Here is a 46,468-nt window from a genome sequence, read left to right on the forward strand (position 1 = left end):
TCAGCGCCGGTCCGTTCAAAGAGGTCGAGCACGATACCGACCACGCGATACTCGAGCGGTACGAAGAGTGGGACTGGCCCAAGCCGTGGCAGGAGGAACTGTACGGCGGTGAGGGCGACATCCGACCGAAGCGGCTCGAGTACCAGTCGTATCCCGAGACGGCCACCCGGACGTCCGCGTTCGAGGCCGGCGACATCGACGGGATGATCGCGGGCGTCCCGTACTCGAAGTTCCCGGACTACCAGGAGAGCGATCAGTACAACACCGGCACGCCGCCGGTGAGTACCGAGCAGATTTTTATTATGCTCAACCTCAATCCGGAGACCAGCACGGCACCAGTGCTGGCAGAGGACCTGAGTCTGCGGAAGGGCATCTCATACGGCATCGATCGACAGCAGATCGTCGACGTGGTCTTCAATGGGGTCGGCGACCCCGCGCCGAACTACCTCGTTCCGTCTGTCGAGGCACACGATATTCCCGAGGAGTTCAACTACACCTACGACCTCGAGCAGGCGCGGACGGTGATGAGTGAGAACGGTTGGACTGTAAACCCTGGCGGCGTCAGTACCAAAAACGGACGCGAGGCGAGTTTCAGCCTGCTGACGCAGAATACGGAACTGTCGCGGCGGCGCGCGACCCTGATCAAAGAGCAGTTGAAAGATATCGGCGTCAAAATGGAGGTCAGCACGACCGACACCTCGACGTTCAAAGAAGACGTCGGCAGCGGGAACTTCGCCGCCGGGATGTCGACGTTCTACGACTGGGGCAACGCCGACCAGCTCTGGTGGGCGACAAGCAAGAGCGCAGAGGACTCGTACTATCTCAACTCTAACGCGTGGCAACAGTTCCCCCGGGCGACTGAACTGACTGATCGGGCACAGAACGCGACGACGCTCGAAGAACGCACCCAGCGGTACAAGGATGCCCACAAGTACCTCCTCGAGAACGTGGTCCCGATGGTGTACCTGATGTATCCCAAGGCGGCGGACGCCTGGGGCTCCCACGTCCAGAACTGGAAACCGCACTACAAAGGGGCGCCAATGTGGCCGGTCGTGAACGAAGAGTGGTAAATTGTCAGACTACCGATGAGTTATCAATCCTACATTGTCAGGCGAACGCTGGGACTGGTCCCCAAACTACTTATCGCATCGGTAGTCGTGTTCATTTTGGTGCAGATCACGCCGGGGGATCCTGTCACAACGCTCGCACCACCCCGGGCGAGTCCTGAACAACTCGCGGCATTGCGAAATAAGTGGCGCCTCGATGAGCCGCTGTACATCCAGTATTTGACGTGGATGGCGAACCTGCTGCAGGGTGATCTCGGACTGTCCGCTGCGACGCGACGCCCAGTCACCGAGATGATCGCTCTGCGCGTCCCGATCAGTCTCAGGTTCTCCGCACTGGCGCTGTTCATCTCGTACGCCATTGCGATCCCGTTCGGCATCATCGGCGCTGTCAAGCAGCACACGTCGTGGGATTACCTCTCGATGGGCTTCGTGCTGCTGGCGATATCCTTCCCCAGTTTCTGGTTCGCGATCATCCTCATCCTGATCTTCTCGATACAGCTGGGGTGGGCCTCAGCCGTCGGGTACGGGACGGTTGGCTTGCTCGTCCTCCCAGCGGTGGCCCTGGGGCTTCGGGGTAGCGCGATCGAGACCAGGGTGATGCGGTCTTCGATGATCGAGACGTTAAACGAGAAGTTCATCACCGCCTCCCGGGCCCACGGACTCCCCGAGCGGAGCGTCATCTTCAAGCACGCGCTTCGCAACGCGCTCATCCCGATTATCACGCTGTTCGGCCTCCGGTTGGGATACATTCTGGCGTCCGGACTGGTGATCGAGATCGTGTTCAACCGCCCCGGCGTCGGCCACTTGCTCGTCGATAGCATCTTCAAACGTGACTACCCCGTCGTTCGCGCCATCCTGATGATTCTGGTCACGACGATTATGCTCGGCAACTTCCTCGCCGACCTCCTGTACGGTCTGGCCGACCCGCGGATCCGCTACGACTGACAATGAGTGAACGCACGCAGACCGAAATCGACTGGGACGGACTACTCGAAGAGTGGGACGACGAGGTAGAGCGAATCAGCAGCGCAGAGTCTCGCCTCGAACGAACCTGGTTCTTCATCAAGGACCTCTCGAGTCATCGGCTCTCGATTGTCGGCGGAGCGTTACTGTTTGGTGTCGCCATCGTCGCCATCTTCGCGCCCCAGATCGCCCCGTATAGCCCGACAGCAATCTCTGCGACTTCGGTTCGAGCGGCACCGTCGATAGCGCATCCGATGGGGACCGACAGCTTAGGGCGAGACATCCTCTCACGCGTCATCTTCGGCACCCGAATCGCGCTGATGATCGCCGTCACCTCGATGGGTATCGCTTTCGTGATTGGCTCGCTTCTCGGTGCGCTCGCTGGATACTACGGCGGGTGGGTCGACGCAGTCGTCCGGACGGCAATCGATACGACGTGGGCGTTTCCGGCGATCATTATGGGCCTCGCACTGGCGTCGATTCTCGAACCGGACCTCACGACGGTGCTTGTCGCCATCGGCCTGGTGTTCTGGGGCGTCTTTGCCAGACTCGTCCGCGGCGAGGTGCTGTCCCTCCGGGAACTCGACTTCATTAAAGCCTCGGAGGCCATCGGATTGAGTGACACAAAGATCATCTTCAAACACCTCGTTCCGAACGCGATCATCCCCGCGTTCGTCGTCGTCACACTCCAGATGGGGAACGCTATCGCGGTCGCAGCGTCGCTGTCGTTCCTGGGGCTCGGCGTGCAGCCACCGACTCCCTCTTGGGGAATTATGCTGTCCACGGGCCGGCAGTTCATTACGTCGGCGTGGTGGATCTCGGTGTTCCCGGGACTGGCAATCGTGCTCGTGATTATGTCGTTCAATTTCCTCGGTGAGGGGCTCCGCGATACGATCGATCCGAAACTGGAGGACAAACGATGACACAGCCACTGCTCGAAATCAACGATCTACACACTAATTTCGACACCAACTCCGGGACCGTCAACGCGCTCCGCGGGGTGAATCTGACGATCAACGAAGGCGAACGAGTCGGACTGGTGGGCGAATCCGGGAGTGGAAAGTCAGTCACGGCGCAGTCGATTCTCCGACTGGTCGATTCGCCTGGTCGGATCGCCGACGGGTCGATCACCCTTAAGGGGCGAGACCTGCTGTCGCTTTCGGAATCCGGGATGCAGAACGTCCGCGGTCGCGACATCACGATGATTTTCCAGGATCCATCGACGTCACTGGACCCCGTCTACTCCATCCGAAGTCAGATGATCGAGGCGATCGGCCACAACCGTAATCTCGACGATGCGGAGGCGGAGTCAGTCGCCATCGAGTACCTCGAGCGAGTCGATATGCCGAATCCGAGGCGAATCCTGGATAGCTACCCCCACGAACTGTCAGGTGGAATGAAGCAACGAGTTTCTATCGCGATGGCATTAGGTTTTGATCCGGACCTGATTATTGCCGACGAACCTACTACTGCACTGGACGTCACGGTTCAAAAGAAGGTGATGGAGATCTTCAAAAACATCGTCGAAGAGGAAAACCTCTCAGTTCTCTGGATTACTCATAATCTTGGTGTCGTCGCGGAATTCTGTGACAAAATCGCGGTTATTTACGCGGGCGAAGTAATCGAATATGGGAGCGTCTACGACATCTTCGATCGTCCCGCGCACCCGTACACCCGGGAGTTGTTGCAGACGATTCCGAACATCGAGCGCGGGGACGAAGAGTTACGGGTGATCGAAGGGACTGTCCCGAATATGCGAGACCCGCCGAGTGGTTGTGCGTTCCACCCGCGGTGTCCCGACGCAGAGACGCGGTGTGAAACGACACGGCCCGAAAAAGTCGAGGGGCGGGATCACCAGGCCTCGTGTCTGGTGCACGACGCGGAGGATCAATGAGCGACTCCATCCACTCAAACGCGGCCGCGACGGAGAGCGAACCACTATTGAAAGCCAGGAACGTCAAGCAGCACTACCCGATCAAAGAGGGGATCCTCCGACGACAGACGGGGACGGTGCGCGCAGTCGACGGCGTCGACGTCGACATCCACTCCGGTGACACGCACGCCATCGTCGGTGAATCCGGATGCGGGAAAAGCACACTGCTGGAGACGCTTCTCGGACTCGAAGAGCCCACAGAAGGAACCATCTCATACGAGGGGACCCCGTTCAGCGAGCGAACGGGTAGCGAGAAGCGGGCGCTCAAAAGCGAGATCCAGATCGTCTTTCAGAATCCCGAGTCCTCGCTGGATCCGCGTAACACGATCGGACAGATCATCAGCGAACCGTTGCAGTTGCACACGGACGCGACGACTCGGCAGATCGACGCCCGGGTCGTCAGTCTCTTAGACGACGTCGGCCTCGGGCCGCGATACTACGGCCGCTATCCGCACGAACTCTCGGGTGGCCAGCAGCAACGGGTGGCAATCGCCCGGGCGATCAGTCTGAACCCGACGCTGCTCTTTCTGGACGAACCCACCAGCGCCCTCGACGTGAGCGTCCAGTCGAAGATCCTCACCCTGCTGGACGATATCAAAGACGAGTACGATCTGACGTACGTGATGGTCACTCACGACCTCTCCGTTGTCCGCCATTTCGCCACCGACGTCTTGGTGATGTACCTCGGCAACATCATCGAGAAGGCGTCCACGGACGCGCTGTTCACGGATCCGAAACACCCATACACGCAAGCGTTGATTTCCGCCGTCCCGGTGCCGGATCCGCATCACGCTACAGAGAACGACATAACCCTCCCCGGGACCGTTCCGGAACCGAGTGATCCGCCGTCCGGGTGTCGGTTCCATCCTCGGTGTCCGATTGCGACTGAGGAGTGCGCCGAAGTGCTCCCCGAATTTGAACCGCACGACGGACACGACGTGCGTTGCATCCGCGTCCCTGAGGCGGAGGACCTCGGCTCAGCCAGCGAAAGTGCAGCGGACGCAGACCAGGGCCGTCTCAGTTCCGAAGTATCACCGACCCCTCACGAGGAACCGAGACGGGAATGACCGCTGCCCTGGGTCGGTAAGAGAGTGTGTCGGGTCGGGTCCGCAGATTGCACTGACCCGAGTGGTGTGAAACGTATTCGATTTTACATAGGATACATACCGACAAAATTGCTATATACCGCCATATACGTCTATAGATTGGGATTCTTGTACTCCACCCGCCTGTACGAGAGTATGCCACGAGTCGTGCTTCTCAACTGTCCAATCTGTGAGGCCGTGCGAGCGGTGACGGGAACACGATGGGACCTCTCCGAGGACCAGCTGCGCTCGACTGCGAAGACGCATCTCCTCGATCACGAACTCAACGAGAGCAAGGCTGCAATCCACAAGTACCGGGTGATTGAAGAGGCGGTCGAACTTATACTTCCGAAAGATGACGTGGAAGAACTGCCCGAAGCAGCGTGGCGGTCGCCTACTGCAATGGGGCTTCCGGCCGAGGCCGTCTCCGACGAAGATGCAGGGGCGCAACTGCCCTGAGTATCAGGTGGGACGATTCCGACGGAGGATGGAGCCGGTCGTGATACCGTCGTCGAGTCTCGGTCCGATAGCCCGCGCTGGATCCCGAACGTATGGACGAGCGATCAGACAACCGCGTCCGAGACCGATTGCAGGAGCCATCGGAGACCGGATAACCCGGGTCTCATCCGAACTGTCGAATCATATAGATATATAATGAGCGAACGAGATCCCACGGCGGAGCGGTACTATCTCAACCGAGAACTCTCGGAACTCGCGTTCCAAGAACGCGTACTCCAGGAGGGAGTGGACGAGCGGAACCCACCGCTGGAGCGACTCCGGTTTCTGGCGTATTTCACCAAGAACACGGATGAGTTCTTTATGAAGCGAGTAGGCGGGCTCAAGCAGCAGATCAACGCTGACGTGAGCGAGACGACGCCCGACGGCCGGACGCCGAAAGAACAGTGGGACGAGGTACTCGATGCCGCGCGCCCACTGTTTCGCAAGCAGTCGGAGTACTGGGAAACGGTTCTCAAGCCGACGCTTGCGGCGGACGGAATCGAGATCTGCCTTCCTGAGGACCTCTCAAAAGGAAAACAAGACAGCCTGCGGACGTACTTCGAGGAGTCGATTCTCCCGACCCTGACGCCGCTCGCGTTCGACCCCGCACACCCGTTCCCGTTCATCTCGAACCTCTCGCTGTCGCTTGCGGTGCTCTCGTCCAACGCGGCCGGTGAGTCGACGTTCACGCGGATCAAAATCCCGCCGAACCAACCTAGACTGATCGAAGTGCCCGGAGAGAGCGATCAGCACGTGCTGATCGAAGACCTCATCGAACGCAATCTCGATCTCTTGCTCCCTGATCTCGACGTCCATGACGTGTCGAAGTTCAAAGTGACCCGGAACGCCGAGGTGCGCCGGGACGAGGAAGTTGCGGAGGATCTCATCGATATGGTCGAGGAGGTCCTCGAACAGCGCCGCTTCGCGACCGTGGTGCGGTTAGAGGTCGATGCGGATATGCCCGAAGAATCGCTTTCGATTCTCAAGAACCAACTCCATATGGACGACCGCGAGGTCTTCCACCGAGAGGGTCCGATCGACTTCGAGGACTTCTTCGAACTGGTGGACGCCGATCGTCCGGACCTCAAACTGCCGTCGTGGACGCCCCAGCCACATCCTCGACTGGGAGCGACCAGAGGGGACACACAAGACGGCCAGGTGGACATCTTCGACGAGATCCGTCACGGCGACATTCTCGTACACCATCCGTATCACTCGTTCGAGGGAACTGTGCAGCGGTTCCTCGATGCGGCGGCGAACGACCCAAGCGTTCTGGCAGTGAAGGCAGCCATCTACCGGACCGCCAGCGACTCGAAGGTCATCCAGAGTCTCATCGACGCGGCAGCCAACGACAAGCAGGTGGCCGTGATGGTGGAACTCAAGGCTCGGTTCGACGAAGAAAACAATCTCGAGTGGGTTCGGCAACTGGAAGAAGAGGGCATTCACGTCGCGTACGGAACTGTCGGCCTGAAGACACACACGAAAACAGCGCTCGTCGTTCGGCAGGAGGCCGACGGCGTCAAACTCTACTCGCACGTCGGGACGGGGAACTATCACTCCGAGACTGCGAAGGGCTATTCGGATCTGGGACTGCTGACGGTCAACCGCGACATCGGCCTCGATCTCACGAAGGTGTTCAATTTCTTCACCGGCCCGACGCTCGACGACCGGTTTCGGAAACTCCTCATCGCTCCGGTGACGATGCGGGAGCGGTTCACCAAGATGATTCGACGCGAGGCCGCACACGCCCGTGCTGGCCGACCGGCCCGGATCGTGGTAAAGATCAACGGACTCGAAGACCCGGCGATGGTCGAGGAACTCTACCGCGCCTCGATGGTCGGGGTCGAAATCGATCTCATCGTCCGAGACATCTGTCGGCTTCGGCCCGGGATCGACGGACTGAGTGAGAACATCAGCGTGCACTCGATTGTCGGGCGATTCCTCGAACACGCCCGGATATTCTACTTCGAAAACGCGGGCACCCCCGAGTGGTACATCGGGTCCGCCGATTGGATGACCCGAAACCTCGACAACAGGGTAGAGGCCGTGACGCCCATCGAGGACGTCGAACTGCGTGAGCAACTCCGGTTCATTCTCGAAGTGTCGCTCACGGACAATCGCCGTCGGTGGGTGATGCAGTCCGACGGAAGTTATCAACAGCGGATCCCAGACGGAGAACCGATGCGGGATACCCAGGAGATACTGATGGACGCAACGGAAGCCGCCTGCGACCGCGGCCACGGACCGGGGATGGTCGTCGACACGGACCTCATCGAATCGGATCTACTTATCGAGCCGCTGACAGACTCTGAGAGGGACTCCCGCTCCGAGGCGGATACCGAAATCAAGACACCCCCCGGGGCTGGCGTGCCCGTCGGCCCGGAGACTGAAACGGGGGTTGACGGGCGCTCCGACCTCGAAGACGGGATCGAGTTCGACGGACGCTCGGAATCTGAGGCCGAAAACGCCCCTGACGAACCCTCCGAACCTGAGGCCGAGACCGGGGCCAACGTGGACCCCGATGGCGGGGATCACAGCGACAGTCGACCGCACTCGGATGGAGGGGGCCAGTCCGTCTTCGATAGACACTCCGAGCACTGGTATCAGCCCGATAGTGACACGTACGACTGGGCGGTCCGGACGATTGAGGGCGACCGTCGGTACTTCAAAACGCGGGACGGTGCCAGACGTCGGCTCCGGTCCGAGTACGAGTGAGGCGGGAGGTGTCCAGCACCTGAGTCAGCCACACAGACCATACCGGTTGTTTTCGAGGGGTGTACTGACCAGAACCACGGGCGCTGTGCTGCAGTCCGTGCGGTCGTCAGAACGATGCCGCCGCATAATCGTTTTAATCAGTGAAAGAGCAGCGCGCCAGGGAAGTGAGTCACTTTTCAGGCGATCTTCGATCGAGACCGCTCGAGTGAATATCAGCTACGCGTCACTTGTCGTCGGCAGTGACGACAGTCGGGAGGGGACGCTCAGGTGTTGGAACGCAAACGTCACGACCACCAAAGACCCAACAAAGGCCATCATCACCCCGAGCACGGGGGCAACCATACCGAGGATTCCAGCCAATCCGAGGTCAAACGTACCCAATAGCACTGGATAGAGCGTCTGGGAGTTCATCGTGATTTCGTGTAGATGTGCCATCAGGAAAAAGTCCAGCAAGGCTCAAACGATGACTATACATACTCCCAGACGGCGCTGACCGAGTTGGGATCACCTCCAGGGGCATCTCGACGACTGGACCGATCCAGTGTCACAAAGAATTTCAATGTACGCTACATAGTACTGCGATCACAGTGAATTCGTATGGAGTACACGATACAGCCGACTGAACCTGTCTCCAAGGAGATAACGCGGATCGCCGACGGGAAAGTCGAGACGGCGATCGGTCATATCGACGGCGATATGGACCCCCACGAGACCGTCCACGAGGTTCGGAAGCGGTGTAAAGAGGTTCGCGCTGCACTCCGTCTCGTTCGACCCGTCTTGCCGACGTACTCCGAGGAGAACGCCCAGTATCGGGACGCTGCGAGACGAGTGTCAGACGTGCGAGATGCCCAGGCGATGATCGAAACGTTCGACGACCACGTGAAATCGGCAGTCGAAGCCGAGGACGCACTCGACGAGACCACACTCACCGAGATCAGAGAGGCGCTTCTGACCCGTCGGGATACGATAGCGGTCGAAGCGGAACTGGAAACGCTGTTGACGAGGGTTCGAGCTGACCTCGTCGAAGGGCGATCGCGAATCGAGAACCTCCCGATCGCGACCGACGGATACGACGCCGTGGCCGGCGGTCTCCGCAAGTCGTACAAGCGCGGTCGGAATCGGATGGCCGAAGCGTACGAAGATCCGACCTTCGAGCGGTTTCACGAGTGGCGAAAGCGGATCAAATACCACCGGTATCACTCCCGGCTCCTACGCCGTGTCTGGGTCGAACCGATGAAAGAGCGCCGAGAACAGTTGAAAAGGCTCTCGGACGTCATCGGTGACGAGAACGATCTCGCGGAGTTCGCGATGGCGATGCACGACGAGGAACTGTTCGACCAAGAGATCCGAGAAACGCTAGATCCGATACTCCGCGGACGACGGTCGGAACTACATCGACGAGGGCGACCCCTCGGTGAGCGGATATTTGCCGAACCTCCTGACCGACTGGTCGACCGGATCGGCGCATACTGGACGGCGACGCGGGAATACGACCCGAACCCGTAATGCAGTCGTCCCTCCCGTCGATTTCACTCCGAGATTGCGTATCCCCGAGGGCCGGGACAACGCCACCTGAGGTGCTCTGTCAGGGATCCTGACTGTCGTAGGAATGCACCATTCTACAACTGCCTTTGGCTACTGTTTCAAGTGACGACAGCGTCGGCAACGTCTCTCGGTCGGACCGTATCCTGTTTCGAGGCATCCCGAGGGTCGGTGCAATGGTCGTTTGTGGCTTCCGGCCACTTAACCCGCCAGTGCAACTGCATCCCGTATGGTCTGGTCACGCCGACCGTGGCTCGTTGGGCGAGAACGCGTATGGTATCGGCGGGTCCTCTGGCCCATAGTCGCAGTCTTCGTCCTTCTGCTTACCTTCGCTGCGTACGCCACCGGGTTGTTTACCGTCTCCGGCGGAATCGTCTGGATTCCAGGAGACGCCGCACTCGTCGGCTTCACCGTCGCTGCCCTCGTCGGGTACGACGACGGCGGATTGATCTCTGCTTGGTTCGTCTCCGTTGCCGCCCTCCTCGGCTATCGAGCGGATTACGCGTTCACTGGACTCTCCTATCGGACGCGGTTGGAGCAAGCGGCCTACTTCTTCCAACTCGAAGGGCTGTTGATCTTCGTGGTGGAAGCCCTCGTCATCGGGTCGCTCGCATTTCTCCTCGGTGCGGCAGTCCGGAGAGCAACTTCCCGATAGCGTTCACTGTGACAGACGACTGCTGGATCGCTTTTCCAGCACCTGCGGATCCAGCGTATGAGAATATGACCAGGTCTGACCGACAATAGTTTCCCGAAGGTGCAATATTGGTTAGAGGTGTGTTCTCACACAGGACATCAGCTTGTAGGTTGCAGGCATCTATTGACGTTTCAATTGTGATTTTGCCACCGAATTACGTATAAAATTCTGGTACTTGTCCACTTCTACTCCGGTCGATTTATTATATTATCTTCGGTAATCAGAGTATGTTTGGACGGTTGAAAATCGACAGTCTGGATTTGCGGCCGAAACTCGTTATCGCATTTCTGTTCGTGGCTTGGTGTCGTCACTGGAGCGGTTGGGTACACGTCAGTTACCACCGTCGACGAGGAAGCCCATCTCATCGCAGCAGACAGCGGGAAAATGGGTTCGGCGACGCAGCTGACGATTGCCATCGAACGGCAACAACGGGCGATACAGGCCGCTCAACCCGGTGACGGAACGGCACGGCAGCAATTCGCTGACGCGAATGAACTACTCGAAGAACGGGTTACGACGCTCAGATCACAACACGAGCAGTACAACGCGCGTGGAGACTACTTCTTCGAGACGAGGGCGTCGGGCGACACGACACTCGCGAAGCAGAGAGTCGAAAACATAGCTCTATCGGGTCGGGGATACAGGCCAGTGCAATCGAGGAATCCGTACAAGCGGACGGAGAATCGCAGGCCGAGATCGCCGATAGGACAGCGCAGACAGCACAGATGGAGATTATCGGGCTCACCGCCGGTGCGTTCATTCTCGCCGTCGTGATCGGACTGTCCGTCGCAGGGCCTCTCACCACCTCCGTGATTCAACTATCGGAAGCGGCCATTGCGACCAGCAACGGGGATCTTGATCCGACATCGACGAACACGTGGACGTGACGAACTGGGGCGTATGATCGACGCGTTCACGCAGATGCAGGCGAATCTCAGGCGGACGTTCGACGGATTCGATACCGTCAGTACCAGTCTCAAAACGGGGGCTGCGACCGCGACATCGACGCGGACCAACCGGGACAGTATGGGGTTGTGCTGCAAAACGGCCGGCAGGGCGCTGACCAACTGACTGAGAGTTTTGAACAGATCAGCACCGCCAGTTCAGGTCGCAGTACTGGCGAGTTTGATATCCACGTGCAGACTAACTATCCCGGCCAGTACGGCGGGGTCCCTCTGAGCCTCGACGAGGGAATCGAGCGGAACGCTTACCGCCCCAGCGACTGCTGCTGAAGATATGCAGGCGGTTCCACAGACACCGGAGTTGACACGGCCGCCCGGTCTGACAGGACACCTCTGGATCCAGGAACTCCCCACGGGCGGGTGGCTCCGGTTTCAGGTGACGGCTGGCGGCGCACTTCAGTTTGGCACGCAGGCGGGGACGGCCACGACCGCCGCCGCGTTGCCACCGCCGTATCGCCGGGCCGCGCAGCACGTCTGCAGTGCGCTCGACCGCGAGGCGATGCGGACGGCGACCGACGATCCGGAGTCGATCACGTTCGTCGGGCGCGTCACGTGGAACGAGGGCATCGCATACCCGTGGCAGGAGGTTCCGGCGTTCCTCGGCACGGACGTCTGGACCGACGAGAGCGAGCAGTATCTGTCACCGGATATGGCGACGACTGCGTTCGATCGACTCGGACTCCCGACGCTTCCTGCGTTCGGTAAGGAGCAACCCGCTGCCCACACCGACATCAGCCAGTATACGGACGGCGAGGAGTTCCCTCAGTCAATCTGGCGCGACGGCCGGGCGGTCGGTGCGCTCATTCGCGATAAGAGTGGGAACCGTGCCCAGGCGTGGCGTGGCGATGTGAGCGAAGCGGGATCAGCACACGATGACCCGGCAGCCGAAGCACTCGCAGCACAGTACGCAACGGAAACCCGCCTCGCCGACACGGTTGCTCGTCTGGAGGGCGCCGGAGACACCCTCTCGGTCGAGACGGTTCGTGATCAGGTCGTCGCCGACATCGCCCGAGAACACTACCCCGCGTTGTACCACGACGGCGACCCCGTAGTGTCGATGCGCGCATTCGAGTCTGCGATCGCCGAGACGGTCCAACGATACCTCGCAGGCGAGATATGACCCGTCGGTCGAGAGATAGCGGTGGTCTCACTTGTCGGTCTATTCTTCGATAATTCGCCGCTGTGCGTCTTCGATTTTGACGAAGTGACAGAGCGGATTCCCTGGGTAGACGACGGGGTTTTCCAGGACGCCGACGACGAGACCGGTAAACGGGGCTTCGACGACGGTGGCGTCCGATTTGAACGGGTTCGTAATCCGGCAGATTTGCTCGTCCTCGTGAACCAGATCACCCCGTTCGTGGTGCATCTCGACGATACCACCGGCGTCGGCGCGGAGCCACGTCTTCTCACTCCAGCCTTCGATGATCGTCCGCCACCCCGGCCACCGGACGGTCTCCTGTTCGTAGATGCCGTATTCGGCGAAGACGCTTCGCACCCCACCGAGCGCGTGATCGATCAGCTCCCGTTCGAAGCGGTGTGCTTCCCCCATCTCTAAGGTGACCGTGGGAATCTCGTCCGTGGTGGCCTCCCGGCGTAGCATTCCCGGCGATCCCTCGCCAGACATAATCAGATTCGTTCCGAAGGCGCGAGCGAGTCGAGCGGCCCCCTCGTCGTCCATATCTGCGCGGACGTGGAACATATTCGTCCGCCCACGCGTCGAGGTGTGAAAATCGAGGCCGAAATCACAGGGTTCGATGAAGTTCCGATAGATCCGATAGGCGATCCGGTTCGAACTCGTGCTGTCTGGCTTCCCCGGGAACGCCCGATTCAGATCGCGCTCGTAGATCGGGAGATACCGCTCCTGCGCGACGAACCCCTGAACGTTCAGGACGGGGAGACACACGAGTGTGCCACAGACCTCCGAGTGGTCCCACTCCTGTGCGACCTGGCGCACGACTTCGATTCCGTTGAGTTCATCGCCGTGAATGGCCGCCGAGAGAAATGCGGTCGGCCCCGGACGGGGTCCGTTGATAATCGTGACCGGGATCCGAATCGGATCGCCGAGATAGGTCTCGCTCACCGTGTAGCGAAACTCTTCGGTTTCACCCGGTGCAACGTGGCCGCCGTCGAACGTGAACGGCGCTGGCTGGTCTGCGCTCATCTGTCCGTACGTGTGGAGGCCCGCGTCTTAAATTGGGAGAGCCGTTGTGACTGTGTTACACACTCGCATATAGAATAAGCACCCCGATGTCGGACATCAACCGGAGCGACGCCAATGACTACTTCGTTCAATTCGCCCGGCACGGAGCATCCAGCGAACGCAACACGGTCCCCGAACGTCGATAGGACGCGGACTGCTACCGAGACACAACGGGTCGGTGTGTTGAGTACCCACAACAGCAAAGAGACCAAAGCCATCCTGAACGCGATTCGGGTGCTGGGGCACGAACCCGTGTGGGTCCGCGACGAGAACGTCAGTTCCTGGATCGAAGACGGGAGCGTCCACCTCTCGCCACGGGTTGACGCCCTCGTGAATCGATTGCTGCTGACGAAGAGTGACCACCAACTCGAGGACCTCCAACTCGCTGCGCTCTACGAGGAGACGACGCCAGTTATCAACCGCTCGCAGGCCGTCGCGAACACCCTCCACAAGTATCGAGCGGGAGCCAAACTCGCCGCGGCGGACCTCCCGGTGCCGGACGCCTTCTTCGGACGGTCACCGCGAACGTTCGAGGCGTGGCCGGACCACCTTCCTGACGCCGCCGCACATAAACACACTATCGGCACCAACGGCCAGGGGATGTCAGTCGTCTCGCCGGACGAACCCGTGAGTCCGTCGACCGACGACGAACAGACGTTCGTTCAGGAGTTTCTGGAAAGCTCCAAGGAGCGCCCATCGGACGTTCGGGTGTACGTCGTCGACGGAGAGGTCGTCGGCGCGATGCGACGCCGCGCTCCCGAAGACGACTGGCGGACCAACGTCGCTCTCGGCGGCGACACCGAGGGAGTGACTGACGAACTCGGTCGGCGCCCCCGTCGTCTCGCCAGAGAGGCGACGAGGACACTGGAGTTGGATCTGGCCGGAGTCGATCTGATGCCCATCGACGACAAGTGGTACATCCTCGAAGTGAACGCCACGGCCGGGTTCAAAGGACTGTTCGCTGCGACTGGGGTCTCGGTCGCTCCCCACATCGCCAGTCTGGCTATCAGGCGGGCGGACGGCGGCGTCGAGGACGCACACGTCGCTGCGATGGAATCTACGCTGGACGATTCCGTCCCGGATTGCAAGCCGCCGCTCGTCCGGGAGGACGGAGACGGCGGCGTCCTCGGTTACACCACCAGAATACGGCTCAGCGGTCGAAACGGGGCCGACGAGGCGGTCGCGAAGTCGGACACGGGAGCCAAGCGAACCTGCATCGACACCGAACTTGCCGGTCGGATCGGTGCCGGTCCGCTCGTCGGGACGACCGACGTCCAGTCGGGAACAGGTGGCGAGACGGAGACGCGGCCGCTCGTCGACGTCGACCTCTGTCTGAACGGCCATTGGCGGACAGTCAGAGCCAGCATCACGGACCGATCTACGATGACCTATCCGGTTCTGCTCGGCCGGGACGTTCTCGAGTCGTACACGCTGGACATCAGCCGAACTGTCGAAGAATAACCATCGAATAACGATGCTCTCCACAGCCCGCTGTCGAGTCACTGAACACTCACCGGCAGCAAGTGGGGGTGTCCACGGCTGGAGAGAGTCACTAGCACTATCGTCGGTTTCGTCGTGGGAGTGCTTCTCCGTGGTTGTATGTCGGTGACGAGACGAACCGTCCTCGAACGACTCGCTGCGATGACCGACGCGGTACAGAGAGAGACGGCGAGCATTGACGCCCTCGTAGCGGAACTCGATGCCGACAGGAACAGTGTCGAATCCCATCTGGTCGGGCTGGCTGAGTGCGAACTCGCGCGGATCGATCCTGATGACACCGCTCGCGTCACGATCACGGGTGAGGAACTGTTGGCGCTCGACCCTGAGGGAGTCCTCGTCGTCGACTCCGTTACTGCGGTCACGGAGTATGAGCGCGCTGAAATTTATGACGGACCCGAGTGAATAAGCCAGATATGGAGTTGAATAGGTGATGGCGAAAAACGAGGCGAATCAGACCGCAGAGAATCCAGATGAGATTCAGTACGATCCGACCTCGAGTCGATACGACGTGTACGAGTGCCCTGACTGCGACAATGTCGTCCTCGCGCTCGGTCGCGACGAGCCTCCGATGTCCTGTCACAGTCGGCCGATGGAGCGAGTGACAGACCTCGAGATGAGCGTGAAGCCCCCGGAGGTCAAGCAGGTACTCCTCCAGGCGTTCGGGCTTCCAAAGGCGGGTCTCGATATCTGTCTGTGCGTTATCGGAGAGGGGCCCCTCTCGGCGAGCGAAGTCGCCGAGTCGCTGGGGTACGATCGGAGCACGGTCACGCGGTATCTCAACGAACTCGTCGACCTAGGCCTGCTCAAACGGTCCGAACTGAATCGCGAAGGCGGAGGCGTCGTCAACGTGTATCACTCCGTCGACCTCGAGCGGATGCGGCGCGAGACGCTGATCGGGTTCTACGTGTGGGCCGGGGAGGCGGCCTCGCTCATTGAGGAGGCGAACCTAACGAAACAGGACTACCTCGACGAGAACCCCGAGCAGGATCTGACGGACGTGTTTTGGGAGTCGTTCCGGGACGACTCGTAGTCACACGCTGTCGCAGAGTTCTACCGGGGGACGCCGCCGCTTCTGCGTGCCCGGGTCGGGGACTTCGGCGACCGGGTTCAGCGTTCGCAGCGTTTGTGAGTACACTGCACGAACACGGCAGGGCTTTTTGATAATTTACCGTTATATCACCGTATGGACGAACCTCCGACAGCGTTCGACGTACCGAGCGACAAGGACGCAATCGTGAGTACCCCTTCCGGGCAGAGTCAACACATTCTGGTGACGGCGAACCGGTATGCCGACAACCCCCGGTCGGATCATCAGGGCGCGATTGTCGAAGAGACCTCGGCGTTTCGGTCAGACGTCGAGTTGTTTTACGACCTGCATACGCTGGTCTGGGACGCAGAGGCGGGCGAAACACACGACGTCCGCAACGACGCCGTCGAAAGCGCCCTCGACTGGACGACCCCAGCGGTCCCCGAGTTGCAATTGGAGAACGCGTTCGAGTTCGGTGACGGAACAAAAGGCCGTCTCGACCAGCGTCTCCTCGCAAGTTCCAATCAGTGTTCGGTGCTGATGCAGAATCGGGCGACGTTCGACTCGCCGCACGAGCGAACCCTCTACACCGTGGTCAATCTCGGCATCAAGGGCCACAGTCACGAGGACCCGAACGCCGTACAGGCCGCACACGTCGTACACGACGATGGCGACGACATCCTCGTCGCAACCGACGGGACGCGACACGTCGCCTTTATGCAGGCACGAGGTGACAGCCGGCGGTTCGATGGCCACCGGATCGGACACACCGGGCAGGCCGCCGGCCCTGACCGAAGCGCGTGGGCGGACATCTACGAGGAGAACGACGGTCAGATCTCCGACACCCGGACGGGGACGGGCGACCTCGACGCCGGCTTCGGACTCTACGTCGGGGGCGAAACGAGCGTCGAGTGGCTCACCGCCGTCGGATTCGCTGATGAAGGTGAGGCGAAGGCGATCGAACACGCACGCCAAGCGCTTACAACCGGGTACGAGGCGGAACGCGAGTCATTCGAGCGCGCCTGGAACGAGTGGCACGACGACGACAGGGCTGCCCCGGCGGTCGACGAGGGGGTCAACGACCTCTACGAGCGGTCGCTGACGAGTCTAAAGTGCGCTGAGGACCGCTGCCGGGCGATGATCGCCGGCGCGTTCAAGCCGACAGATATGACGTACAAGTTCATCTGGCCGCGCGATCAGGTGATCATCATCCAGGCACTGGCCGCCGTCGGGTCTCTCGTGGAGGCCCGACAGGCACTCGACTGGCTCGAACAGGTTCAGATCACCGACGATTCGCCTGTGCGGGACGACCGAGGGATCGACCGCCGCGGAACCTGGTGGCAGAACTACTACACGACCGGCGAATCGCACTGGCAGGCGTTGCAACTCGATCAGGTCGGCGGGCCGATTTACGCTCACTGGCTGGTCTGGCAGGAGTCGGACGATGAATCGCTCGAGGCGCGGTACGAAATGAGCAAACGGGCCGCAGAGTTCCTACTCGAGTGGGATAACGGGCACGGCTTCCCGCGAAAGCACCAGGACCCGTGGGAGGAGGTGTGGGGGTACACCACCGAAGGGACCGCCGCGGCAATCGCCGGGTTGCGTTGTATGGGCGAGTTGGCTTCGGCGGCCGGTGACGACTCCTTCGCCGCGAGATGTCGCGAGCGGGCAGGCGTCTGGACGGAGAGTCTCGAAACCTACTGTTACCGGGAAGACACTCCGTACGGCGACCACTACGTCACGGCGGCCGAACCGGAGTACGGAGAGCCGTCACCGGACGAGCGACCCGACGCGGCCGCGTTTATGACCTTCTGGCCCTGGAACGTCCTCGATGCCGACGACGACGGACTCCGCGCCACCGTCGAACTCGCTGACGACCCGGTCTGGCGAGCCACCGATACCCCGTGTCTCGGTCGCTATCCAGGAGATGATTACACGCCGACTGGGACTGCAACGGACGGCGGATGGCCACTCTGTGAGGCGTACGCGGACGTCGTCCGCTGGCAGTCAGGCGTCGATTCCGACGCCGTCGCCGAGTACATAACCGACCACGCCCACGAGTGGACGACGTCGGCGGGACTGCTTCCCGAGCGTGTCGCCGGCGACGGGACCGTCGCGTGGAACTCGAACCTGCAGTGGAGTCAGGCGATGTACGTTCTGCTGGTCGAAAGCCACCGCCGCGGCGAACCGTACGGGATGGCGCCTGGCGAGTAGTCCTCACATTCGCACTCTCACTTGCGGCCAGGACCGAACGCCGCCGCGCCAGCAAGCAAGATGACGTTTCGAGGGTTCGGATTCCGGGGCCAGTGAACACTCTCCGTTCGCTCGTGCAACCGGATCGAACTGCCGGGGGGGTTTCTTTGATCACAATGCCGTCGGAGATAGTATGGCCGACTTCGAGGCCCTTGTGATCGGCGGTGGAACGGGTAACAACGTGGCCGCAGCAGCGGCCGATGCCGGATTGGAGACGGCACTGATCGAACCGGGACCACTCGGCGGGACCTGTCTCAATCGCGGCTGTAATCCGTCGAAGATGCTCATCCAGGCGGCCAACGCGGTCCACCACGTCAGGAGTGCAGGGCAGTTTCACGTGGATGCGACCCTGGAGGGCGTCGATCACACCGCCGTCGTCGAGGAGATGGACGACTTGCTCGGTGGTCTGGCAGAACAGAAAGCCGATCACTTCCGGGAGAAGGACAATCTCTCGCTGTTCACGGAACGAACGGAGTTCGTCGGCGAGCGGACAGTCGAACTCGACGGGGAGACTGTCACCGCCGAGAAGGTGGTCATCGCTGCAGGGAGTCGACCGATCGTGCCGCCGATCGACGGCCTCGATAACGTGGACTACCTCACGAGTCAGGACGCGCTGTACCTCCGTGAAACCCCTGAGAGCCTCGTGATTCTCGGCGGCGGCTACATCGCCGTCGAGCTGGGATATTTCTTCGACGCGATGGGGACGGACGTGACGATCGTCGAGATGATGGACTCGCTGATCCCCCGCGAGGACGAGGCAGTCGCCGAGGCATTCACCGACATCGCGGCCGACCGTCACGACGTCTACACCGGCCACCGAGTGACTGCCGTCGAAGCGGCTGATGAGGGCTACGCCGTCCACGCTGAAACCGAAGCCGGCGGGGAGGCGACCGTCGAGGGGACTGAGGTGCTGGTCGCTCTGGGACGTCGTCCCAATAGCGACACGCTCGGTCTTCAAGCGGCCGGCGTCGACGTCGACGATCAGGGGTTTATCGAGACCGACGAGTACTTGGAAACCACCGCAGAGAACGTCTGGGCCCAGGGCGACATCGCAGGCAACGCGCTTTTCAAACATTCCGGTGATTACGAGACGCGCCACACGGTCGCGAATGTCGTCCGGGGCGAGGAGCGGGCCGTAGATCTCTCGGCAATGCCTCACACGATATTCACCGAGCCACAGGTCGCGGGCGTCGGCGCGACCGAGGGCGATCTCGAAGAGGCGGGGACGGAGTACGTCGTCGGTCGAGCCCGTTTTTCCGATTCGGCGATGGGTCGAGCGAAGAAACTCGACCGGGGGTTCGTGAAGGTGCTCGCCAGTCCCAGCGGGGAGGTTCTTGGCACCCACATCCTCGGGTACGAGGCTTCGATGCTCCTACACGAGGCCGTGCTCGCAGTGCGGACCGGCGCAACCGTCGCGGACGTGGCCGACACGATTCACGCCCATCCGACGCTGAACAGAGTTGTCGAGGCCGCGTTCCAAGATGTCTCTCAGTGAACCGTCGACTCAATCCTGGAAGACGCCTCGCGTGGCCATAGACAGTGAGCGCGGCATCGGGACGTGTACACACGCGGTGAAAGCGACTGTTGCGTCCCATAGCGACAGCGATGTGGGTGTCTTCGCCCCCCGCTTCCGGGCGTGGCCGGAACGAGACACAGGTAACTACCGTATCAATGCTGAAGAAACCAGTTCGTGAACGACTGGACGCCCTCTCACAGCGCCGACGGAACCTCCTGTCCGCAGCCAACGATCTGTTCTCTCAGGAGTTCTCGTACTCGACGGGATACGCCGCGACGGTGTTGAACGGCTGTCTGTTCGCGCCGTCACTCCTGACGTTCTGGTTCGTCAACGGCCTCATCGACTTCTCGACGGCTATCACTATCGGTGCAGTCGCCACCCCCGCCGGATTGCAGATTCGATTGCTCGCGTACGTCCTCTTGGTGCCGACGTTCTTTCTCCTGCGGATCGCGCTTCACGTGCTCCATCCGGAACATCGACGCCGTATCCTCTCGGGGTCGTGTCCGAATGCCCGGCTGTTGAGCCTCGATTGGTTCAGTATGGGAATTCTCGCGACTGGTCTGCCTCTGGCGCTGCAGGATTTCGGCCCGTGGCTGGGGATGAACGGCGCGTTGCTGCTGGGGCTCTTCGTATTGCCACGACCCCTGTCCGTTCGCCGGGCACGGGCCACCAAACTCGTCGCTATCGTCTCCGCCACCGCGCTATTTCTCTATGCCAAGTACGGGTCGGCAGTGACGGTCCTTCCACCGCCACAGACGGTGATCGGACCGATCGCCACGCTCAGCATCGGGGATGCGACCACCGAATGGCTGCTCGGCATAGTCAACAGTTTCCGCTTCGGCCCACTGCTCGTGGGGCTGTTCGGGATGGGGATGAATCATATCTTGACGCGTCCGGAACTCACGGAACTCCCGCTCCTCCATCACACGCTCCCCGAACGCGATCCGGACGCCGTCGTCTTTACGAGTGCCGCCCTGGGGACCGCATTCTATCTCGTGGTCGTCGCGGCCGCCACGGGGACAATGTGACGCTGTGAAGGGGAGACGAGTTCGGCTACGAAGTCAGTCGAACCTGGGAGGGATCGATCCAACACCGTCCGACGGTCGCCCCGAATCCGACTGTGTAGCGAAGGCGGCATCCATCCCGAATCCGTCGCCGCTGGGGAATCCTACGCGAGTAGTTCACTCGCCAGCACGACGAGCCCGACGACTCCGAAGACGACGCCGAGCGCCGGTTCCATACGCTCGCTGGGAACGTGTTTGCCGACGCGCGTGCCAATCGTCCCGCCGAGCAGAACGCCGGGGATCGACCATCCGACGACGTACCACACAGGTGTCGCCGCGAGTGCGTGGACGGCGGCACCCGCGATAGCGGCCACCGCGAGTACGAACACGCTCGTCGCGACTGCGACTCGCGGTGGAAGTCGACAGCGGACGATCAACTGCGTGGTCGTCACTTCCGGAAGGCCCGCACTGATGAGTCCGGTGATGAATCCGCCGGCGGTGGCTAACCCGACGCCGGGGAGACGCCAACACGTGTCGAAGGTGAAGGTCTCTCCATCGGTAGTCTCGATAGTGGTCACTCCGCGACCGGTGTTTTTGCCTTCGAGAAACTCCCCTTCGCGCTCGCCCGGAACGCACTCCTCGGGGGGGTCGTGATACAACAGAAACCCGCCGAGGCCGAGGAGTCCGACGCCGAAACTGAGTTTGAGTAGCCTCGTGGGCACGTGATGAGCGGCGAACGCGCCGATAACGACTGCCGGGGCCGCCCCGAGAAGGAGCCACTTCGCGGTCGAGTAGTCCACGACGCGCTGCCGGACGTAATTCAGCACCCCGTTGCCCATCCCGAACACTTCGGTCAGGAGCCCAGCGCCGATGGCCTGCGACGGGGAGAGACCGACGATCAGCATAAAGAACGGGCTGAAAAACAGCGCCCCCGACACGCCGGAGGCGAGTGCGACGAGTGAGAACAGTACCGACGCGGGAAACACCCACCAGTGGGCGAGGAACTGAGCCATCGGAAATCCGGCAAGAGGAAAGACCGACTGCAGCATGAATTGACCGGGAGTCAGTTCTGTCGCCACAGGCATCGAGATGACAACGAACAGGCTCACTGCGGAAACGAGGCTCCCAAAGACGACGGATCGGGATCGGACCATTGTACTGTATCGTATAAATTATCTTATATGTTTGCGGCGGTGGTGATCGGCGGACGATGCGGTTAGGCGAGGACACCCGCGCCGAGGAAGAGCCCCAGAACGAGGCCATAGAGGACGTGGGCAGTCCCGAACGTTCTCATAATCTCGCGGTCCGGCGCCATTCCGATGATCCTCCACATCCAGAACGCCATTCCGCCGATCATCAGGATGACGCCGTAGACGACCCCGAGACCCGCCGCGACGGCGACCGATTCGAGACGGGGTCCCACCGGCGGAACGCCGACTGCGAAGGCCGCCGCTGCGACGATACCGTACGTGAAGTACAGCAACGTCCCGGGCATCGCGTAGTCCTCGGGGTCGCCATCGGAGAACGTCGCAACGAGGCCTGCGGTCGGCGGCCCGCCGTCTCCCTGGACCATCATTACAATCGTCATCACGGCTGTTGCGACGAGACCACCCGCCAGGCCGGCGATAGCTGCTGCCATACGTCAATAGACGCAGGAGAGCCCGTAAACCGCGTCGCGCCCGTTGAACCGGACTGCACACTCGGGAAGCCGTAACTGTGGGCTACTCATACGAGTCGCGGGCTTTCGCGTCGCACGATTCCCGGCAGAATCACTACCGAGTTCCGACAGGCCACGCGATCGGGATCACGACCGCAGAATGGAGTATTCGGACCCCAATCCGCGAAGTTCAGAAATATGAATCCGCACGACGGTGTCCGACCAGACGTGAGTTATATTAGCGTTTGTAGGTCTTCGCTCACTGGATTGCGCGACTGTGTGCAATCAGTTGCAAACGCTACTATACCTGTGAGTCGACCGGCGCGACGGCATCGTCGTTCGCGATCCAACTGACGACGAACAGTTGCAGGGTCCGGATCGGAATCTGAGGCCGAGATGAGTTTTTAACCCCGTGTGGAACAGGAGGCCCCGCTCGTCGCGGTTTCCGGGTCTGTCATCACGCGATTGTTCCGCACGGAGGCGCTTTGCATCGACGCCGCTCCTCGTCGCAAACGTACTCCTGAGTGACGCAGTCGGCGGGGCGCTCACCGAAATCCGCTCAAGACGGTTGCCCCCTCGCAGTTCGTGTTCGAAAAGGCGTCGCCCGGTGCCGTCACTGACAGTCGAGGTGGCACTCGTAGGTGCGGCAGTACACCCAGTACTGCCCGTCGGCGGCGGGCGTGAACTCGGCGTACTCCACCGAGACCGAGGGGTCGTCCTCGGGGTCGAGCGTCTCGACGAAGCGCCACTCGCCGGTCGGCGACTGTGCCGTCACCCGACGTTCCCAGACGTGAATCGATTCCGCGCGGACGTTGATCGCGTACGAATCCGGAATCGCGTCTGTCCGCGGTGGTTCCGCACGTTGTTGATCCTCCAGCGACATATATGATTCTTCGGGAGTGAATCGGAAGGCGATGTGGCGGCCCCGCAACCCGGATACACGAGCGAGCGTGATTTATATCCTCCCCGGCGAAACCTTCCATACGACCAACTCCGCAGCGCTGTCTGCGGTGGCCGTGTGATCACCCGTGGCTCCGGACATCGATATCCAGACCGTTCTGCCCCGAGAGGCGATCCCGAGTACTGACGACCCCGCGTTCGGTCGGTCGACCGGCGGGAGCGACGACGGCCGGCGCCTCACGCCAGTCCCTGCACGCCGACTGTTCGCGTTCGCGTGGCAGGATGCGTACGGTCCGGATGCGTTTTATCGCGGTGAGTATGCCAATGAGTGATGGAGAGGGCCCGGTCCCGCCCGGATCACAGTCGGCCGACAACGCTACACAGGCATCGCCATCGGAGGTTTCGGTGTCGTCGCAGGCGCTCCCATACGTCGCTGCGCTGTTGACCGTCGTCGTCGCCGGACAACATCTGTTGCATCCTGAGGAGGGGCTGCTCGAACTGTTCGCGATCCTCTATACGAATCCGGCCTTCCTGCTGAGCGACCCACGCCCGCTCGCGTTCACGCTCTCCGGGACGGCCCTGCTCGTCGGGTTGTCGCTGAGTCGGAATGCACCCGACAGGCGACCGTACTACGTCGGTGGTATCGCCATCGCGGCGACGTTCCTGGTCGGCTACTTCGTGTGGCACTTCACCGGTCACGGTGGGTTCTTGCCCGGACGCGAACCGCTGCTTCACGGCCTCTCGCCGCTCGAAAACGTCCTTGCCCATCTCCGGTCCAGTGTTTGGGCGGTGACGACAAAAGCCAGCGAGATCGCACTCATAGCTGTACTCGCTGTGCTGTACTACCGGGAGTAGCATCACACCCCACCGCTCGGTTGTCGACCTGCGACGGGGCGGAAACTGGTGTGCAACCACGTTCCACGCCCGACACAGATTTTTTGAGTAGTCCCCGTTCTGCGGGCCTATGAGCGATGAACCTGAGACCAGAGAGTACGAGGTCGTGGTGGTGGGCGGCGGCCCCGCTGGGCAGACGGCAGCGATGTACAGCACCAGACTCGGACACCGGACGGCGCTCGTAGACCGGGGCGGCGGTCGCGCCGCGATGATGCAGGAAGTGCACAACCTGATCGGCGTCAGAGAGGAGACGAGCGGCCCCGAGTACCTCGGCGTCGGACGGGAGCAACTGGAGGAGTACGGCTGTGATATCCACCGCGATATGCTCACCTCCTGTGACCGAACCGCCGGTGGATCGCTCGAACTCCAGGGCAATCGCGCGGTGTATCGGGCCGAATACGTGGTCCTCGCCACCGGCCTCAACGACGTTCGACCCGACCCGCCGCTTCCCCGGACCGGTCGCGGACTGCACTACTGTCTCCACTGCGACGCGCATATGTTCGTCGACCAGCCGGTCTACGTGATGGGCTACGCGGAGAGCGCAGCCCACGTCGCGGGGATTATGTTGAACTTCACCGACGAGGTTGATTTGCTCACCCGCGGCCACGAACCGGAGTGGAGTGTCGAGACCGAACAGATGCTCGCTGACCACCCGATCGACGTGGTTCACGAGGACGTGGCCGGCGTCCAGAACGGCGCGGATGGCTGGTTGAAAGCGCTCGAATTCGAGGACGGAGCCGTTCGGGAGTACAAGGGTGGCTTCGCGATGTACGGCGCGGAGTACAACAACGGCCTCGCTCGCGAACTCGGCTGTGAGATCAACGACGACGGCTCAGTGGGCGTGGGCGATCACGGCGAGACGTCCGCCGATCGGGTGTACGCCGTCGGCGATCTGACGCCGGGGCACAATCAGGTCCCGATCGCGCTCGCGAATGGAGCAAAAGCGGGCATCGACATCCACTTCAAGTTGCGAGACTTCCCAAGAGAACCCGAGACTGTCGCGGCGGCCGGTCCGGTGCGATCCGAGGCGGTTCCCGGCATCCCCGACGAACTGCTCGAACAGGCCGTCGACTTCCACACCTACGACGAGTGAGGTCGCGCTTGCGTCGCTGTGCGGTCAGGCGGTCGCGACGATCGAAACGTAACTCACCTGCCCGGCTTCGACCGCGGCCTCGAGCTCGTCGATGGCGTCCAGCGCGCGCTGCCCCCGCTCGCCCAGCAGGCCGAGGACTCCCTCGTAGTCAACGCGGTCAGTCACCCGGTCGCGCAGTGCGAGGAGTTCGTCGTGGTGGTCGTCCACTGTCTTGACGTCGAACCCGGCGTCGCAGAGTCGGGCCAGGAATCGGTCGCGACTCCGCGCCCCGGTCAGACAGAGGGCCTCGGCCATCCGATCGGGGATCGCTGGCCCCTCGCCGTCGACCACGACGTCCGAGAGGGCGAGGCGGCCATCGGAGTCCAGAACGCGGTGAGCCTCCTCAAGCGCTGCCGGAACTTCGGTGAGACAGAAGACACACTCGGCGAGGAGGACGTCCATCGACCCATCCGCGACGGGGAGTGCCGTGGCGTCACCCCCGATCGCCCGATCAGCACTACGTGAGGGGTCGGGATCGATGCCGATCGCGGTGGCCCCACGCCGGCGGGCGACCGTCAGCGCGTGACCGGCACCGCAGCCGACGTCCAGCAGGCGCGTCTCGGAATCGACGTGGGCTCGATCGAGCAACTGCGCCGTCGCATCGGTGCCGCCGGGGTGCAGGGGGCCATCGAGGACGGTATCGAGTGTTCCCCACGGGTTCGCGAGCGCGGTGTCGAGCAGTCCGTCCATCAGTCACACCCGTCCCCGCACCCATCAGTTGGACACCCGCCGTCGGGGGCCGTCTCCTCGCTCTGGTAGGCCTCAGCGCTGTCACGCGCTCGGGGCGAGTCGTCGACGGCGTCCTTGCCACCCCAGTCGTGGCGATTCCGGAGGGCATACGCTCCGTCCCCTGTCGTCATATTGTGTCCGCAGAAGGGGACCAGGTCACCGTCAGTGGTGGGAACAGAGATACAACAGTTGCTCAGTCGGTCGAGATCCGCCGCGTCTGCGTCCATAAATCCGGTGAACGATACGGGAACGACCTCGTCGAACAGTCCCTCGACTCCGCCGGGAACGTCGACGCCACAGCAACCGGCGGTTTTGCACGCCCACTCCTCTCCCGCTGCGGTGCCGGCTAACAACTCCATATAATCGTCTTCGTCGACCATCCCCGATAGGGCGTCCCAGAGTTGGTCATCGACGTACTGCGTGAGTGGAACGAACTCGTCGGCGTCGGTGGACGTCTCCGCACAGTCACAGGCAGTCGATTCCTCGACGGCGTCGGCGGTTCCCGTCGGATCCGTCTCGCGCGGGACGAATGCGGTCCCGATCTGACAGTACGCCGAACAGCAGGGCGCGGGCAACATATCCCGGGGGTCGAGCGTCTCGATCTGCGTTGCCAGCAATCGGGTTGCCTCGTCGAGGGCGAATCGGCCGTCATCCTGCTCGTAGCGCCCGAAGTGCGCTACCGGTTGGAAGTTGACAGAACGGATGATGTCCCGGTTTTCGAGCGCGAATCGGACGATGTCTCCCATTTCGTGATCGTTGACGCCGGGGACGACCGTCGGAACCAACACCACCGGGAGGTCGGCGGCCCGACAGGCGTCGATTGCGGCGTGCTTCTCATCGACGAGATCCACCTCGCGGATCTGCTCGTACGTCTCACTCGTCAGACCGTCGAACTGCAGGTATATCGCCGTCACCCCGGCGTCCGCGAGTCGCTCCGCGTAGCCGTCCTCTGTCGCCAAGCGGATCCCGTTGGTGTTTACTTCGACGTGATCGATGCCCTTGTTCCGGGCGCGCTCGACGAGTTCGGGGAGGTCGTCTCTGACCGTCGGTTCGCCGCCAGAGAACTGGATCGGACGACCGCCGGCAGCGGCCACCGTCTCTAGGAGCGCTTCGATGTCCTCGTCGGACCGGTGAGCGCCGCCGGGACCGGAACTGGCGAAACAGTACGAACACGAGAGGTTGCAGTCCTCTGTCACCTCGACGACGGCCAGACACGCGTGGTCGGGATCGACGGTCAGGTCACCGTCGTACTCCGGGTTCGGACCGAACTCCGCGGCCCACTCCCAGTGGTCGAGTGACCCCCAGACCTGTCGGGTGGCCGTTCCGTGGTCGGGACATTCGCGGGTGAGAAAGACCCCGTCGCCGCGTGTCTCGTACTGCCCGGGAACCGCCTCGAGACAGTCCAGACAGAGACTCGTCGTCGTCGCAAGCGTGTCACTCTCTTGCACGTTTGTCAGAAAGCTTGATCCAAAATAAACGTACCGGGAGTGTGCAGCGGACGGACGATACCGGGCGTCGCTCCCGGGCGAAATCGATGCCACAGCGCCCAACGCTTATTTCGAGCGGTTCCCGACGATTCGTATGCCCCGAACAACAGCCCGCTGTCAGCCATCTGACCCTCCGGATGAATCACCGACGGCGCTCGCTCGGGACCTCCTCGTCGCCTGCAAGCGCGACGATGCGACCGACCAATACCGGAGTGCGCTCGCAGAACTCACCGACGACGAACTCCGTCGGGTCGGAGCCGACCGAGAGACTGCACTGGCGTTCTGGCTCAACTGCTATAACGCCGGCACACAACTCCTGCTGGAGGAGCGGCCGGGCCTCTACGAAAGCCCGCTCCGGTTCGTTCGGTTCTTTCACGCGCCGGCCGTGACAGTCGGGGACGTCTCGTTGCCGCTGGATCGTATCGAGAACGGCATCCTCCGGGGCGGCCGCTCGAAGTACGGATTGGGCTACCTCCCGAAGCTGTACGTCACCTCCTTCGAGCGACGGTACCGGCTCGACGGCTGTGACCCCCGGATCCACTTCGGGTTGAACTGTGGCGCGGAGAGTTGCCCGGCGATTCGCGCGTACGACCCGAATCGGATCGACGCGCAACTGGACCGAGCGACTCGCCACTACCTCGACTCGGAGGTAGAGTACGACTCGGACGCCGGTGTCGTCTCCGTCCCTCGCGTGTTCCTGTGGTTTCGCGGCGATTTCGGCGGGCGGTCCGGTATCCGCTCGTTCCTCCGCTCGTCCGGGGTGCTGCCGGAGGACGCTCAGCCGAAGATCCGTTATCGGTCGTGGGACTGGTCGAAAGCGGCCGGAAAGTACGCCGAGTAGCCACCCGCACGGTTTTGTCTCTCGGTCGCTATCTCTCGTGTATGGCCGCGAACGTGCGAGATTTCACGCTCCCGAACGTCTCCATCGGTCCGGACCCGTTCTCACTCGCTGAACTCCCCGACGACGTCTCCTTCGTCGTGCTCTTCTTCCAGCGGGATCACTACTGCACCAACTGTCGGCAGCAGGTCCAGACCCTCGCTGAGCGGATCGACGAGTTCCACGAGCGCGACGCCGAGGTCGTCTCGATCGTGCCGGAACCCGTCGACCGCGTCGAGTCGTGGCAGGAGACGTACGACCTGCCGTACCCGCTGCTGGCCGATCCGCAGACGGAGGCGGGTGACGCGTACGATCAGCCCGTGCGGTTCGGTATTCTCGGGACGTTCTCCGACTTCTTCGGTCGGATGCCGGAGGTCGTCATCGTTGACAGGCGCGGGGCGGAACCGGAGGTCGCGTACGTTCACAAGGGATCCTCGACGTTCGACAGGCCCGAGACTGACGACCTGCTCTCGGAGCTCGACGACCTCCGAAGCGCTGAGTGATTGCTCATCGGTGCTGTTGCGCGTCGGTATGCGGACGACGGTCCACAGCGTCGCATCGAATATGTGTCGCGAGTCCACTGGTCGCGGTGGCTACCTCACGCACCGGGCCTCAGTGGCGCAGCGAGAACGCTATCAGGAAATCTGCCACGAATGCAACGCCGCCGCGGTCGTCTGTGTCAATACGATGGACCGCCTTCGAGACCGAGGACTGCCGCGACGAGGCGAAGTATAATCAGTTACCGGATGCTCTCTTCACGGTACGGAGACCCACCGATCCACATATGATGCTGATTCAAGCCGTCGGGTTGCGAACCACTGGTCTAATTGCGCTCGTTATCCTCGTCGCGGGGGCGACAAACGGGCTTGCGGGGTTCGGATTCGCCCTCGTGGGGACCATGACGCTCGCGACAGTGCTCGACCCGGCGACGGCTGTCGTCTTTATGATCATCCCGATCTTTTCGGTGAACCTCTCGCTCGTCCGGGACCTCTCCGGACCGCAACTTCGCTCCTGTAGCCGGCGGTTCGGGCCGCTCATCGGAGCGGCACTCGTGGGAACAGTCATCGGGATGGTGGTTCTCGATACCCTTCCGAGCGGGCCCTTGCGAATCGGACTCGGGGCGTTGACGCTTGGGTTCGTCGGAACCGCACAGCGGCGTGTGTCGCTTCCGACGTGGTCCAGCGCCGGGGACGACCGGTTCAGCCACACCCGGACTGGGATGGTCGGCGTCGGCGGTGCTTCGGGACTGCTGTTCGGGGGGACGAACGTCGGCGTCCAGCTCATCGCCTATCTCCGGAGTTTCGACCTCTCTCACGGGCTGTTCGTCGGCGTGGTTGCCCTCGTGTTTCTCGGCCTCAACGGAGTCCGCGTCGCTGTGGCTGGCCTGTTTGGACTCTACCCGAGTCTGGCCGTTCTGGGAGCCTCCGTTGTCGCGGCACTGCCGGCCGTTCTCGGCGTCAGCGTGGGAAAACGTCTCCGGGCGACCGTGAGCGAGCGAATCCGGAGGTCCTTCGTTCTGGGACTGCTCACGGTCATCGGCGTTCGTCTCGTCGGCGGGGGACTCGGCGTTTTCTGATCCACGACTCGTGGCTCAGTCGTCAGTCACGTCGAGCGAGTAGATGCGTTGTCGGGCGTCGACAAACGAGATCTGCGATGTGACGAGGTCGTCTTCTTCGAGTTGTGTGAGCGCATATCGAACGGTCCGTGGTGGAAGAAGCGTCAAGTCGGCGAGTTCCGACTGTGTGCGGTCCCCCTCGTATTCGAGTGTTTTCACCACTAACTTCGCGCTCGGGGGCAGGTCATAGAGGGTGCTTGAGGTGTTCTGGGCAACGGACGGCTTATCCTGAATCATTACAAAACGCCACGGACGGAACCATCTTAATTCACCACCCTAGGTGCGATATGTTCACACAACCGTCGGCCCACTGACAGCTCCCGGCAGTTGGGGTAGCGGGAATCGCATCAACGAAAGTTGGGTCCTCTCCGCGGTGAAGGCGGACATCGTATGGCGATTTACAGGATCGAACGCACGCTATATAAAAATTAATTGAGTTACGAGTAAAAATTTCGGAACACTCAAGTGCGTCGGGGGCGAACTGATATATATGGGAATAGAAACAGTCGTCCTCGCCGTTCGCGAGCAAGATGACCTGACAGAGCAGCTCGCAGCAACCACCAGCGAAATCGCCGGCGCCTCGGACGCGGAAGTGGTCCTCGCAAACGTCTACGGCCGAGAAGAGTACGATCAGGCCAAAGAGGTCCTGAACTTCTCGCGCGATGGTGAAGTCACGCCGGACGTCATCGCCGAGCGGCACTCGAGAGTTCGCGACCTCACCGACGCTCTCTCGAAGGACAACATCTCGATCCGAACGCACGGTCGGCTGACCGACGACGCCTCCAAAGGCGAGCGCTTCGTCGAGCTCGCCGAAGAGGCCGACGCAGACCTCCTCGTGATCAGCGAGCAGGCCCGTTCGCCCGCTGGCAAAGCCCTCTTCAACTCGACAGCACAGGAAGTGCTGCTGAACGCGCCGTGTCCCGTGACGTTTGTCCGGGCCGAGTGACGCCCCCGCGTTCGCTTCCTGCACAATAATACTTAGTCGTCTCCTATGTAGAGACACATATGGAAACGGATTCACTGAAAGATACGCTCGAAGATGCAGGGCTATCGCCGTACCAGGCGGCGGTGTACGTTGCGCTTCTCGATCTGGGGACTGCGTCGGCGACCGAAATCGCCGACGCGAGTGACGTGCCGAAAGCGCGCGTGTACGATGTGATCGACGCCTTGGCCGAGCGTGAGTACATCGAGAAGTACGAACAGGGCACGCTGAGGGCACGAGCACATAGTCCCGCAGAAGTGCTCGGGGACCTCCGAGAACGGGCGAACCGACTCGAAACCGCGGCCGACGAGATCGAGGATCGATGGGAGCAGCCGCCGCTCGAAGAGTCGACTGCGAGCATCGTCAAGCAGTTCGAGACCGTCATCGACCGTGCGCGTCTGTTCATCGAGCAGGCCGAAGCGCGCGTGTACGTCTCTCTCACCCCGGAGCAACTCGAACAACTGCGCGAGCCGCTGAAAGAGGCCCACGAGCGCGGCGTCGCCGTTCACATCCTCATCCACACGGAATCGACCCGCGAACCGCCGGCGGCTGAATCGGTGTCGGATATCTGTCGGGAGGCACGGTACCGTGGACTTCCCGCCCCATTCGTTGCGTCGGTGGACCGACAGAGCGCATGCTTTTCGCACCACCCGGACGCATTCAACCAGTACGGTGTGCTCGTCAACGACGAGGAGTACACCTTCGTCTTCCACTGGTACTTTATGACGTGTCTGTGGGAGGTCGGGATGCAGATCCACACCGAGTCCGCCGAGACGCCACCGATCGAGTACGTGGACGTCCGTCAACTGGTGCGAGAGGGCCGGGCGCTGTTCGAGTCCGACGCCACCGTGACGGTTCGCGTCGAAGGAACCGACCTCTCGACGGGCGAAGCGCGGACGATTACGGGCACCGTCGAGGAAGTCCACTCCGTCGTCGGGAACGAGGAGTCCGATCCGCAGATCGCCGGACAGGTGATGTTCGTCGTCGATACCGGTGAGGAGCGGGTCAGCGTCGGCGGGTGGAATGCCGTTATCGAGGACATCGAAGCGTCGCGGGTCGTCATCATCAATATCGCGGACGCAGAGGACTCTCCGCCGTTACTGACAAACGGCGACACCGTCGAGTGATCGCAGACGGGAGCACGCTGCGGTTCGCCACTCGAAGCGAGTTATGGGACAAAAACAGCTTCACTACGGTCGAACAGGGTACCGCTGGCTGTGCCAACCAGCCGTTCTGCCTATTACCGCCATCTATGGCGAGACTCGGGAGTCCCTTTTGCCGAATGGTCTCCGCGCCGTCTATATCCGCGTTCGCAACCGCATCGCACTTCTCACACACTCCAGTCCGCGTTCAATACGCTGATCGTCATCGGTGCGTCCACGCGCCGAACACGACTTCGACGTACCACGTTCCGACACCAGTTCCACGTCGATGGGATACGCCGCCCGATACTATCTTGACATCGCCAGTGACCTCGGCTTCTACGTCATCACCGTCGGCGCGCTGTTCTCAAGGCTTTCGGCGACCGGTGCCACGATTACTTCGTTCATCGCACCGCTCACAGGCTGCTCAACTGTCGGGTTACTCACCCCGGATTCGATCGAGTGTAGACGGATTGAGTCAAAAGAACTACTTGCCAGACGCTGTTCCAAGGAACAACCGATAGGTGCCTCGCCTCTCTCCCTCGTCGTGATAGACCACTGTCTCCTCTACGGCGGCGAAGGATCCACCGTCCAGTGCGACTGTTGTGACGATATCATCGGTTTCGAAGGTCGTTTCGGGGGCAGTTTTCGTACTGAATATTCGAAGACCGTGGACCTCGGCATTGCGCGTGCGAAAGTGCTGTGCTCCGGGAACAGCCATCCGGTCTCCGTCGACACCGAGTTCGCTTGCGAAGCCACCGTCTGAAGCCGTCCAGGCACACTCCCCGTCCGGCGCGTACCCGGAGGCAGTGTGCTCACGGGGGTGCAGCGACGCAGTCTGGCGGCGCTCCGTCGAATACGTGTTCCCCGTGACGAAGACGGCCCCGTGCGCTGTCGCGTGCACATGGTTCGGATAGGCGTATAACGTTTCGTCATTGACCGCTGTTGGTGTCGCGAGGCCGACACACCACTCTTCGGCACCCCCGTCGTGGAGACGGTATCCACAGTAGTCACCGTGGCTCGCAACGATGACGCCGTCTTCGAGCAGCGAGACGTCACCGACGCGTCGATCACCGTCAGTCCCGGGGTCCCACTCGTATCGCTCGGCACCCGTTTCAGTGTCGAGGACGGCCAACCCGTGCTGGTGGGTCCCTGGACAGCGATTATACGCAACGGCCAAACGGCGAGGCTGATCGGAGATGCATCGGTATCGCGTCTCCAGACGATATCACCCGCCTCGTCGAACGCGTAGACGACACTAGTGAACGATCGACGGTCACCGTCGCGTTCGTAGCGACGAGACGCAACGTACAACTGATCTCCATCTGTTTCGATGTCTGCGACGAAGGGAAGGAAGAACCGAGACGATTTTTGCGGAGTTCCGATGTCCGTCGCTGTGGCGTACTGCCATCGAAGTTCGCCGGTCGCCTGGTCGTGGAATCTGATTGTTCCCTCCAGGCTGTGCTCGCCGACCACGACACCGCTGCCAGATGGCTCTGCTGCTACGACGGAGGTCATCTCGGTTCTCGTTTTTTTACGCCATCGCTCGTCAAGGGTCGCTCGGTCGTGAGCGACCACCTCTCCGGTTGCCGTTCCAGCGACCACTAGCTCACCGAGCAACGTGACTGCGGATCGTTTGCCCGCGTGTCGGGATCGAGCGGGCGGTGCGTCGCCGAGTCTGACCCCTCGCTGTTGCGGGGCGTTACTCATCGACGGGGAAGGTTTCGTGGAGGACGTCGTGTGCTTCACCTGACCCGCTAAGGACGCTTTCGCCTTGGTCTGTCAGTCGATGGACGGCTCGCTCCGCGTCGCGGACGGCCACTAATCGGCCACGCATATAGTCGTACTCTGGAGCGTCTGAATCGGTGGCAGCGATTTCCTCTTCGAGGTCAACGAGCGCCGCGTCGAGGTGGCGCTCAATCTCCGAGAGGGTCTCCGCGTTTGCTAGAGCCCCGATTGGGCCGTCCAGATGACCATCCAGTTCGGTCTCCGCGTGTTCGCGTGCGCTCCGGTCTTCGGTCCCGAGCACGTTCATCAGTCCGAGGCGTAGGGCTTCGATTTCGTAGCAGCTCATACTTATGATTACAGTGTTTGATCGACGATATCCGAAACAATGCGGTCCCGATCAAGGTGGGACGAGACGATTCGCTCAGCGTCCGTCTGGTCGACATCCCCGTACCAGATACCGTCGGGATAGATGGCGACCATAGGACCGTCGCCACAGCGGCCGAGACACGACGAACGCGTGATTCGGGCGTCACAGGCGTCGGAGTCACGGGCCTCCTGCCGCAACCGTTCTAGAACGGCCGGTGAGCCGTCGGCGGCACAGGTCTGATTCGTGCAGACCGCAACGTGTTTTTCCGGTGCGTCGTGTGCGTGGGGCTGAGCGTCCACGTCGTCACGATCTTCGTGAGATTCTTGATGCGTCAGCGCACGAAGCATCGCTCTCGCGCCGCCGACGTCCTCCTCGTACCCATCGAGTTCTACTTTGTATTTGCAGGTGTCACAGGACATATCCACGCTGTCGGTCCGAGCTTCCTGCCACCGATCACCGAGTACGTCCAGAATTCGGGTGTCGATCCCGAGCGGGTCACCCGCACCAGCGTCTACGTACGGATACTCGTCGTCGAACTCGGCGGCACCGTCACGGATGCGTCCAGTAAGCACACCGTCCCCGAGCATATATGGGAGGACCACCACGGCGTCCGGACGACTTTTCGCCACGGTATGGAGCGTCTCCTCGAGGCGCGGTTCGGTAATCCCGATAAACGACGTTTTGACGCGATCGAAGGAGCGCCCCTCGTACAGTAACCGGGCGAGTTTGTGTGCGTCGCTGTTCGCGTCGGGGTCGCTGGAGCCACGAGCACAGAGGACGACCGCGACGTCCGCTTCGTCACGATCGATCCCCAGTTCCGCTTCTACAGCCGCGGCTCGGTCGTCGAGAAGACCCACGAGTGCGGGATGGACCCCAAGATGTGCACCGTTGTGGATTGTGATCCCAGGGTGTTCCGAGCGGGCGTTCTGGACGGCCAGTGGTACGTCGTTCTTCACGTGGCTGGCTGCAAAGAGCGATAGCTGGACGACAGTGATTCGCGACACAGTTGAGGCGAGGCCTGCAATGGCGTCGGGAATCGTCGGTTGTGCGAGCTCGAGGAACCCTACGTCGACCGGGACGCCAAGTCGCTCTTCCAGATCGGCGGCAAGCGTGCGAACCTGTTCGTTCGACTCCTCGCGGCGGGAGCCGTGTCCGACCAGCAGCACCGCTTCGTCGTCGAGCCCGATCGAGGTCGCTTTCGCGTTCGTGGTCATCGGGAGAGTTCACCCACCTCGCTACTCGTTGCGCGTTCGACGCTCCGGCGAAGTTTCTGCCGCCGCTCCATCGAGTACAGTCCCGACCCGTCGCTACCAGCGTACACCCATCGTGCAAACGCCTCTGTGTCCGCATCATCGCCCAGACCGAACCAGTAGCCACCGGCCGACGTCTCGGAGAGCTCGTCGGCCGGAACGCGGGGATCAGTGGACTCGAGGAGCGACTGAATCGTCCGGAGCAGGGCCTCGCCGTCGTGGACGAACGAGACACCGACGGACCCTTCGGACTCCCGGAAACAGACGGTGCCGCAAGCCTCAAGCAATCCACGAACGAGCTGTGGACGGTGCTCTGAGAACGTGTCGAACCGATATCCACCACCCTGTCCCTCGATGGGGAGTCCGAGCGCGGCACTTGCGCGGTCGGCAAGCATCCCGAATACCTGTAATTTATATTCGTCTTCGAAGCGAACGATCGAGGCGTCGTGCGCCGACTCCCGAGCGGCGATTCGATGGTCGTGGTCCGTTCGACCGGCGCCGGCGATTGCCGCGAGCGCGTCGGCCGACGTCTCGTCCGCCGTCCGAACAGTCACACAGTCCTGGGTCAGTTTACCACCACCGGCTACGCGCCCCCAAAAGTATGCCGTGGCCGGTGTCGAGGTGAGTAGATCCTCGACGGGATCGGGCGTCGTAGATTGTCGATTCGCGTCACTCATCGTCTTTCTCCGTCAGCACCTCGATCGCGTCGACCGGGCAGGCGCGGGCCGCTTGTTCAGCCGATTTCAGCCGCTCGTCGGTGAAGGTCACGAGCTGCTTTTCGTTCACGTCGCGCTCCTGCTGACCACTGTCGTCGCTCTCGTCGATGATCGCTACCCCATCCGAGGCCTCAATAAAGCGGTCGTCCCGGACGAGACAAGCGAACACGCCGTCACAGGCACCACGATCGAGCCGCACCTGGTACTCAGTAGTCATACTTGGACTCGTATCCCCGTGGGGTCACCATCCGATCGTCCCAGACGTACGTCTCCTCGTTTCCGACGAGGACCGTTGTCGTCATATCGATGAGGTCCGTCTCGCCGAGGTCCTCGAGCTCGCCGAGCTCGACGATCTCGACCTCCTCGTCGTCGCGGCCCGCCCCGTGGACAACCCCGACGGGCGTGTCGGACGCGCGGTGTTCCAAGAGAATCTCACAACACTTCCGGAAGTTCTCCCGGCGCTTTCGGCTCCAGGGATTGTAGATCGCGATCGTGAAGCCCTCCTTAGCTGCCGCGTGGAGCCGCGACTCGATGGTCGGCATCGACGTCAGGTGGTCCGACAGGGAGAGACTGACCGTGTCGTTCACGAGCGGTGCGCCCAACCGCGCGCCGCAGGACTGGGCTGCGGGGACGCCGGGAACGACCTCGAAGTCGACCATACTCGCGGTCGCGCCTTTCGACTCAAGTATCTCCAGGGCCAGACCGGCCAGCGCGTAGACGTTCGGATCGCCGCTTCCGATGATGGCGACGTCGGTACCCGCGAGTGCGCGGTCGATCGCTTCCTCTGTGCGAGACACCTCGCCACACATCGGCGTGTCGTACAGTTCCTCTGCCGACTCCGTGACTTCTTCTGGCAGGAGTTCAATGTACGTGGTGTACCCGACGATATGCTCTGCGTCGAGCAGCGCCCCCCGGGCACGCTGGGTCATCCCCTCCGGCTGTCCAGGACCTAAGCCAACGGCGACGAGTCGTCCGGGATCCGCCTCGAAGTCGTCGACAGTAGACCCGACCTTCTCTTCGGTTGCCGACTTCTTCGAACTGCCGCATCCAGCACTCGACGACGTCGTGGATCCGCCACACGTCGACGTGCTCTCATCAGCGTCTGTCGCCGTTCCGGCCGCGCTCGTAACGCCACCGTCGGTCTCGGCGTCCGGCGTCGACCCTCCGCATTTCGACCCCGGTTTGGTGTCAGTCGCAGTTTCACCCGCGTTCGACTCGCCGCTCGCGCCGCAGTTGGTTTCGGTGTCTGTGCTCGTCTCAGTAGTGGTGTCGTCAGTGCTCATTGTCAGAAATCGTCGACGTCACGCCCGCCGCGCGGGGTGACGAGGTGGTTGCCGTAGTCGTTCTCCCAGACCGCCGTCTCGTGGTTGCCGATCAGAATGGACGTCCCCATCCCGCCGACCTCGTCGTCGTGGTCGTTCGCCTCGCCGAGGGTGGTGATGGTGTGTGTCTCGTCGTCCAGATTTCGACCTGCGTCGCCGCGGCCGGCGTCGTTGAAAATGCCGACCGGTACGTCGTCGGCTCGCTCCTCGCGAACCACGTCGATCGCGCGCTGATAGTCACGCCAGCAGTTGTAGAGGACGATGACGAACCCACTGATCGCCGCGGCTCGCAGTTTCTCTTCGATCTCGTCCCATCCGCGCCACTTGTCGGACAGCGAGACCGTACAGAAGTCGTTCGACAGCGGTGCGCCGAGGTTCGCCGCGCCACCGAGTGCCGCCGTTACGCCGGGGACGACCTCGATGGGCACGTCGTATGCCTCGTCCGCTTCGGCCATCGTGTACAGGAGGTCGCTCTTCCCGTAAACGTTCGGATCGCCGCCAGAAACGTGGGCAACGTCTTCGCCCGCCCGGACGCGCTGGAACGCCTCACGAGCCAGTTCGACTTGCTTCCCCATCGTCGACCGGATGAGAGTCTGGCGGCTTCCCCCTGGCCGTTCGAGGACGGGTCCGGACTCATTTCCCGCGGAAGTCCCCCCGTCAGGTGCTGCTTCCACCTCAGCGTTTTCCGGAGGGAGCGTTCCGTCGCGACGGAGGAACTCCTGATAGAGGTTCGACGCGATGACGCAGTCGGCGGTGGTGATGACGTCCTTGGCCCGCTGCGTCATTGCGTGGGGCAGTCCGGGGCCGATGCCAACGACGAAAAGGGTCCCCATCCCGTTGGCGGCGGTATCTCTGCTACCCATATTACTGCCCTACTGCGACTGTCACGGCGTCGTCGAACCGCTCTTTCTTCCGGGCGAGGTCGTGCTCTCGGCCGCCGGCAATAGCCGACGCTTCAGCGATACCCGGCCAGCCGATGAGTTCCTTCGATCGGGAGGGTGATGGCCCCTCGAACTGTTCCAGCGTTTCCCTCTCGAAGAGAACGAGCCCCGTACCGATCTCTTGGGCTGCCTCGTAGAGTCCTTCTTCACCATTCTTTCGGGTGCCGGTCGCGACGAACTCCACGTCCGAGAACTCCAGATCCAGGTCGTCAAGGACAGCCTCCCAGGCATCGAGTATCTGCGCTTTCTTCACTCCCGAGACGGTCCCGGTCCCGAGGACGACACCGGGTTCACCGTTGCGCTTGAGAACGGTCACGTCGTCACCGACGAGGACCGCTCGAGGGCCGTCGAGCCGGGCCACCGGACCGAGTTCATCGTTCAACACGGCGAGGTTCGTCGCGACCGTCGAATCGCCGTTGACGACGTGAGTGTCCAGCGCCTTTGCCTTGCTCTCGACGCCCTGCTCTCCCGCAGCCTCGCTCGCCGTTGTCATCGCCGGGACTGCGCCCAACTGTGAGAGGTCGTGGGCGACCTGATTCGCACCGTGGTGGCCACCCGTGATCGGGATTGCCCACGTGAGTTCCTCATCGACGACGACGATAGCGGGATCGTCCCACTTGTCATCGAGGAGGGGTGCAGTCTTGCGCATCGCGATACCCGAAGCCATCAGCCCAACGAAGCAATCGTACTCGCCCCAGTGTTCCGCGAACACGTCGCCGTGGTACTCGATGATCTCCACGCGCTCGTAGCCGTCGCCGATTCCCGCCTCGATTTCGTGGGCGGTGTCGAGTTTTCGCTCGAAGCTGATAATCGCAATCTCTTCGGCCACCTCGCCGTCCGAGTCCGGCGTCGCACAGTGGCCGCCCGATTCACCTGATTCCGGTTCGTTCGTGTCAGTACTCATAAATTAGTCGTCTGCTTCGCTCTCAGTGGAACTGCGGTTCGCCCAGTCACCGTACAGATAGGAACGCTCATATCCCGCCTTTCGTGCCGCATCGCCGATGATGACGAGTGCGGACGCACGGTAGCCGGCTGCCTCCAGACGCTCGCCGATCGTTTCGATGGTCCCCTCGATCACTTCCTCGTCCGGCCACGAGGCGTGATAAACCACGGTAACCGGCGTTCCCGGGTCGTGGCCGTCGTCGAGAAGACGGTCCATTGTCTCGCCGACCGCGTGGGTGCCGAGGTACACACAGGTCGTCACGTCGCCCATCTCGACGAACTCGCCGATGTGGTCGTCCTCGGGGTCGAGGGTCTTCCCCCGGGGGCGAGTGAAAGCGACGTGGTTAGCCACGCCGTTGAGCGTGAGTTGAGTTCGGAGCGTCGCGCTGGCTGCGAACGCCGAGGTCACGCCCGGAATGATGTAGGTCGGAACCCCCTCGTGTTCCAGAGCGTCCATCTGCTCCAGCGCGGCTCCGTAGATTGCCGGGTCGCCGCTGTGGAGGCGGACGACGGCTCGCCCCGCCTCGTAGGCGTCTCGCATCAACGGCACCAGTTCCTCCAGGTCCTTGCCGATGCTCGACACCTGTTCGGCGCCCGCACAGTATTCCGCAAGCAGTTCACTGTTGACCAGCGATCCGGCGTGGACGACGAGATCTGCTGCCTCGACCAGCTCTTTACCGGTGACAGTGAGGAGCCCTGGATCACCGGGACCGGCGCCGATGAACGGGATACCCTCCTGTCTCTCGCCAGCAGCTTTCTCCTCGATCCGGGAGTCTCGCTCCGCCGCCCGGGTCGCCGCCGCTGCGTTGATGACGTCCTGCGGGTCGGTCATCGCGGCAGGACCCCTGGGATTTCGTCGCCGCAGGCTTCACTTTCAGCGCGCTCCATCGACATAGTATTATTCCGAAATTCATCCCCGGACCACGGCTCTGAGGCAGGCTGCGCTCCCTCGTCGGCTTTCACCCTCGCTCCGGTACCAGAGCGGCTCTTGGATTCGGCTTCTTCGAAGAGCGCAGTCGCCGGCTCCGAGTCGAGATTGCGTTTCTCCGCGTAAGCCAGCGTATAGTAGTCTCGTTCGTTCAACGCCCCGGGATCGTCAGTCACGACTGTCTCGCCCTGCTCCATATACAGTCGGCGGCCGTAGACCACGTCGTAACCGGCGTCGACGAGCCGTTCGTGGGTCGTCGGCACATCAGTGACTTTGAACAGAATCATCCGATCTGGCCCGATCGGGGCTGCACCACGAGCGGCCTCCTGAAGCGTGAGACTCGCTCCGGAAGCGATCTCGATGCCCAGAGCCGTGGTGAAGGCCGTTACAGCGCTCACCCCGGGAACGACTTCGATATCGACATCAGCGTGAAACGCAGAGAGCGTTCGCCGCAAGTGCCCAAACGTCGAATAGACGTTCGGATCGCCGAGCGTAACGAATGCCACCGTTCCATCGCGAGCACGCGGTGCGATCTCTTCAGCAGCCTCGCGCCACGCTCGGCGAAGTTCGTCCTCGTCGCGAGTCATCGGAAAGTCAACATCACCGATTCGATCTCCGGGGATGTGTTCGGTCGCAACCGAACGAGAGAGGCGTCCCGGCGAGTAGACGACGTCCGCCGCGTCGAGGACGTGACGTCCGCGTACGGTTACGAGGTCGGCGGTCCCGGGTCCAAGTCCGATACCGTAGAGAGTCACCGCCGCCCTCCGTCAGTGGCGACCGCATCGGTTCCGCCCACCAGCATATACACCGGGTTGTCGGAATTGAAACTCGTCGCGCCAGCGAGTTCGTATCCGTGGCTCACCTGGAATTGGACGACCTCCGCTAAGAGGTCCCGCTTGCGGAACGCTTCGGTGGCGGCTCCAGCGACTTCGAGCCGCGAAACGTTCATTACGACGCGGTCGGTACGGATTTCGGCTGCGTGGTCGAGGACCGCCGCGTAGTTCCGACTGCCGCCGATGAACAGGACATCCGTGTCGTCGGGTAACCCCTCAGGAGCTTCGGCTTCCCGAAGCTCAACGTCCCCGGTGACGTCGTTGGCAGCGAGATTTTTTCTGGTAGTTTCGAGTCGCTCTGCGTTTCGTTCGAGTGCCGTGACCCGACCCGCGCGCCGCGCCGCCCCGATTGTGACGGCGCCGGTGCACGAACCGACCTCGACGAAGTGGTCGGTCGGCCCGAGATCGAGTTTGCTGAGAAGGACAGCCCTGACCTCCGATTTCGTTGGACCGGCCTTCGCGTCGTGTGGGAGCGATACCTGTGCCATCACCGAATACAATCGTCGTGATACGTAAAACAATTTTGGTTGTTCTAGAAAAATCTAAGTTGAATAAGTCGCCGAAGAGAATAGATCTACCCAAGTTCACGCGTTCTAAGCCAAAGTTACTTTACTCCGCAGTCCAGAAAACAGGTAATGGCGAACAACGCGGTCGATCCCGAGGAATTCGGCGTTCTCCAGAGCAAACGAAACGCCACTCGATATCAAATCCTCGTCCAGATCGCAGAGCGACAACCCGCAGTAAACCAACAGGAGATAGCTGATGCCATCGGGATTACTGCCCAGGCTGTGAGCGATTACCTCCAAGATCTTGTTGAACACGAATACGTTAACAAGCACGGTCGTGGCCGATACGAGGTAACCAAAGAAGGAGTCGACTGGCTGATTTCGCAGACTGATGAGCTGCGCCAATTCATCGAACACGTTTCTGAAGACGTCATCGGACAGGTCGAGATCGAAACTGCCATTTCGACGACAGAAATCAGTGAGGGGGAGACGGTTTCACTGACGATGCAGGACGGCGTTCTGCGGGCTATGTCTGGTGGAAGCGGGAGTGCAACTGCAGTTGCAGTAACGAACGCGGAAGCAGGACAGGATGTTGGAATCACGAATTTCGACGGAGTCGTTGATTACGACTTGGGTTCGGTGACTATCGTCTCGATTCCGCGGGTTCAAAACGGTGGGAGTTCGGCAGTGGATTCGGACAGAATCGCTGAGATGGCTGAAGACCACGATCTAATAGCGATCGGTGGAGCCGAGGCGATTGCCGTCGCGGGGGCGGCTAACCTCGAACCTGACATTCGTTTCGGAAGCGCGTCTGCTGTTCAAGAAGCAACTGCGAAGGGACTCGACATACTGCTTCTATCTTCGACAGATTTGCTCTCGGCACACACCGACAAACTCCGGGATCAGAATCTCAGCTATGAGGTCGTAGACGTGGCGGATACATAACACTTCCAACCATCGGATCTTCAATACATTACGCACAGCGCGCGCACCCTCCCAGTTCAGGGGCTGATCAAGTATCACGGCCGGAGATACCCAGCGTTGAATATCTCGTCCCACGGTCTGATTTCAGTCCGCACGGCATCTCGAAGGCGCGGACGATAGTCGTTCTCTGGGCACGAGGCCGACATATGTCGCGCTGACAGTTTCTCAATCGACGATGAGGGGCACGAACGGGCCAAAACCCTGCAATTAAACTCGAACGCGAGTACGAAGTCGCCGGTTAATTAGCTCACTCCCGACAGATTCGTTCGCTTCGTTCACTCTCCTGAGGTACTTATACTCGCTGACACTCGTGCAACTCCCTTTGGGTTCATCGGACCTCACTACACACAACATTTTCAGCACGGAGGCCTCTCTGTCGATAATGTCAAAAATCAGGGTGAATCGACGCACTGGTGCGTCGGAGTAACGATGCCAAGAGCTGATGCAGTACACGCGTCGACAACTGACAGAGGCGAGAGTCCTTCGTGGCAGTGGGCCACTGCGCTTGCCGTCCAGCCGGTACTGACGACGGGAGTTTTTGTCGGTACTCTCTTATTCGGTTTCGTCAGTACTACTACGACAGCGCTCGCTCTACCAGAATACCGTCCGTTGGTTCCCGGAGCGGCGACTCTTGCGTTCCTTGGATTGGCCTATCTCTATACACCAATCTACGTTGTGGGGCTGGCGCTGGATCGACGGTCCGTGCGAGCGACCGAGGGGGTGTGGGATCCATCGAGGTCAGTCCTGCTGGGGGGTGGTATCCAGATCATATACTTCACCGTCCCGATAGTGCAGGCCTACGGGGGTGAGACGTTCGAGGAGTTGGTGTTCGGCTCGGTTGAATTCGCGGCGCTTCTGTGCACTGGGGTTATTACGATCCGGTATCTGGCTGTCCGCGACAGCAACCTACCTGAATCCCCCGCGCTCGTCTCGCTGTGGTCCGGCGTGTGGTCCCGTGTCACTCGTGAATGACAGTTTCTACAGCACGGTCTCTGACAAACGCTCCCTCGCCACGGCTCGGTATGCCACTACTTGTGGTGTTCACCGTTTCAGGCCCGGGACTCGACGCGGTGCTGGGAGCCGTCTGGATACTGGGTACGGATGTGAGTATAGTAGCGTTTGCAACTGATTACACAGCCGATCGCACGCTGTCGTCCGATCGAGTGAGCGAAGACTCGCAAACACAACTGTAGCTATCAGTGCGCCAGCGACAACCCGTTTCCTGAACGACTATATATGATGAATCGGACACCCTCGTCGCGGCTAGCGTCCAGCGTAGTGGCGGTCTAGCCGCTGTTTCACGGCTGTGGAGACCAGTCTCGTAGCTCTTGCTGCCCAACGCTTCCTGTCGGGGTCGTTGCCAGGGGGTGGCGTCAGGATGGCAACGGATCTGATATAGATGTATCAGTCGAGTCGGTTACCGGGTCCGGGGCTGGTATCCGAACGGCGACGACTGATGCCTCGGTGAGGCTCTCTACTCCTCACACTGGATTCAACAGCACTCTTATGCTCAGTTAGTATCCCAACTGCGGCCGGGGTTCCTCTGTTTTCAATCGGAGGAGAATGTCGAGAGGATAGATAAGCCTGTCCTCCGCATTGACCCCTCTCGCTCGGTTTCGTGTGGTGGGCTCTCAAGCGCGAGTGGGTCGACCCCCGACGAATCCATAGCATCCCACCGGTAACTCCGCTTCAAACGACATAGAACACATCCAGCAGACGGCCACTTTCCTCCGGTGCACGCACCGCGGTCGGGACCTCGTTTACCCGTTACGGATGTTCCGAAACGATCGAATAGAGTCTCAGCGCTGATTTTGTTTTCATTCTCCAGTTCATATCGCCTCGAGGAATGTGTCGAAGGCCCCGCTTGCGGGGTGGACGTGACAGTACGTTCCGAGCGCCTCGTACTCGTAGAGTCCGTCCTGACTGTCTTCGATGCCGTCACCCCGCTCGACATCGAACGCAAACTGACCATCACTAGCGACGTCAGCACTCGAATAATGGAACTCGTGGCCCCGCAAGGACCGCCCCGCGCCGGCGGTAAGTGTACTCTCCCGAGCGCGGAGCTCGACGTGATCGAGTGCCTGATACCGGTCGTGCATCTGCACATCCGCAGGGAGAACCCCCGACATTCGGTAGGTGTCGCCTTCGACGGTAGTCAACGTCTCGGCGAGCGCCATCAACCCACCACACTCGCCGACGATTGGGCACTCATCGGCCGCTGTGGTGTCGAGTTGTCGCATCGCGGGACTGTTCTCCAGCGTGGCAGCGTGCAGTTCGGGATACCCTCCCGGAAGATAGACCCCGTCACAGTCTGGGAGTTCATCTCCCGCTGTCGGCGCGAATGTGACCACGTTCGCACGCTCACGAAGGCGCTCGATAGTCGCAGGATAGTAGAAACAGAACGCCTCGTCTCGAGCGACCGCAACTCGCTTGTCCATCCCCGGCTGGACTGTTTCTTGATTGAGGCGTGGGGGTGTGCGCGCAATATCAACAAGCCGTTCAGCACGGATGTGTTCGGCAGCATCATCGAGGACCTTGGGGCCGAGCGGGGATTCGTCTCCCATATGTAGCCCAAGATGACGATCAGGAATCTCGAAACCGTCGCGAGGGGGGACTCGCCCCAAGTACGCCAGACCGTCCGGCAGTGCGTTGCGAATCCCTCGCTCGTGGCGTCCGCTATGAGCGCGTTGCGCGACAACACCTGCGACATCGACGTCGGTGTCGGTATGTTCGCTGTATCGCTGAAACCCGAGCGCAGTCGCGGCGACACTTTCCATCCCAGCTTTTGCATCGACGACAAGGACGACAGGGAGGTCGAGTGACTCGGCAATCATAGCGGTACTGGACCCGTCACCATCGTACAATCCCATCACGCCCTCCACGACACACACGTCGCCGTCGCCTCGGTAGTAGTTCCGTCGGAGCCCATCTTCGCCCTGAAGCCAGCAGTCAAGTGTCCGCGAGGGCCGACCGGCCACACGTTCGTGGTGGCTGGGATCGATGAAATCGGGACCGGCTTTGGCTGGTTGGACGGTGTATCCTCGCTCTTGCAGCGCTCGAATGACCGCGAGCGTGGCCACGGTCTTCCCGACGCCCGAACGGGTTCCACCAATGACGATGCCTTTCATACGCTTGCAGTAACGTCGTTTCCGAATTCGTCACCGACCGTGACTGTCGGAGCCGCGGTTGATCTGGCCAGACCGGCGTCGACAACAAGCAGGTCGAACTCACGAAATTCGCGGACGGCACGAGTGCTGACCGCTGGCGTTGGGCAGCCCGTTAAGCTAACCGGAACGGCTGGGGCTTGGAGTTGATGACCGTATTCGACGATTTCGAGATCTGCGCCGAGCGTATGGACTATCGCGTCAGGATCGGCCCCTGCCGTTCGAATCCCAGTTATATGTGCTGTATCTGTGTCATTTTCGGCGGGGACGACGCTCATTGTCTGCCGTTGAATCATCACCGCTGAACCCCTTCTCCGTCGGTTGCAACTGGGCGTCGTGTTCGGGTCAATTGAGCCTCGAACGAGGCTTCCGACGCACCGCCGTCGCCAGCGAGCGCACGCTGCTTTTCCACC

Annotated in this window: 47 protein-coding genes and 2 pseudogenes (1 of these 49 running past the window's edge); 27 read left to right on the plus strand and 22 right to left on the minus strand. The window is 61.5% G+C overall.

What is annotated here, in order from left to right:
• The 7 genes from ABEI27_RS03685 to ppk1 form a co-directional block, all read left to right on the plus strand.
• On the plus strand, positions 1 to 1,070 hold the 3' portion of the coding sequence (locus ABEI27_RS03685; protein WP_375798060.1) for an ABC transporter substrate-binding protein. Its footprint begins 622 nt before the window's first position; the window shows 1,070 of its 1,692 coding nt (coding positions 623-1,692); its start codon lies off the left edge, out of view; it ends in the stop codon at positions 1,068 to 1,070.
• 15 nt (positions 1,071 to 1,085) lie between these two features.
• Positions 1,086 to 2,012, plus strand: a complete 927-nt coding sequence (locus ABEI27_RS03690) for an ABC transporter permease (protein ID WP_375798061.1) — start codon at positions 1,086 to 1,088, stop codon at positions 2,010 to 2,012.
• A gap of 2 nt (positions 2,013 to 2,014) precedes the next feature.
• Entirely contained in the window at positions 2,015 to 2,953 is a 939-nt protein-coding gene (locus tag ABEI27_RS03695; RefSeq protein WP_375798062.1) for an ABC transporter permease, read from the plus strand.
• The gene (locus tag ABEI27_RS03700) at positions 2,950 to 3,924 is read left to right on the plus strand and encodes an ABC transporter ATP-binding protein (RefSeq protein ID WP_375798063.1); all 975 of its coding nucleotides are present in this window, start codon (positions 2,950 to 2,952) and stop codon (positions 3,922 to 3,924) included. Before ABEI27_RS03695 ends, ABEI27_RS03700 begins: the two co-directional genes overlap by 4 nt.
• On the plus strand, positions 3,921 to 5,030 hold the full coding sequence (locus tag ABEI27_RS03705; RefSeq protein WP_375798064.1) for an ABC transporter ATP-binding protein: 1,110 nt from the start codon (positions 3,921 to 3,923) through the stop codon (positions 5,028 to 5,030). Before ABEI27_RS03700 ends, ABEI27_RS03705 begins: the two co-directional genes overlap by 4 nt.
• Before the next feature lie 174 nt (positions 5,031 to 5,204).
• Positions 5,205 to 5,507: a hypothetical protein gene (locus tag ABEI27_RS03710; RefSeq protein ID WP_375798065.1), complete on the plus strand. Its 303-nt coding sequence runs from the start codon at positions 5,205 to 5,207 to the stop codon at positions 5,505 to 5,507.
• A gap of 195 nt (positions 5,508 to 5,702) precedes the next feature.
• Positions 5,703 to 8,261 carry a polyphosphate kinase 1 gene (ppk1, locus tag ABEI27_RS03715; protein WP_375798066.1) on the plus strand — a complete coding sequence of 853 codons (2,559 nt, stop codon included), beginning with the start codon at positions 5,703 to 5,705 and terminating at the stop codon, positions 8,259 to 8,261.
• Between the two features lie 216 nt (positions 8,262 to 8,477).
• On the opposite strand, the gene ABEI27_RS03720 is transcribed toward ppk1, so the two are convergent.
• The gene (locus tag ABEI27_RS03720; RefSeq protein WP_375798067.1) at positions 8,478 to 8,696 is read right to left on the minus strand and encodes a hypothetical protein; all 219 of its coding nucleotides are present in this window, start codon (positions 8,694 to 8,696) and stop codon (positions 8,478 to 8,480) included.
• 162 nt (positions 8,697 to 8,858) lie between these two features.
• Between ABEI27_RS03720 and ABEI27_RS03725 the strand changes: the two genes are divergently transcribed.
• The 5 genes from ABEI27_RS03725 to ABEI27_RS03745 all read left to right on the plus strand — a co-directional run bounded on the left by ABEI27_RS03725 (position 8,859) and on the right by ABEI27_RS03745 (position 12,579).
• Positions 8,859 to 9,767: a CHAD domain-containing protein gene (locus ABEI27_RS03725; protein ID WP_375798068.1), complete on the plus strand. Its 909-nt coding sequence runs from the start codon at positions 8,859 to 8,861 to the stop codon at positions 9,765 to 9,767.
• Positions 9,768 to 10,032: 265 nt separating this feature from the next.
• Positions 10,033 to 10,458, plus strand: a complete 426-nt coding sequence (locus ABEI27_RS03730) for a hypothetical protein (protein ID WP_375798069.1) — start codon at positions 10,033 to 10,035, stop codon at positions 10,456 to 10,458.
• Positions 10,459 to 11,222: 764 nt separating this feature from the next.
• On the plus strand, positions 11,223 to 11,384 hold the full coding sequence (locus ABEI27_RS03735; protein ID WP_375798070.1) for a hypothetical protein: 162 nt from the start codon (positions 11,223 to 11,225) through the stop codon (positions 11,382 to 11,384).
• 13 nt (positions 11,385 to 11,397) lie between these two features.
• Positions 11,398 to 11,568 carry a hypothetical protein gene (locus tag ABEI27_RS03740; protein ID WP_375798071.1) on the plus strand — a complete coding sequence of 57 codons (171 nt, stop codon included), beginning with the start codon at positions 11,398 to 11,400 and terminating at the stop codon, positions 11,566 to 11,568.
• 165 nt (positions 11,569 to 11,733) lie between these two features.
• The gene (locus ABEI27_RS03745; RefSeq protein WP_375798072.1) at positions 11,734 to 12,579 is read left to right on the plus strand and encodes a hypothetical protein; all 846 of its coding nucleotides are present in this window, start codon (positions 11,734 to 11,736) and stop codon (positions 12,577 to 12,579) included.
• Positions 12,580 to 12,618: 39 nt separating this feature from the next.
• Here the strand turns inward: ABEI27_RS03745 and ABEI27_RS03750 are convergent, their stop codons facing one another.
• Positions 12,619 to 13,620, minus strand: coding sequence for a succinylglutamate desuccinylase/aspartoacylase family protein (locus ABEI27_RS03750; protein ID WP_375798073.1), 1,002 nt, complete (start codon positions 13,618 to 13,620; stop codon positions 12,619 to 12,621).
• A gap of 114 nt (positions 13,621 to 13,734) precedes the next feature.
• On the opposite strand from ABEI27_RS03750, the gene ABEI27_RS03755 reads away from it, so the two are divergent.
• The 6 genes from ABEI27_RS03755 to ABEI27_RS03780 all read left to right on the plus strand — a co-directional run bounded on the left by ABEI27_RS03755 (position 13,735) and on the right by ABEI27_RS03780 (position 20,983).
• On the plus strand, positions 13,735 to 15,120 hold the full coding sequence (locus ABEI27_RS03755; RefSeq protein ID WP_375798074.1) for a RimK/LysX family protein: 1,386 nt from the start codon (positions 13,735 to 13,737) through the stop codon (positions 15,118 to 15,120).
• Between the two features lie 144 nt (positions 15,121 to 15,264).
• Complete coding sequence (locus ABEI27_RS03760) at positions 15,265 to 15,561, plus strand: hypothetical protein (protein WP_375798075.1); 297 nt, start codon at positions 15,265 to 15,267, stop codon at positions 15,559 to 15,561.
• Positions 15,562 to 15,589: 28 nt separating this feature from the next.
• Entirely contained in the window at positions 15,590 to 16,189 is a 600-nt protein-coding gene (locus tag ABEI27_RS03765) for a helix-turn-helix domain-containing protein (protein WP_375798076.1), read from the plus strand.
• 153 nt (positions 16,190 to 16,342) lie between these two features.
• On the plus strand, positions 16,343 to 18,400 hold the full coding sequence (locus ABEI27_RS03770; protein ID WP_375798077.1) for a glycoside hydrolase family 15 protein: 2,058 nt from the start codon (positions 16,343 to 16,345) through the stop codon (positions 18,398 to 18,400).
• Positions 18,401 to 18,572: 172 nt separating this feature from the next.
• Entirely contained in the window at positions 18,573 to 19,934 is a 1,362-nt protein-coding gene (locus tag ABEI27_RS03775) for a dihydrolipoyl dehydrogenase family protein (RefSeq protein ID WP_375798078.1), read from the plus strand.
• A gap of 176 nt (positions 19,935 to 20,110) precedes the next feature.
• Positions 20,111 to 20,983 (plus strand): hypothetical protein, encoded by an 873-nt coding sequence (locus tag ABEI27_RS03780; RefSeq protein WP_375798079.1) that lies wholly within the window; start codon positions 20,111 to 20,113, stop codon positions 20,981 to 20,983.
• Between the two features lie 140 nt (positions 20,984 to 21,123).
• Here the strand turns inward: ABEI27_RS03780 and ABEI27_RS03785 are convergent, their stop codons facing one another.
• From ABEI27_RS03785 to ABEI27_RS03795, 3 genes are all read right to left on the minus strand, one after another.
• On the minus strand, positions 21,124 to 22,008 hold the full coding sequence (locus ABEI27_RS03785) for a sulfite exporter TauE/SafE family protein (protein ID WP_375798108.1): 885 nt from the start codon (positions 22,006 to 22,008) through the stop codon (positions 21,124 to 21,126).
• A gap of 167 nt (positions 22,009 to 22,175) precedes the next feature.
• Positions 22,176 to 22,598, minus strand: a complete 423-nt coding sequence (locus ABEI27_RS03790) for a hypothetical protein (protein WP_375798080.1) — start codon at positions 22,596 to 22,598, stop codon at positions 22,176 to 22,178.
• Positions 22,599 to 23,229: 631 nt separating this feature from the next.
• Positions 23,230 to 23,499, minus strand: a complete 270-nt coding sequence (locus ABEI27_RS03795; RefSeq protein WP_375798081.1) for a hypothetical protein — start codon at positions 23,497 to 23,499, stop codon at positions 23,230 to 23,232.
• Positions 23,500 to 23,840: 341 nt separating this feature from the next.
• On the opposite strand from ABEI27_RS03795, the gene ABEI27_RS03800 reads away from it, so the two are divergent.
• Together ABEI27_RS03800 and ABEI27_RS03805 are read left to right on the plus strand one after the other, a co-directional pair.
• Complete coding sequence (locus ABEI27_RS03800; protein WP_375798082.1) at positions 23,841 to 24,371, plus strand: hypothetical protein; 531 nt, start codon at positions 23,841 to 23,843, stop codon at positions 24,369 to 24,371.
• A 109-nt stretch (positions 24,372 to 24,480) separates the two neighbouring features.
• The gene (locus tag ABEI27_RS03805; RefSeq protein WP_375798083.1) at positions 24,481 to 25,503 is read left to right on the plus strand and encodes an NAD(P)/FAD-dependent oxidoreductase; all 1,023 of its coding nucleotides are present in this window, start codon (positions 24,481 to 24,483) and stop codon (positions 25,501 to 25,503) included.
• A 24-nt stretch (positions 25,504 to 25,527) separates the two neighbouring features.
• Here ABEI27_RS03805 and ABEI27_RS03810 read toward each other — a convergent pair whose 3' ends face one another.
• The gene (locus ABEI27_RS03810; RefSeq protein ID WP_375798084.1) at positions 25,528 to 26,232 is read right to left on the minus strand and encodes a methyltransferase domain-containing protein; all 705 of its coding nucleotides are present in this window, start codon (positions 26,230 to 26,232) and stop codon (positions 25,528 to 25,530) included.
• Positions 26,232 to 27,719, minus strand: coding sequence for a radical SAM protein (locus ABEI27_RS03815; RefSeq protein ID WP_375798085.1), 1,488 nt, complete (start codon positions 27,717 to 27,719; stop codon positions 26,232 to 26,234). Before ABEI27_RS03815 ends, ABEI27_RS03810 begins: the two co-directional genes overlap by 1 nt.
• Before the next feature lie 133 nt (positions 27,720 to 27,852).
• Here ABEI27_RS03815 and ABEI27_RS03820 point away from each other — a divergent pair, with 133 nt between their 5' ends.
• The 3 genes from ABEI27_RS03820 to ABEI27_RS03830 all read left to right on the plus strand — a co-directional run bounded on the left by ABEI27_RS03820 (position 27,853) and on the right by ABEI27_RS03830 (position 30,211).
• Positions 27,853 to 28,599 carry a DUF547 domain-containing protein gene (locus ABEI27_RS03820; RefSeq protein WP_375798086.1) on the plus strand — a complete coding sequence of 249 codons (747 nt, stop codon included), beginning with the start codon at positions 27,853 to 27,855 and terminating at the stop codon, positions 28,597 to 28,599.
• Positions 28,600 to 28,640: 41 nt separating this feature from the next.
• On the plus strand, positions 28,641 to 29,138 hold the full coding sequence (locus ABEI27_RS03825; RefSeq protein WP_375798087.1) for a peroxiredoxin family protein: 498 nt from the start codon (positions 28,641 to 28,643) through the stop codon (positions 29,136 to 29,138).
• Between the two features lie 284 nt (positions 29,139 to 29,422).
• Positions 29,423 to 30,211 (plus strand): sulfite exporter TauE/SafE family protein, encoded by a 789-nt coding sequence (locus ABEI27_RS03830; protein ID WP_375798109.1) that lies wholly within the window; start codon positions 29,423 to 29,425, stop codon positions 30,209 to 30,211.
• A gap of 15 nt (positions 30,212 to 30,226) precedes the next feature.
• Here the strand turns inward: ABEI27_RS03830 and ABEI27_RS03835 are convergent, their stop codons facing one another.
• A complete protein-coding gene (locus ABEI27_RS03835; RefSeq protein ID WP_375798088.1) occupies positions 30,227 to 30,487 on the minus strand; it encodes a MarR family transcriptional regulator in 261 nt (86 codons plus the stop codon).
• A gap of 253 nt (positions 30,488 to 30,740) precedes the next feature.
• Between ABEI27_RS03835 and ABEI27_RS03840 the strand changes: the two genes are divergently transcribed.
• Complete coding sequence (locus ABEI27_RS03840; protein ID WP_375798089.1) at positions 30,741 to 31,196, plus strand: universal stress protein; 456 nt, start codon at positions 30,741 to 30,743, stop codon at positions 31,194 to 31,196.
• Between the two features lie 59 nt (positions 31,197 to 31,255).
• The gene (locus ABEI27_RS03845) at positions 31,256 to 32,359 is read left to right on the plus strand and encodes a TrmB family transcriptional regulator (protein ID WP_375798090.1); all 1,104 of its coding nucleotides are present in this window, start codon (positions 31,256 to 31,258) and stop codon (positions 32,357 to 32,359) included.
• Between the two features lie 41 nt (positions 32,360 to 32,400).
• Here the strand turns inward: ABEI27_RS03845 and ABEI27_RS03850 are convergent.
• The 12 genes and pseudogenes from ABEI27_RS03850 to cbiT form a co-directional block, all read right to left on the minus strand.
• A pseudogene (locus ABEI27_RS03850) lies at positions 32,401 to 32,683 on the minus strand (zinc ribbon domain-containing protein); the annotation flags it as partial.
• Between the two features lie 178 nt (positions 32,684 to 32,861).
• A pseudogene (locus ABEI27_RS03855) lies at positions 32,862 to 34,084 on the minus strand (PQQ-binding-like beta-propeller repeat protein).
• On the minus strand, positions 34,077 to 34,448 hold the full coding sequence (locus ABEI27_RS03860) for a DUF3209 family protein (protein ID WP_375798091.1): 372 nt from the start codon (positions 34,446 to 34,448) through the stop codon (positions 34,077 to 34,079). Before ABEI27_RS03860 ends, ABEI27_RS03855 begins: the two are co-directional and overlap by 8 nt.
• Positions 34,449 to 34,456: 8 nt before the next feature.
• A complete protein-coding gene (locus ABEI27_RS03865) occupies positions 34,457 to 35,683 on the minus strand; it encodes a CbiX/SirB N-terminal domain-containing protein (RefSeq protein ID WP_375798092.1) in 1,227 nt (408 codons plus the stop codon).
• Positions 35,680 to 36,396, minus strand: a complete 717-nt coding sequence (locus ABEI27_RS03870) for a cobalamin biosynthesis protein (RefSeq protein WP_375798093.1) — start codon at positions 36,394 to 36,396, stop codon at positions 35,680 to 35,682. Before ABEI27_RS03870 ends, ABEI27_RS03865 begins: the two co-directional genes overlap by 4 nt.
• Positions 36,389 to 36,652 (minus strand): ferredoxin, encoded by a 264-nt coding sequence (locus ABEI27_RS03875; protein WP_375798094.1) that lies wholly within the window; start codon positions 36,650 to 36,652, stop codon positions 36,389 to 36,391. The genes ABEI27_RS03870 and ABEI27_RS03875 overlap by 8 nt, the downstream gene beginning before the upstream one ends.
• Positions 36,642 to 37,718 (minus strand): precorrin-3B C(17)-methyltransferase, encoded by a 1,077-nt coding sequence (gene cobJ, locus ABEI27_RS03880; RefSeq protein ID WP_375798095.1) that lies wholly within the window; start codon positions 37,716 to 37,718, stop codon positions 36,642 to 36,644. Before cobJ ends, ABEI27_RS03875 begins: the two co-directional genes overlap by 11 nt.
• A 2-nt stretch (positions 37,719 to 37,720) precedes the next feature.
• A complete protein-coding gene (locus tag ABEI27_RS03885; protein WP_375798096.1) occupies positions 37,721 to 38,620 on the minus strand; it encodes a precorrin-3B C(17)-methyltransferase in 900 nt (299 codons plus the stop codon).
• A 1-nt stretch (position 38,621) separates the two neighbouring features.
• Positions 38,622 to 39,602, minus strand: coding sequence for a cobalt-precorrin 5A hydrolase (gene cbiG, locus ABEI27_RS03890; RefSeq protein ID WP_375798097.1), 981 nt, complete (start codon positions 39,600 to 39,602; stop codon positions 38,622 to 38,624).
• 3 nt (positions 39,603 to 39,605) lie between these two features.
• A complete protein-coding gene (locus tag ABEI27_RS03895) occupies positions 39,606 to 40,472 on the minus strand; it encodes a cobalt-precorrin-4/precorrin-4 C(11)-methyltransferase (RefSeq protein ID WP_375798098.1) in 867 nt (288 codons plus the stop codon).
• Complete coding sequence (locus ABEI27_RS03900) at positions 40,469 to 41,323, minus strand: cobalt-factor II C(20)-methyltransferase (RefSeq protein ID WP_375798099.1); 855 nt, start codon at positions 41,321 to 41,323, stop codon at positions 40,469 to 40,471. The genes ABEI27_RS03895 and ABEI27_RS03900 overlap by 4 nt, the downstream gene beginning before the upstream one ends.
• Positions 41,320 to 41,889 carry a precorrin-6Y C5,15-methyltransferase (decarboxylating) subunit CbiT gene (cbiT, locus tag ABEI27_RS03905; RefSeq protein WP_375798100.1) on the minus strand — a complete coding sequence of 190 codons (570 nt, stop codon included), beginning with the start codon at positions 41,887 to 41,889 and terminating at the stop codon, positions 41,320 to 41,322. Before cbiT ends, ABEI27_RS03900 begins: the two co-directional genes overlap by 4 nt.
• Positions 41,890 to 42,036: 147 nt before the next feature.
• Between cbiT and ABEI27_RS03910 the strand changes: the two genes are divergently transcribed.
• The gene (locus ABEI27_RS03910; protein WP_375798101.1) at positions 42,037 to 42,852 is read left to right on the plus strand and encodes a MarR family transcriptional regulator; all 816 of its coding nucleotides are present in this window, start codon (positions 42,037 to 42,039) and stop codon (positions 42,850 to 42,852) included.
• A gap of 468 nt (positions 42,853 to 43,320) precedes the next feature.
• Positions 43,321 to 43,863 carry a hypothetical protein gene (locus ABEI27_RS03915; RefSeq protein WP_375798102.1) on the plus strand — a complete coding sequence of 181 codons (543 nt, stop codon included), beginning with the start codon at positions 43,321 to 43,323 and terminating at the stop codon, positions 43,861 to 43,863.
• Positions 43,864 to 44,720: 857 nt separating this feature from the next.
• On the opposite strand, the gene ABEI27_RS03920 is transcribed toward ABEI27_RS03915, so the two are convergent.
• Both ABEI27_RS03920 and ABEI27_RS03925 read right to left on the minus strand, forming a co-directional pair.
• Entirely contained in the window at positions 44,721 to 46,019 is a 1,299-nt protein-coding gene (locus ABEI27_RS03920; protein WP_375798103.1) for a cobyrinic acid a,c-diamide synthase, read from the minus strand.
• A complete protein-coding gene (locus ABEI27_RS03925) occupies positions 46,016 to 46,333 on the minus strand; it encodes a hypothetical protein (protein ID WP_375798104.1) in 318 nt (105 codons plus the stop codon). Before ABEI27_RS03925 ends, ABEI27_RS03920 begins: the two co-directional genes overlap by 4 nt.
• Positions 46,334 to 46,468 lie beyond the last annotated feature (135 nt).

Origin of the sequence: Halobellus sp. (genome assembly GCF_042218505.1) — an archaeon.
In the GTDB taxonomy this organism is placed as follows: Archaea; Halobacteriota; Halobacteria; order Halobacteriales; family Haloferacaceae; genus Haloquadratum.

Bases quoted from the DNA above. Each gene is read 5' to 3' on its own strand.
- ABEI27_RS03690 (WP_375798061.1), top strand. From the start codon at position 1,086: ATGAGTTATCAATCCTACATTGTCAGGCGAACGCTGGGACTGGTCCCC.
- ABEI27_RS03695 (WP_375798062.1), top strand. From the start codon at position 2,015: ATGAGTGAACGCACGCAGACCGAAATCGACTGGGACGGACTACTCGAA.
- ABEI27_RS03700 (WP_375798063.1), top strand. From the start codon at position 2,950: ATGACACAGCCACTGCTCGAAATCAACGATCTACACACTAATTTCGAC.
- ABEI27_RS03705 (WP_375798064.1), top strand. From the start codon at position 3,921: ATGAGCGACTCCATCCACTCAAACGCGGCCGCGACGGAGAGCGAACCA.
- ABEI27_RS03710 (WP_375798065.1), top strand. From the start codon at position 5,205: ATGCCACGAGTCGTGCTTCTCAACTGTCCAATCTGTGAGGCCGTGCGA.
- ppk1 (WP_375798066.1), top strand. From the start codon at position 5,703: ATGAGCGAACGAGATCCCACGGCGGAGCGGTACTATCTCAACCGAGAA.
- ABEI27_RS03720 (WP_375798067.1), bottom strand. From the start codon at position 8,696: ATGGCACATCTACACGAAATCACGATGAACTCCCAGACGCTCTATCCA.
- ABEI27_RS03725 (WP_375798068.1), top strand. From the start codon at position 8,859: ATGGAGTACACGATACAGCCGACTGAACCTGTCTCCAAGGAGATAACG.
- ABEI27_RS03730 (WP_375798069.1), top strand. From the start codon at position 10,033: ATGGTCTGGTCACGCCGACCGTGGCTCGTTGGGCGAGAACGCGTATGG.
- ABEI27_RS03735 (WP_375798070.1), top strand. From the start codon at position 11,223: ATGGAGATTATCGGGCTCACCGCCGGTGCGTTCATTCTCGCCGTCGTG.
- ABEI27_RS03740 (WP_375798071.1), top strand. From the start codon at position 11,398: ATGATCGACGCGTTCACGCAGATGCAGGCGAATCTCAGGCGGACGTTC.
- ABEI27_RS03745 (WP_375798072.1), top strand. From the start codon at position 11,734: ATGCAGGCGGTTCCACAGACACCGGAGTTGACACGGCCGCCCGGTCTG.
- ABEI27_RS03750 (WP_375798073.1), bottom strand. From the start codon at position 13,620: ATGAGCGCAGACCAGCCAGCGCCGTTCACGTTCGACGGCGGCCACGTT.
- ABEI27_RS03755 (WP_375798074.1), top strand. From the start codon at position 13,735: ATGACTACTTCGTTCAATTCGCCCGGCACGGAGCATCCAGCGAACGCA.
- ABEI27_RS03765 (WP_375798076.1), top strand. From the start codon at position 15,590: ATGGCGAAAAACGAGGCGAATCAGACCGCAGAGAATCCAGATGAGATT.
- ABEI27_RS03770 (WP_375798077.1), top strand. From the start codon at position 16,343: ATGGACGAACCTCCGACAGCGTTCGACGTACCGAGCGACAAGGACGCA.
- ABEI27_RS03775 (WP_375798078.1), top strand. From the start codon at position 18,573: ATGGCCGACTTCGAGGCCCTTGTGATCGGCGGTGGAACGGGTAACAAC.
- ABEI27_RS03780 (WP_375798079.1), top strand. From the start codon at position 20,111: ATGCTGAAGAAACCAGTTCGTGAACGACTGGACGCCCTCTCACAGCGC.
- ABEI27_RS03785 (WP_375798108.1), bottom strand. From the start codon at position 22,008: ATGCTGCAGTCGGTCTTTCCTCTTGCCGGATTTCCGATGGCTCAGTTC.
- ABEI27_RS03790 (WP_375798080.1), bottom strand. From the start codon at position 22,598: ATGGCAGCAGCTATCGCCGGCCTGGCGGGTGGTCTCGTCGCAACAGCC.
- ABEI27_RS03795 (WP_375798081.1), bottom strand. From the start codon at position 23,499: ATGTCGCTGGAGGATCAACAACGTGCGGAACCACCGCGGACAGACGCG.
- ABEI27_RS03800 (WP_375798082.1), top strand. From the start codon at position 23,841: ATGAGTGATGGAGAGGGCCCGGTCCCGCCCGGATCACAGTCGGCCGAC.
- ABEI27_RS03805 (WP_375798083.1), top strand. From the start codon at position 24,481: ATGAGCGATGAACCTGAGACCAGAGAGTACGAGGTCGTGGTGGTGGGC.
- ABEI27_RS03810 (WP_375798084.1), bottom strand. From the start codon at position 26,232: ATGGACGGACTGCTCGACACCGCGCTCGCGAACCCGTGGGGAACACTC.
- ABEI27_RS03820 (WP_375798086.1), top strand. From the start codon at position 27,853: ATGCCCCGAACAACAGCCCGCTGTCAGCCATCTGACCCTCCGGATGAA.
- ABEI27_RS03825 (WP_375798087.1), top strand. From the start codon at position 28,641: ATGGCCGCGAACGTGCGAGATTTCACGCTCCCGAACGTCTCCATCGGT.
- ABEI27_RS03830 (WP_375798109.1), top strand. From the start codon at position 29,423: ATGCTGATTCAAGCCGTCGGGTTGCGAACCACTGGTCTAATTGCGCTC.
- ABEI27_RS03835 (WP_375798088.1), bottom strand. From the start codon at position 30,487: ATGATTCAGGATAAGCCGTCCGTTGCCCAGAACACCTCAAGCACCCTC.
- ABEI27_RS03840 (WP_375798089.1), top strand. From the start codon at position 30,741: ATGGGAATAGAAACAGTCGTCCTCGCCGTTCGCGAGCAAGATGACCTG.
- ABEI27_RS03845 (WP_375798090.1), top strand. From the start codon at position 31,256: ATGGAAACGGATTCACTGAAAGATACGCTCGAAGATGCAGGGCTATCG.
- ABEI27_RS03860 (WP_375798091.1), bottom strand. From the start codon at position 34,448: ATGAGCTGCTACGAAATCGAAGCCCTACGCCTCGGACTGATGAACGTG.
- ABEI27_RS03865 (WP_375798092.1), bottom strand. From the start codon at position 35,683: ATGACCACGAACGCGAAAGCGACCTCGATCGGGCTCGACGACGAAGCG.
- ABEI27_RS03870 (WP_375798093.1), bottom strand. From the start codon at position 36,396: ATGAGTGACGCGAATCGACAATCTACGACGCCCGATCCCGTCGAGGAT.
- ABEI27_RS03875 (WP_375798094.1), bottom strand. From the start codon at position 36,652: ATGACTACTGAGTACCAGGTGCGGCTCGATCGTGGTGCCTGTGACGGC.
- cobJ (WP_375798095.1), bottom strand. From the start codon at position 37,718: ATGAGCACTGACGACACCACTACTGAGACGAGCACAGACACCGAAACC.
- ABEI27_RS03885 (WP_375798096.1), bottom strand. From the start codon at position 38,620: ATGGGTAGCAGAGATACCGCCGCCAACGGGATGGGGACCCTTTTCGTC.
- cbiG (WP_375798097.1), bottom strand. From the start codon at position 39,602: ATGAGTACTGACACGAACGAACCGGAATCAGGTGAATCGGGCGGCCAC.
- ABEI27_RS03895 (WP_375798098.1), bottom strand. From the start codon at position 40,472: ATGACCGACCCGCAGGACGTCATCAACGCAGCGGCGGCGACCCGGGCG.
- cbiT (WP_375798100.1), bottom strand. From the start codon at position 41,889: ATGGCACAGGTATCGCTCCCACACGACGCGAAGGCCGGTCCAACGAAA.
- ABEI27_RS03910 (WP_375798101.1), top strand. From the start codon at position 42,037: ATGGCGAACAACGCGGTCGATCCCGAGGAATTCGGCGTTCTCCAGAGC.
- ABEI27_RS03915 (WP_375798102.1), top strand. From the start codon at position 43,321: ATGCCAAGAGCTGATGCAGTACACGCGTCGACAACTGACAGAGGCGAG.
- ABEI27_RS03920 (WP_375798103.1), bottom strand. From the start codon at position 46,019: ATGAAAGGCATCGTCATTGGTGGAACCCGTTCGGGCGTCGGGAAGACC.
- ABEI27_RS03925 (WP_375798104.1), bottom strand. From the start codon at position 46,333: ATGAGCGTCGTCCCCGCCGAAAATGACACAGATACAGCACATATAACT.